The following is a 55,499-nucleotide window of genomic DNA, read 5'->3' as shown; positions in this document are numbered from 1 at the left end:
CGCTTTTCTTTGGCAAACATAATAGCACGCAGATAGTTTGTCAGGCGAATTGGGCCCGGAATGAAGGTGATGAAACGGGCGTGATAGGACCCGATCAGGCCCCAAACCAGTCGAAACGCGATAAGGGCGATGACGGCGTAACCGAGGTAGCGATGGGCTTTGCGGAAATCCTCGGTCAGGTAGGCGGCCAAGACCATCGCCACCAAAGACCAGTGAAAGAGGCGCACCCCGAGATCCCAAACAAGGATGGTTTTGCCAGATGTAGCTGTGCATGTCGTCTGCATGATGCGCCTCCTTTTGCTGGGTTACTGTGCGATACGGTCGAGTTCTGTGCCTGTGTTCGGGTCAAAGAACACTTCCATTTTGGCATCGTTCAGCGTGCCGTAGATTTCATAGCAAGCGCCGTCATTGATTTTGAAAGCGATGACTTTGCCACCTTCGTCTTCAAAGGTTTTCAGCGATTCCCAGACGGGTTTTGGCGCATCTGGCATGGTGCAAGAAGGTTCCGCCAGAACGGGGGCGGCGAGGGTGGAAAGGACTGCGGTAAGGAGAAGTTTTTTCATCATGTGATCCTGTTGTTTTGCACCCAACCCAAGTGTCGGGGCTGTGGTGCTGTTAGCGAGGATCGGACAGCGTGGGCCATTGCCCGCTGGGTTATTTAAGGCGTTTATGCCAAAGGTTTATGCAGTTAAGGGGGCGATCAAACCGCGCCTATGCCGCGTAGAATGATGGTTTTAATGTTATTTTTGGCCGTTTCCCAATCGGCATCAGACAAGGGCTGGCCTGCGTTTAAGGTTTCAATCTGATGGCCGAAATCGGCGTAATGCTGGGTGGTGGCCCAAAGCATATAGAGCAAGTGGCGCGGGTCTATCGGCGCGATCTGGCCTGCATCAATCCAGCTTTGGATAACCTTGATGCGGCCATCGGTCCAATCGCGCAGGGTAAGTTCAAGGTAATCTTGAATCACCGGCGCGCCGTGCATCACCTCGGTCGCCCAGACTTTGGAGCCGTCGGGGTGGCGGCGTGAGATTTCCATTTTGGCATCAATATAAGCGGCGATTGCCGTGGCGGGATCGGGGGCGCAGGCCGCCTCGTGTGGGGTATCAAAGCTATCAGCGGCGTGGAGCCAGACTTCAAAGATATCCTGAACCACGCGCCGATAAAGTTTTTCTTTGGTCGAAAAATAATAGTGCAGGTTGGCCTTGGGCAGGCCCGAAGAATCGGCGATTTTCTGCATCGAGGCGCCTTTGAACCCTGCCTCTGCGAATACTTTTTCCGCTGCGGAAAGGATCAGCCGCTCAATTTCTTGGCGGGATACATCGCGTTTTGAAGGTTGGGACGTTGGTGCCATGTGTGGGTGCCGAATTTTCTTGACCGATTGGTCAGGTTGTGGTGCGCTGTGTTCAAATCATAGGGCGGTGGGGAGACTCGCGGCAAGGGCTATCGCGCCCCGATCAGCATTAGGGAGACGGACATGAAAGAGACTGGCATGGCGGCACCGGGTGAAAATTTACGGATCAACGAGGCGCGGCTGTGGGACAGTTTGATGGAAATGGCCAAAATCGGGCCGGGCGTCGCGGGCGGCAATAACCGCCAGACCTTGACCGATGAGGATGCCGCAGGGCGTGTGCTGTTTGCCGAGTGGTGCAAGGCCGCAGGTATGACCCTGGGCGTCGATACCATGGGCACGATGTTTGCCACGCGGGCGGGTGAAGATGCCGATGCGCTGCCGGTTTATATGGGCAGCCATTTGGACACGCAGCCAACGGGCGGCAAATATGACGGCGTTCTGGGCGTCTTGGGCGCGCTAGAGGTGGTGCGCAGCATGAATGATGCGGGGATTAAGACAAAGCGCCCGATCGTCGTGACCAACTGGACCAATGAGGAAGGCACACGCTTTGCGCCGGCGATGCTGGCCTCGGGGGTGTTTGCAGGGATGCACGCGCAAGACTGGGCCTATGCACGCCGCGACGCTGAAGGGCTGGCCTTTGGCGATGAGTTGGCGCGGATTGGTTGGGTTGGTGATGAGGTCGTGGGCGCGCGTAAAATGCATGCGATGATTGAGCTGCATATCGAGCAGGGCCCTATTCTAGAGGCCGAGGGCCGCGATGTTGGGGTCGTGACCCATGGGCAAGGTCTGTGGTGGTTACAGATTACCTTGACGGGTAAAGACGCGCATACAGGGTCTACGCCGATGAATATGCGGGTGAATGCGGGGCTGGGGATGGCACGGATCACCGAACGCGTGCACCAGATCGCGATGAGCCATCAACCCGGTGCTGTGGGGGCTGTGGGGCATGCAAATGTGTACCCCAACAGCCGCAACGTGATTCCCGGTAAGGCCGTGTTTACGGTTGATATCCGCACCCCCGATCAGGATAAGCTGGATGCGATGAAGGCCGAGGTGATGCGGGCGGCCCATGCTGTGGCGGCCGAGCTAGGCCTTGGGATTGAGATTGAGGATGTTGGCCATTTCGACCCTGTGACGTTTGATGCGGGGTTGGTGGATGTGGTGCGCGCCTCGGCTGAACGTTTGGGGTACAGCCATATGGATATTATTTCCGGGGCGGGGCATGATGCGTGCTGGATTAACCGCGTCGCGCCAACGGTGATGATTATGTGCCCCTGTGTGGACGGGCTAAGCCATAATGAAGCCGAAGAGATTTCGCCGGAATGGGCGGCGGCGGGGACGGATGTGATGTTCCATACTGTTCTGGAGGTGGCTGGCGTGGTTGCATGAGGCTGGTCGCCGGGGGAGGCTGTCTGCCTCCCCCGGACCCCCTCCGAGGATATTTGTGAACAGATGATGAGGGCGCGGGCCCTTGCAGGGAGATGGCGAGATGAGCACGGTTATCAAGAATGGCACGGTTGTGACGCATGATCTGACCTATAAGGCGGATGTGTTGATCGAGGGCGGCAAGATTGCGGCGATTGGGCCGGGTTTGTCTGGCGATGAGGTTTTGGATGCGACGGGGTGTTACATCATGCCCGGCGGGATTGACCCGCATACGCATTTGGAAATGCCGTTTATGGGCACCTATTCGTCGGATGACTTCGAATCTGGCACGCGCGCGGCGCTGGCGGGGGGCACGACGATGGTGATTGATTTCGCTTTGCCGGCACCGGGGCAGGGTTTGTTGGATGCTTTGGACATGTGGCACAACAAGTCTGGCCGCGCCAATTGCGATTATTCCTACCACATGGCGATTACGTGGTGGGGCGAGAAGGTCTTTGATGACATGGCAAAAGTCGTGGACAAGGGGATCACCAGTTTCAAGCATTTCCTCGCCTACAAAGGCGCGTTGATGGTCAATGATGACGAGCTGTATTCCAGTTTTCAGCGTGTGCGCGATCTGGGTGCGATTGCCATGGTGCATGCCGAGAACGGCGATGTGGTGGCAGAGTTGTCTGCCAAGCTGCTGCGTGAGGGAAATACGGGACCGGAGGCGCATGCCTATTCGCGCCCGCCGCAGGTAGAGGGAGAAGCGACGAACCGCGCGATTATGATTGCCGATATGGCGGGGGCGCCACTGTATGTGGTGCATACCAGTTGCGAGGATAGCCATGAGGCCATTCGACGGGCGCGTCAGGCGGGCAAGCGGGTGTGGGGTGAGCCGCTGATCCAGCATTTGACGCTGGACGAGTCTGAATATTTCAACGCCGATTGGGACCATGCAGCACGGCGCGTGATGTCGCCGCCATTCCGCAACAAGGCGCATCAGGATAGCCTTTGGGCGGGGCTTTCGGCGGGGTCTTTGTCGGTTGTTGCGACCGATCACTGTGCGTTCACGACCGCGCAGAAACGCTTTGGGGTGGGCGATTTTACCAAAATCCCGAATGGCACGGGCGGGCTTGAGGACCGGATGCCGATGCTCTGGACCTATGGCGTGAACACGGGCCGGATTACGATGAATGAGTTTGTGGCGGTCACCTCGACCAATGTGGCCAAGATTTTCGGGATGTATCCGCGCAAGGGGGCTGTGGCTGTTGGATCGGATGCGGATTTGGTGGTCTGGGACCCGGCTAAGGAAAAGGTAATTGGGGCGGCTGCGCAGCAATCGGCCATTGATTACAATGTGTTTGAGGGCAAGCCCGTGAAAGGCCTGCCTCGGTTCACGCTGACACGCGGGTTTGTAGCAGTGCATGATGGCGATATCCGGTGCCAAGAGGGGCATGGCGCGTTTGTCGCGCGCGAGCCGAATGGGGCGGTGAACAGGGCCTTGAGCACGTTCAAAGAGTTGACTGCGCCGCGGCCAGTTGCACGCTCGGGTATTCCGGCGAGTGGTGTGTGATGGGGATGCGGAGAAGGTAAGGTGTTACACTGTACCAAATTCGGGGATATTGGTTTTTGGCCTTATCAATGCCACCGCCTTGCCATTGACATACTGGGTAGAGACGACCTGAATGAGACGGAAAATGAGCACAAAGTGCAGTTGATTGCGGTGGCTGAAAGCGTCTCGAATGAGTTTTCCCACGCCATGCGTTTGAAAAAGGAACTTGCGTAAATGTCGGCCGAAACTGTGATTGAAGCAAAAGGCGTCGGGCTGACGTTTCAGACGAATGACGGGCCGGTCCATGCGTTGAAGGGCGTGGATTTGGTGATTGAGAAGGGGGAGTTCGTGTCCTTCATCGGGCCGTCGGGTTGCGGCAAAACCACGTTTTTGCGCTGTATGGCAGCGTTGGAAACACCGACCGAGGGCAGCTTGACCGTGAACGGGATGAGTGCCGAGGCGGCGCGGCAGGCGCGGGCCTATGGCTATGTGTTTCAGGCGGCGGGGTTGTACCCGTGGCGCACGATTGGTGGGAATATCCGGTTGCCGCTGGAAATTATGGGATTTTCCAAGGCTGAGCAGGCCGAGAGAGTGGATCGGGTTTTGGAGCTGGTGGACCTGAAAGGGTTTGGCAAGAAATACCCGTGGCAGCTTTCGGGAGGGATGCAGCAGCGGGCGAGTATCGCGCGCGCATTGGCGTTTGATGCCGATATTTTGCTGATGGATGAGCCTTTTGGCGCGCTGGACGAAATTGTGCGCGATCATCTGAATGAGCAGTTGCTGGCACTGTGGGCGCGGACGCAAAAGACGATTGCCTTTGTGACCCATTCGATCCCGGAGGCGGTTTACTTAAGCACCAAGATTGTGGTGATGAGCCCGCGACCGGGGCGAATTGCGGATGTGATTGAGAGCCCTTTGCCGCGCGAGAGGCCGTTAGATATTCGGGATTCGGCAGAGTTTATTGCCGTGGCGCACCGTGTGCGGGATGGTTTGCGGGCGGGGCATTCTTATGATGATTGATCTGTTCAGTCCCGCAGCGGGGGACATTCTGTCCCCCCTTGGCCTGACGGCCAATTCCCCCCTTGAGGATATTTTTGCCGAACAGAAAGTGGGGGGATTTTTATGAAGTCCTTTGGGCCGGTTTTGGTGGTGGTTGGGGTGATTTTGGCGCTTTGGTACGCTTGCGCGGCTGGTATGAATGCGCAGTGGGAGCGGGACCAAGCCGCGCGGGCCGGTGTGGCGATTGGTTGGAGTGAGATTTTGCCATTGACGATGTCCCAGGATCGGCCGGTTTTGCCGGCGCCGCATCAGGTGGCGGAGGAGTTTTGGAAGCTGACTTGGGGTGAGGAGGTTTCGGGCAAGCGCGGGATTGTGCGGTCGGGCAGTCTGTCGAGCCGTGGGTTGGTGTTACATGCTTGGGTAACGTTCTCGGCGACGATGTTGGGGTTTGTGATCGGCTCGGGCTTCGGGATTTTGCTGGCGGTGGGGATTGTGCACAACCGCGCGATGGACGCATCTGTGATGCCTTGGGCGATTGCCAGCCAGACCATTCCGATTGTCGCGATTGCGCCGATGATCATTGTTGTTTTGAACTCGGTCGGGGTGGCGGGCCTGGTGCCGAAGGCGATTATCGCGGCGTATTTAAGCTTTTTCCCTGTGGTTGTTGGGATGGTGAAAGGGTTGCGCAGCCCGGATGGGATGCAGTTGGATTTGCTGCGGACCTATAATGCGAGTGCGGGGCAGGGGCTGTGGAAGCTGCGGTTGCCCGCCTCGATGCCCTATTTGTTTGCGTCGTTGAAGGTAGGGGTTGCTGCGTCTTTTGTGGGGACGATTGTGGCCGAGTTGCCTTTGGGCGGCGCGGGTTTAGGCACCCGTTTGTTGGCGGGGTCTTACTACGGGCAGACCATTCAGATTTGGGCAACGCTGCTTGTGGCGTCACTGTTGGCGGCGAGCATGGTGGGTGTGGTTGGTATGATACAGGGCCGGGTGCTGGCGCGGATGGGGATGGGCGCATGAGCAAATCTGCGGAGGTGACGCGGCGCGGGGCGACTGTGCTGTTCGGCTTGGACGGGCTTTTGATGCTGGCGGGCGGCGTTGTGATGCTGTTGGTATGGGATGTGCGGGTTTCCATTTTGCTGGGGGTTTGGTTGGGGGCTTGGGTGTTGAACCAAGGCTTGTCGCAGATCGGTGGTGCTTGGGCGATGCGCTTGGTGCCGGTCATTTTTGGGCTGACGTTGCTGGTTTTATGGCAGTTGGTGGTGGTGATGTTTGACGTGCCCTCGGTGATTTTGCCGGGGCCGCTGGCGATTGCCGCGCGGTTTGGCAGCAGCCTTGATGTGCTGTGGGCCGATTTTGTGCAGACCTTTGTGAAGGGCGCGCTGAGCGGTTATGTGATGGGCTGTGGTGCTGCGGTTTTGGCCGCCGTGGCGGTGGATCGGTCGGTGTTTTTGCAGCGCGGGCTGTTGCCGGTGGGCAATTTTATCGCCGCTTTGCCGATTGTGGGTATCGCGCCTATTTTGGTGATGTGGTTCGGGTTTGACTGGCAATCCAAGGCGGCGGTGGTCGTGGTGATGGTGTTTTTCCCGATGCTGGTGAACACTGTCGCAGGCTTGCGCGCAACGGACGTCATGCAACGCGATTTGATGGCGACCTATTCGGCCAGCTATTGGCAAAGCCTGTTTAAGCTGCGCCTGCCAGCTGCGGCGCCATTCATGTTTAACGGGCTTAAGATTGCGACCACTTTGGCGATGATTGGCGCGATTGTTGCTGAATTTTTCGGCAGTCCGACCCAAGGTATGGGGTTTCGTATCTCTACCGAGGTTGGGCGGCTTGGCCTTGATATGGTTTGGTCCGAGATTGCGGTGGCAGCTTTGGCGGGATCGGCGTTTTACGGTGTCGTGGCTATGATAGAAAAAGGGGTGACATTTTGGCACCCTTCACAGAGAGGCCGATAATCGGCCCGAACATGGGAGATGATTGATGAAAAAACTAGTAACCGGGGCTTTGGCGGCGTTCGCATTGGCAGGCGGTGCGGCACATGCCGAGGATGACGTGACCTTGCAATTGAAATGGGTCACGCAAGCGCAGTTTGCGGGCTATTATGTGGCGCTGGAAAAGGGCTTTTACAAAGACGAAGGCCTGAACGTGACCATCAAGGCGGGCGGGCCGGATGTGGCGCCCGTGCAGGTGTTGATGGGGGGCGGCGCGGATGTGATGGTCGACTGGATGCCATCGGCACTGGCCGCACGTGAGCAAGGCGCGCCGGTGGTGAACATCGCGCAACCCTTTAAACATTCCGGCATGATGCTGACATGTCTGAAAGAAACCGGCATCACATCGCCCGAAGATTTCAAAGGCAAGACGTTGGGCGTGTGGTTTTACGGCAATGAATACCCGTTCCTCAGCTGGATGGGCACGTTGGGTATGCCAACAACCGGCGGCGCAGACGGGGTTGAGGTGTTGAAGCAAGGCTTTAACGTCGACCCGCTATTGCAAAAGCAGGCGGCCTGTATTTCGACCATGACCTATAACGAATATTGGCAGGTGATTGACGCTGGAATTTCGGCCGATGACTTGGTGACGTTTAAATATGAAGATCAGGGCGTGGCGACATTGGAAGACGGGCTTTATGCGCTTGAAGCCAATCTGGCCGACCCGGCCTTTGAAGACAAAATGGTGCGCTTTGTGCGGGCCAGCATGAAGGGTTGGAAATACGCCGAGGAAAACACGGACGAAGCGGCGATGATCGTTTTGGACAATGACGAGACCGGCGCGCAGACCGAAAGCCACCAAAAGCGGATGATGTCTGAGGTGGCCAAGCTGACCGCCGGATCGAACGGCGCGTTGGATATGGCTGATTATGACCGCACGGTTGCGACGTTGCTGGCCGGTGGGTCGGACCCTGTGATTTCGAAATCGCCAGAAGGGGCGTATACGATGGCGATCACGGATAAAGCGCTGAAGTAAAACGGTTCTATTTTGAAGTTGGGGGGGCGTGCCTGCGGGGCGCGCCCCTTTTCTTTTGGGCCAGCGCGTGTTGGACAGGCGGGATATGGATATTTGGAAACAGATGATGCGGCTTTTACCGGAATTGTAAATTCTGTCGATTGGTGTAAATTTTGTTGAGACTAGGGAGGTTGTTCGCATGCCGTTGACAGGACTTACGGGCAGCCGCGTACGCGAGCGGCGTTTGGCAGCAGGGATTGGACAGGCCGATCTGGCGCGCGCGGTTGGCATTTCGGCGTCTTATCTGAACTTGATTGAGCATAACCGGCGTCGGATTTCGGCCGCCGTTTTGACCAAGCTGTCACGGGCTTTGGGGGTTGAAGCTACGGTTTTGGCCGAAGGGGCCGAAGGGGCTGCGGCACAGGATTTGCGGGCGGCGGGGGGCGTTGGGCTGGCCTCAAAACCGGAGATGGACCGGATTGACGAGCTGCTGGGGCGCTTTCCGGGGTGGGCGGATCTGCTGGCCGAGCAGTACCGCCGCATCGGACATCTCGAACGCATGGTCGCGGCGCTGAATGACCGGATCAGCCACGACCCGCATCTGTCGCTTGCGCTGCATGAGGTGCTTTCTGCGGTAAGCTCGGTTCGGTCTACCGCCGCTATTCTGGCGGAAACCGAGGATATCGAGCCGGAATGGCGCGCGCGGTTTCATGCCAATTTGCACGTGGATAGTGAACGTTTGGCCGTGGGGTCCGAGGCGTTGGTGGCCTATCTGGATGGGTCCGAGCAGGAGGCCGATACGGGGCTGGCCGCGCCGCAAGAAGAGCTGGAGGCGTGGCTTGCGGCACATGACTGGCATTTTGACGCGCTGGAGGCAGGGGGCCGCGGGCCAGAGGCCTTGGTGGCGGAAATTGCTGGTTTGGCCTCGGGGGGGGCGCGGGTTTTGGCGCGGGACTGGGTTGCGCAGGCCGCGCGGGATGCAAAAGCGTTGCCTTTGGTCAGGTTTGAAGTGGCCTTGCGCAAGGATGGCGACCCGCTGCGCCTTGCGCGGGACTTTGGCTGTGATGTTTTGACCGTTTTTCGCAGGCTGGCGTATCGCAAAGGGTCACAACTGGGGCTGGTCATGTGTGATGGCGCGGGCGGGTTAATCATGCGCAAACCTGTTGAGGGGTTTTCGCTGCCGCGCCACGGGACGGCATGCCCGCTTTGGCCGCTTTATACGGCGTTGTCGCGGCCTTCGCAGGCTATCGCAAACGTGGTTGAAATGCCGGGGTTGGCCCCGTTGCATTTTGCGTTGCGGGCCTATTGTGCCGTCGACTACCCAAGCGGTTTTGGCGGGCCAGAGGTGCGAGATGCCGCGATGCTGATTGAACGAACCGGGTCTGCGGGGGCAGGTGCGGTGCAAGTGGGCAGTAGCTGCCGGATTTGCCCGCGCAAGGCCTGTGTGGCGCGGCGCGAACCGTCGATCATTGCGGAAACGGTGTAATCGCGTTTTGACAGCGCAGCCCGAACCCGTAATAGTCGGGTAGGGGAACCGGTGGCGCGGTCAGGGGGGCGGCATATGGGTTTGCATGTACTATTGATCGAGGATGAGCCGAACATCGCAGAGGCGATCCGCTTTATCCTGAGTCGTGACGGGTTTTTGGTCAGCACGCACGGTGATGGCGAGGACGCAGTGGCACAAGTGCACAGCCTGCGCCCTGATATTCTGATTTTGGACGTCATGCTGCCAGGGCAAAGTGGCTATGATATTCTGGGTCAGTTGCGACAAACGGCCGGCTTTGCGGATTTGCCCGTGTTGATGCTGACGGCCAAAGGCCAAGGGCGCGACCGCGATACGGCGGCGCGGGTGGGGGCAGATATGTTTATGACCAAGCCGTTTTCAAATGCTGACATTTTAGAGGCGGTGCGCAGCCTGGGCCGTGGCTGTGCGGCGCGGGTGGCGCAATGAAGCGGCCTTTGTTTTTAGCGCCCCAAACCTATCGCCAGCGCCGTTTGCGCGATGCGGCACGGATTTTGCCCGTGCTGGCAATGTTCTTGCTGATCTTGCCGATGCTTTGGGGCGATGACGCCAGCGACATTCGCCAGACCAGCAGCGATGGGATTTATTTGTTTGTTGTTTGGCTGTTAATGATCGCGTCCGCAGCCCTTTTGGCGCGCCGCTTGTCAAGCGAACCGGACAGCGCGGACGCTGCGAAGCCAAAGGACCAAGCCTGATATGCCGTTTAATCTGCTTGTCATTGCAGCGCTGGCCTATGTGATAATGCTGTTTTGCGTGGCCTTTGTGGTTGAGCGGCGCGCGGCGATTGGGGCGGCGGGATGGTTGCGCTCGCCGCTGGTTTATACGCTGTCACTGTCGGTCTATTGTACGGCCTGGACGTTTTACGGTGCGGTTGGCTATGCGGCGCGGTCAGGGCTTGAGTTTTTGACGATCTATCTGGGGCCGACGATTGTTTTCGTGGGCTGGTGGTGGGTGCTGCGCAAGCTGGTGCGCATTGGGCGCCAGCACCGTGTGACGTCTATCGCCGATCTGATTTCCAGCCGTTATGGCAAATCAAACCTTTTGGGCGTGATTGTCACTGTAATGTGCGTGATGGCCGCAACGCCTTATATCGCGCTGCAATTACAATCGGTTACGCTGTCATTTGGGGTGTTTGCCAGTGCAGCGGCCGATGGGTGGGCCAAACCTGATGGGGATGTGACATCGATTTGGGTGACGGCGGGTTTGGCTGTGTTTACCATTTTGTTTGGCACGCGAAACCTTGACGCGAATGAGCAGCACACCGGCGTTGTGACGGCGATTGCGGTTGAGGCGGTGGTCAAACTGGTGGCGCTTGTGGCGGTGGGGTGCTTTGTGGTGTGGGGCATTGCCGATGGGCCCAGCGATATTTTGGCGCGGATTGACGCCAGCGATATGGCCAATTGGCATATGAAGCCGTCGCGCTGGACGGGGCTGATTTTTCTATCGGGGGCAGCGGTGATTTGCTTGCCGCGGATGTTTCAGGTTTTGGTTGTGGAAAACAGTGACGAGCGCCATTTGGCCACGGCCAGTTGGGCCTTTCCGCTGTATGTGATGCTGATGAGCCTGTTCGTGGTGCCTATTGCCGTAGTCGGGCTAGAGCTGATGCCAGAGGGGGCCAACCCGGATTTGTTTGTGCTGACGCTGCCGCTTTCCCAAGGGCAAGGCGGGCTGGCGATGTTGGCGTTTCTGGGCGGGTTTTCCAGTGCGACCTCTATGGTGATTGTGGCGTCGATCGCGCTGGCGACGATGGTCTCAAACCATATTGTGATGCCGTTCTGGCTGTCTTTGCGGCCTGCCAAGGCGGTTCCGGGCGATGTACGGCGGTTGATCTTGCTGTCGCGGCGGCTGTCGATCGGGGCGATCTTGGCTTTGGGATACGCCTACTATCGGGTGTCGGGCGGCTCGGCGGCGCTTGCCTCTATCGGGTTGATTTCATTCGTGGGCGTGGCGCAGATTTTGCCAGCCATGCTTGGGGGCTTGTTCTGGCGCGGGGCCACGCGCGTGGGCGCAGTATTGGGCCTGTGCCTTGGGTTTGCGATTTGGGGCTATACGCTGTTTTTGCCCTCTTTTGGGGCCGAGGCCGCGCTATCGGCGCATGTAATGACCGAGGGGCCATTCGGGATTGCATGGTTGCGCCCGCAAGCGTTGTTTGGCGTGTCGGGGATGGACCCGCTGATCCACGCGCTGTTTTGGTCTATCACGTTGAATACAGTGGTGTTTTGCATAGGCTCATTGCTCAGCTTTCCTACGCCCGTCGAGCGGGTTCAAGGGGCGGCCTTTGTAAACGCCTATGATGCCGAGCCGGGGGGCGGCCAAGGCTGGACGGCCCAAGGCGAAGCGGGGGCCGAGGATTTGTTGGTGATGGCCCAACGCATTTTGGGCGATGATGAGGCGCTTGGGTTTTTTGAGGCGCAGGCTGCAGCGCAAGGCAAAGGTGGCTACTTGCCCGATCCGACTGCGGGGTTTATCGAGCAGTTGGAGCGGCGGCTTGCCGGAGCCGTGGGGGCCGCCACGGCACATGCAATGATTTCGCAAATCGCAGGCCGAACCGCCGTTTCGGTAGAAGATTTGATGGCCGTGGCGAATGAAGCGGCGCAGATCATGGAATATTCGTCGAAGCTGGAGGAACAGCAAGATGCGCTGACCCGCACGGCGCGACAGTTGCGGGATGCTAATGACAAGCTGACGCAATTATCGGTACAAAAAGATGCGTTTCTAAGCCAGATCAGCCATGAGCTGCGCACACCTATGACCTCTATCCGTGCGTTTTCTGAGATTTTGACCGAAGGCGATTTGCCAGCCGAGTTGGTCACGAAATACGGTTTGGTCATTCACCAAGAGACCAAGCGATTGACGCGATTGCTGGACGATTTGTTGGACCTGAGCGTGCTGGAAAGCGGGACGGTGCAGCTGAACCTGGACCTGAGCAACCTGCGCGGAATGATTGATATGGCGCTGCAATCGGCCAGCCACACGCGGCCAGAGCGCAGCTTTGTGATCCATCGCGATTTGCCGGGGGAAGAGTTGTTTTTGCGTACCGATAGCGACCGGCTGACGCAGGTGTTTATTAATCTTATTTCGAACGCTCGGAAATATTGTGATTCTGATGCGCCCGAGCTGCGCATCTCTGTGCGCCGTAAGGGCGGACGTGTGACGGTAGATTTCATTGATAACGGCAGCGGGATTCCAAAGGATAAACAAGCGCTTATCTTTGAAAAATTCGCGCGCTTGACTGATCAGACCAAAGCGGGCGGTGCGGGGCTTGGGCTGGCGATTTGCCGTGAGGTCATGGCCAATTTGGGCGGTACGATTGCCTATTTGCCGGGGCAGTGGGGGGCTGCGTTTCGGGTGACGTTACCGCTACGGTTGGAAAAACCGAACCGCTAGCAGACGATTTTTCGACGAAAATTCGCGTGCTAGCAGTGCCGACCAAGCCGCGCTTATCGGCGGCTTGTGCGGGCGTTGCCGGCACCTTGAACGGTGATTTGGCGAATTGACTCAAGCTTGATATTCGAAAGATAGGCCGCAACAATAACCTCACGCGATTGGGTGGTTGATGAGGCCTTGGGCGTAATCGGCGGGAAAACGCGGAAATCATAGGCGATTATGCCGTCTTCGATCGGGCGGGCGACCAATTCTGCCTCCCAAAATCCTTGGGTCGGGGGCAGGCCTGTCGCACGAACAATCACGCCGCCGGGCATTTTTTCCAGCGTCAAATCGGTCACTTGCGCGACCAACGCGCGTTCGTCGACTGCAGCAGCTGTGGGCGCGACGACCTGTGTCTCTTCTGACTTTCCGAACCAATTGAACGGGTTCAGGCGCGATTTGCCGATCGAGGAACAGGCCCCGAGGGCCAGTGTTGCGCAAAGGGCTGTGACCAACGTTTTGTTCATTGCATATTTCCCGTTCAACTTATGACTCTTGGGTAGCCGATAGTGGAGCGTTTGAAAAGCACTTGCTGTGGGGAATTGTGCCAGATGCTGGACCTTATGGCATGAACGCGCTAATCAAGGACGAAATTTGATCGGAGCAGACACTATGGCCCGCGCCGCCTTTGAAGATATTGCCGAAACTTTCGAGTTTTTGGAGGATTGGGAAGAGCGATATCGCCATGTCATCGCCTTGGGTAAAGAGATGCCGCCCTTGGATGACGCGTTCAAAGTGCCTGCGCTAAAGGTCAACGGTTGTGCCAGTCAGGTGTGGCTGCGCCCGACGATTGACGGGCAAGGGGCGACTGCGGTTTTTGGCTTTGAGGGCGAAAGCGATGCGATGATCGTGCGCGGTTTGATCGCTGTTTTGCATGCGCTTTATGCGGGGGCAACGGTGGCCGAGGTGCTGAAAATCGATGCGCCTGCCGAGTTGGCACGCCTTGGGCTGGACGCACATTTATCGTCACAACGGTCGAACGGCGTGCGGGCGATGGTTGAGCGAATCCGCGAAACTGCCGCGGCCGAGATGGCGCGCGGCTAGCGTTTACAGTGGCCTAGGTTTTACGGGGGCCTAGGTTTTACGGGGGCCTAGGTTTTGCGGGGGCCTAGAGTTTACAGGGGCAAAGTCGCCTGTGTCAGCCAATCGCGGGCCGCAGGCGACACGCGCGCTTCCAGCTTTTCAAAAACCTGCGCGTGGTAGGCGTTCAACCAGTCACGCTCGCCTTTTGACAGCATCGTGGTGTCGATCAGGCGTTTGTCCAAAGGCACAAAGGTCAAGGTCTCAAAACTCAACTGATCGCGATCATCCGTTAGTTGTGGCGCGGGGATGACCACGATCAGGTTTTCCAGACGGATACCAAAGGCACCTTCGCGGTAATACCCTGGTTCATTTGACAGAATCATCCCCGGTTGCAGCGGCACTTCAGACAGTTTGCTAATCCGCTGCGGGCCCTCATGGACCGACAGGAACGCCCCAACGCCGTGGCCGGTGCCGTGGTCAAAATCCATGCCCGCCAGCCACAAAGGATAGCGCGCCAATGGGTCAAGATCGCGCCCCGCAAGGCCCCGCGGCCAGCGCACACGCGAAATCGCGATCATGCCTTGCAGCACGCGTGTATAGGCGTTGGCCGCCCCTTCTGGGGCAGGGCCGACCGCCATGGTGCGGGTGATATCGGTGGTGCCATCGACATATTGTGCGCCGCTATCGACCAACAGCAGCTCACCAGATTTCACACGGCGGTTGCTGTCATGGGTGACGCGGTAATGCATGATTGCGCCATGCTCGCCTGCGCCGCAGATGGTGTCAAAGCTGATATCATGCAGTTGGTTGGTGGCGCGGCGATAGGATTCGAGGGCTGTCACCACGTCGATTTCTGTCAGACCACCCTGCGGGGCGGTGGCATCGAGCCAGCACAAAAACTCGACCATTGCAGCGCCATCGCGCAGATGTGCGGTACGGGTGGCAGATATTTCGGCCTCGGTTTTGCAGGCTTTGGGCAGGCGGCAAAGGTCTTCGCCCCACATGGTTTCGACATCGGCATCGGCCAATTCCAGCGACACGGCCAAAGGGGCGGTGCCACGATCCACCCGCACGGGGCCTTGCAGCGTCCGCAGAGCGGGGACAAAGGCCGAAGGGGGGCGGATTTTGACATGTGGGCCAAGATGGGCGGTCGTGGTTTCATCGAATTTGGCAGGTTCGGCATATAGGGTGACGCGCCCGTCATCATACAAGATCGCAAACCCGTGTAGTACCGGATTGCGCGGGACATCTGCGCCACGGATGTTCAAAAGCCAGCACAGCGAATCCGGCAGGGTGATAACGCAAGATTTCTGACCGGCTGCGGCCAATTGCGCCGCAAGGGATTGGCATTTCTCAGTGCTGGTACGGCCTGCAAGTGCATCTGGGTGGGCAAAGGCCTTGCCCATTGGCGGGCCAGGTTGGTCAGGCCAAATTGAATCGATGAAATTCGTTGTGCCCAAAAGGGTTATGCCCGTTTCTTCAAGTGATTTCTCAAGTGCAGAAATATCATCCGCGCTGTGCAGCCACGGATCAAACCCAATGATACCTTGGGGCAGATGCTCGGCAATCCACGGGCCGGGTTTTACTTCGGGCCATGGAACGGGGGTGAAGTGGGCCAGCTTGACTTGGGTTTTCACCTGGGTGCGGTAACGGCCGTCGATGAAAACCCCCGCCGTATCGGGCAGCACGATGCAAAAGCCGGCCGAGCCGGTAAACCCGGTAAGCCATTGTAAACGCTCATCCTTTGCTGCCACATATTCGCCTTGGTGGGCATCGGCGCGGGGGATGATAAAGCCTGCGAGTCCATTTTCTGCCAAAGCGGCGCGCAAAGCCGCAAGCCGTGCAGGGCCTTGGGCAGGGTTGGCGGTGGCGTCAAAGGTTTGGTGCATTTAGCCGACCTTTCGCATCCCCAGAACCCGCGCACGTTTGCGGGGGTCGGTATCAAACAGACCTGCAAGTTGCTCGGTCATTGCGCCGGCCAATTGTTCGACATCAGTGATGGTCACCGCGCGGTTGTAATAGCGTGTCACGTCATGGCCGATACCGATAGCGATCAGCTCTATCGCCTTTTTCTTTTCTACCATGGCGATCACATCGCGTAGGTGTTTTTCCAAATAATTCGCTGGGTTAACGGACAAAGTTGAGTCGTCAACCGGCGCGCCATCGGAAATAACCATCAAGATTTTACGCGCTTCGGGGCGGGCCAGCATGCGGCGGTGCGCCCATTCCAGCGCTTCACCGTCGATGTTTTCCTTCAGCAGCCCTTCCTTCATCATCAGGCCAAGGTTTGGCCGCGCGCGACGCCACGGTGCATCGGCGGATTTATAGATGATATGGCGCAGATCGTTCAGGCGTCCGGGTTGTTGAACACGGCCAGCGCCCAGCCAGCGTTCACGGCTTTGCCCACCCTTCCACGCACGGGTGGTAAAGCCGAGGATTTCAACCTTGACCGAGCAACGCTCTAGCGTGCGGGCCAAAACATCGGCGCAGATTGCAGCGATGGAAATGGGCCGCCCGCGCATCGAGCCAGAGTTATCAATCAGCAGGGTCACGCAAGTATCACGAAACTCGGTGTCTTTTTCTTGCTTGAACGACAGTGGCGTCGTGGGGTTGGCAACCACGCGGGCAAGGCGTCCTGCGTCCAGCGTGCCTTCTTCTAGATCGAACAACCAGCTGCGGTTTTGCTGCGCCTGAAGGCGGCGTTGCAGCTTGTTGGCAAGGCGCGAGACGGCGCCTTTCAGCGGCTCAAGCTGCTGGTCAAGATAGGCGCGCAGCCGTTCAAGCTCGGCCAGTTCGGCCAAATCTTCGGCGCGGATTTCTTCATCATAATCCGTGGTATAGACGGCATAGTTCGGGTCGGCAGCAGAATGCGGCGCAGGGGGCGGCGGCTCTAGTGGCGCGTCGCCTTCGGGCATCTCAGCCTCTTCGCCCTCTTCCATGTCAGACATATCGTCTTCCGACACTTGGGCTTGGCTTGCGTCTTGCTGTTCCTCTTGGGATTGCTCGGGCGCGGCTTCGGAATTTTCATCCTCGCTGTCGTCTTCGCCGGTGCTGTCTTGCTGTTCTTCCTCAGCTTGGGCGTCGTCGCCTGCATCGGGGTCTTCGTCCTCGGCATCGGGATCGTCGCCCAACTGGTCGCCATAGCCAAGATCGGAAATCACTTTGCGGGCAAGGCGGGCAAAGGCGGCTTGGTCGGCCAGAACATGGTCAATGTTTTCAAGCGTGGTCCCGGCCTGTTGTTCCATAAAGCCGCGCCAGAGGTTCATCACATTGTCCGCGCCTTTTGGCAGGTCGCGGCCTGTGGCGAGGTGGCGCACAAGGTAGCCAGCCGCCACGGGCAAGGGGGCGTCGGCGGATTGGGTGATGTCGGCATAGCCCTTGCGCGTGGCCTCATGCCCGATTTTGGCGTCGATATTGCCTGCGGTGCCGGGCATGTCACGGGCGCCAACGGCCTCGCAGCGGGCAGTTTCCATCGCCTCATAGATTTCGCGGGCAAGGGTGCCACTGGGGGCGTATTTCGCTGCGGTGGCGTCATTGTGGTACTTGCGGCGCAGGGCAAAGGCATCGGCAGTGCCACGGGCCAGCAGTACCTCATCCCGTGTCATACGGCGGCTGACTTGCGGCAGGCGTACGCCTTCTTTGGTCATGCCAGATGGGTCGACCGAATAGGATACGGTCATGTCCGGATCATTGGCCAAGACTTTGGTGGCCTCTGCCAAGGCCTTTTTGAACGGATCGGCGGGGTTATCGGTTGGTTTGCTCATATCTTTGGCCCCTATAGGGTGGGGGTTAGCCCACCGTTCCGGCGAGGGTGGGGTAAGCCCCCACCCAACGTTATTTCATCGCCATGCTGGCCGCTGATTCCGGCAGTTCCTCGGCAAAGCAGCGCTGGTAGAATTCGGCCACGGTTTGGCGTTCCAGCTCGTCGCATTTGTTCAGGAAGGTCAGGCGGAAGGCATAGCCGACGTTTTGGAAAATGCGCGCATTTTCGGCCCATGTGATTACGGTACGCGGTGACATAACTGTCGACAGATCACCGTTCATAAAGGCGGTGCGTGTCAGGTCGGCGACGGTAACCATCTGGGAAATCGTCTTGCGGCCTTTTTCTGTGTTGTAATGCGGGTTTTTCGACAAAACGATCGCGGTTTCGGCGTCGTGCGACAGGTAGTTCAGCGTGGCGACGAGGCTCCAACGGTCCATCTGGGCTTGGTTGATCTGCTGGGTGCCGTGGTACAGGCCCGTCGTATCGCCAAGGCCTACGGTGTTTGCGGTGGCAAAAAGGCGGAAGGATGGGTGCGGCGTGATGATCTCGTTCTGGTCCAGCAGGGTCAACTTGCCGTCTGTTTCCAGTACGCGCTGGATGACGAACATCACGTCCGCGCGGCCTGCGTCATATTCATCAAACACGATGGCTACGGGGTTGCGCAGCGCCCACGGCAGGATGCCTTCGTGGAATTCGGTGACCTGCTTGCCATCACGCAGCTTGATCGCGTCTTTGCCGATCAGGTCGATCCGGCTGATATGGCTGTCAAGGTTAACGCGCACAGTTGGCCAATTCAGCCGCGCGCCGACCTGTTCGATATGCGTTGATTTGCCCGTGCCGTGATAGCCCTGCACCATGACGCGGCGGTTATAACCATAGCCTGCAAGGATCGCCAAAGTCGTGTCGGGGTCAAACTTATACGTCGGGTCAATTGCTGGCACGCGGTCTGTCGGCTCGGCAAAGCCTTTGATCTTCATATCAGTGTCGATCCCGAAAACCTCACGGACGGAGATTTCTTCGGTGGGTTTCATCGCTGCATCAACCATTGGCTTGCCCATTTCCTTGCGTAGCACAGGCACCCATCGCGGGGTGGCCCGATATGTTTCGTGTTATCCGAGTGATGGAACATATTGCAAAAGGGTGCAAGGGAAAGGGGGCAAAGTTTTGTATCGGTCACAAGCTTGGAGGTGCGCTTTTTGCATTGGGGGTGGTGCTAATGCTGCCGCGCGCAACCGAAACGGATTTGAGGATGGCAAAGCATTCGGTGCCAATGGCCAGCCCAAGATCTGTGGCCGAGCGGCGGGTAATGCGCGCAAGGATAAGGTCGGCGCCAACACGCAGCTGCACCAACGCGCCGGGGCCATCGCCTGTCCGCAGATCGGTGACGGTGGCGGGCAGGATGTTCAGCGCCGAAAGGCCGGTGGGTGCGCTGCGCGACAAAATCACGTCTTGTGCCAAAATGCGCACGCGAATGCGGCTGCCAATGGGGGCTGTGATCTGTGGCAGCCACAGCGGACCTGCCGAGGTGGCAAGCTGGGTCAGGCCGTCTGCATCTTGGGCGGTCAGGGTGGCGTTCACAATGCTGCCGGCCTCACGCACCCCAAGGGCATGCGCGGTGCTTGGGTCGGCCAGCAGCGCCTCAATCGGGCCGTGATGGGTGATGCGGCCTGCGTCGATAAGCATCAGGTGTGTGGCGAGGCGGGCAACCTCGGCCATGTTGTGACTGACATAGAGGATAGGGGTGCCGATTTGGTCGCGCAGGCGTTCGATATAGGGCAGAATCTCGGATTTGCGGGCCTCATCAAGGGCGGCGAGCGGCTCATCCATCAGCAGCATACGCGGGCGGGTCAACAAGGCACGGCCAATGGCTGTCCGCGAGGCCTCGCCCCCCGAAAGCGTGGCGGGATGGCGGGGCAGCAGCGGGCCAAGGTCCAGCGCGTCAATAATATCAGGCAATGTCGGGCCAGGCAGCCCTTTGGCACGTTTGTCGGCATAGGCTAGGTTTTGCGCCACGGTCAGGTGCGGAAACAGGCGCGTGTTTTGAAAGACAAAGCCAAGCCCGCGTTCGTAGGGCGGGGTGAAATGGCCCGTGTCTTGCCACGGCTGGCCGTTCCACGCCACACGGCCTTTGGCGCCCGCATCCAGCCCTGCAATGATCCGCAGCAAGGTGGATTTGCCCGAGCCTGACCGCCCGAACAGCGCCGTCAGCCCCGTTGATGGCAGGGTTTGCTGCACGCTAAGGTGAAAACCGAGATAGCTGTGGGTGACATCCAGCGTCAGCATCAGGCGCTGCCCCCCTGCGGAAAGCGGCGGTTCAGGCTGTAGACCAACATCAAGGTCACAAAAGAAAACACCAGCAAGATGGCCGAGAGCACATGGGCATCGGCGTAGTTGATGGTTTCAACATGCTCATAAATCGCGATGGAAATGACCTTGGTTTTGCCCGGAATATTGCCGCCAACCATCAGCACCACGCCAAATTCGCCTAAGGTGTGGGTAAAACTGAGGACCATTGCCGTTAGAAAGCCGCGTTTGGCCATGGGGGCGGCGACGGTAAAAAAGCTGTCTAAGGGTGAGGCGCGCAGGCTTGCGGCGGCCTCGAGTGGTGCGCGGCCGATAGATTCGAACGCGGCTTGAAGCGGTTGGACGGTAAAGGGCAATGAGTAGAGCATCGAGGCGATGACGAGGCCGGTAAAGGAAAAGGTCAGCGTCTGCCCCGTGGCTTGCAGCCAGAACGCGCCAAAGCTGGACGTGGGGCTGAACAGAATCAGTAGGTAAAAGCCAAGGACGGTAGGCGGTAGCACAAGGGGAAGGGCGGTCAGCGCCTCGACCACAGGTTTGGCGCGCGACTGTGTTTGCGACAACCACCATGCCAGCGGCGTGCCGAGCGCCAGTAAAAGCAGCGTGGTCACGGCAGCGAGGTGAAGCGAGAGCCAAAGCGGGCCGAGGTCAGGCAAGCTCATGGTAGACCATAACCGTTTTGGGAGATGGTTTGGCGCGCACTTGGGCTGGTCAGGTAGGCGAGAAACCCGATTGCGGCGGGATTTTTGGCGCCATGTTGCAGCAAGATCGCGTCTTGCTGGATCGGCGGGGCAAGGCTGGCGGGCACATCCCAAACATAGCCTTTGGCGGCGGTGGGCAAGGCTGACTTGGCAATAAAACCGGCCTCGGCAGCACCCGTATCCACCATAGCAAAGGCTTGGCCTACATTTTGGCCCATCACGATTTTATCCTTTAGCGTGGCGTCCAGCCCCATCGCCTGTAGCGCCGCAACCGCCGCTTGCCCGTAAGGTGCAAGGTCGGGGTTGGCGATTGCGATATGGCGGATGCTTGGGCTTTGCAGCAGGTCGGCGGGGGCAAGGCCTGTCGCGGCCAATGGTGCCCAGAGTGTCAGTAAACCGATTGCATAGGGCTGTGGCTGGCCATGCCCATCGGCAAACAGCCGCGCAGGGGTTTCACTATCAGCGGATAGCAGCACATCGAACGGCGCGCCTTGGGTGATTTGGGCATAGAGCTTGCCGGTCGATCCGGTGGTGATGTCGATGTGGTGGCCGGTTTGGGCTTGAAACTGATCGGCGAGCTTTGCTGCGGTTTGGGCGAAATTTGCGGCCACGGCGACCAGCGCGGTTTCGGCCTGGGCAGGAAAGCTGACACAAAGAAAAAGAGCGGCAAGTCGCAGCATGGGCGGCCTTTCGGTGCGGTTTGGGTGAATATCGCCGCGCAAACGCCTCGGGGCAAGGGGCTGATTTGTGCCGCGGCCCCCGTAAGGGCTTGGCTTTTCTGTGTGGGTTGCCCAAAAGGGGCTGCAAAAATGGGGGCTGCAATGGTGCAACGGTTTGGGTTTGAAGTGACGGCAACGGACGGGCGCGCGCGGCAAGGGGTGATTTCAACCCCGCGCGGCGAGGTGCGCACGCCTGCGTTTATGCCGGTTGGCACGGCGGCCACGGTCAAGGCGATGCTGCCGGAATCGGTGCGCGCGACAGGGGCCGATATCTTGCTGGGCAACACCTATCATCTGATGCTGCGCCCCACGGCCGAACGGATTGCGGCCCTTGGCGGCCTGCATAAATTCATGAACTGGGACCGCCCGATTTTGACGGATTCGGGCGGCTTTCAGGTGATGAGCCTTGCCAATCTGCGCAAGCTGACCGAAGAAGGCGTACAGTTTTCCAGCCATATTGACGGCTCAAAACATATGCTTAGCCCCGAGCGCAGCATGGAAATTCAAAAGCTGTTGGGGTCGGACATCGTGATGTGCTTTGACGAATGCCCCGCCTTACCCGCGACCGATGCCGAAGTGGCAAAGTCGATGGCGCTGTCGATGCGGTGGGCGCAGCGGTCGCGCGATGCCTTTGGTGATCGGCCCGGCTATGCGCTGTTTGGCATTCAGCAAGGCGGCGTGACACGCGACTTGCGGGCCGAGAGTGCCGAGGCGTTGAAGGCGATCGGGTTTGAGGGCTATGCCGTGGGTGGTTTGGCCGTGGGCGAGGGGCAAGAGGCGATGTTTGGCGTGCTCGATTACGCGCCTGATATGCTGCCAGCGGATAAGCCGCGCTATTTGATGGGCGTTGGCAAGCCCGACGATATCGTCGGCGCGGTTGAACGCGGGATTGATATGATGGACTGCGTTTTGCCGTCACGTTCGGGGCGCACGGGGCAGGGCTGGACGCGGCACGGGCAGGTCAACCTGCGCAATGCGCGGCACAAAGATGACCCGCGACCGCTTGATGAGGCCTGCGGTTGCCCCGCGTGCCGCCAGTATTCGCGCGCCTATTTGCACCATGTGATCCGCTCGGACGAAATTATCGGCTCGATGCTGCTGACATGGCATAACCTGCATTATTACCAAGACCTGATGGCGGGTTTGCGGGCGGCGATTGGCGCGGGGGCCTTGGCCCGCTTTGTCGCCGATTTCCATGCCAAGCGCGCCGAGGGCGATATTGAACTGCTTTAAGGCAGCTTGCGACAGGTTGCGCCCTTTTCCGGCGCGGCATCTTGGGATAGGGCTGGTGTAATGGAATTGCGTGTAGATCAGCTTGCCGTGGCCCGTGGGGGTGTGACCGTGCTGGAGGGGGTGAGTTTTGCCCTGCCAGCTGGGCGCGGGCTGGTGCTGCGCGGGCCAAACGGGATTGGCAAAACCACGTTATTGCGCTGCGTGGCGGGGCTGCAACCCAGTGTGGCGGGCAGCGTGTCGGTTGGCGCAGAGGCGATTGCCTATGCCGCCCATGCCGACGGGCTGAAAACCACGCTGACTGTGACCGAAAACTTGGCCTTTTGGGCGGCGGTTTATGGCACGGCGCAGGTGGCTGATGCGTTGGCGCAGATGAATCTGGTTGACCTGCGCGACCGTCAGGCCGCGAACCTTTCGGCGGGGCAAAAGCGGCGGTTGGGGCTGGCGCGGTTGTTGGTAACTGGGCGGCCGATTTGGGTGCTGGATGAGCCGACAGTGTCGCTTGATACCGCATCTGTTGCGCTGTTTGGCGATGTGGTGCGCGGGCATTTGGCGCAAGGCGGGTCGGTGTTGATTGCCACGCATATCGATTTAGGCCTAGAGGCCGAAGTGCTGGATTTGGGGCCATATCGTGCTCGCAATGGCGATAGCGGCGGGGCGTTTGGTGCAGCGTTTGGCGGGGATTTCGCATGATCGCGCTGTTGGTTCGGGATATGCGGCTGGCGATGCGGGCGGGGGGCGGCTTTGGCCTTGGCCTTGCGTTTTTCTTGCTGGTGGCGGTGCTGGTGCCTTTGGGCGTGGGGCCAAACTCGGCGTTGCTGGCGAAAATCGCGCCGGGCATATTGTGGGTTGGTGCGTTGCTGGCCTGTTTGCTGAGCCTTGATCGCCTGTTTGCGCTGGATTTTGAAGATGGGTCGCTGGACCTTCTGGTGACTGCGCCAATTCCGTTGGAGGGCGCGGTGGCGGTTAAGGCGCTGGCGCATTGGCTGGTGACGGGGCTGCCGCTGACGCTGGTGGCGCCGGTGCTGGGGGTGCTGCTCAACTTGCCTGCGGCGGGGTATTTCTGGCTGGTGGTGTCATTGGCGGTGGGTACACCTGCGCTGTCAGTGATCGGGGCGTTTGGCGCGGCGTTGACGGTGGGGTTGAAACGCGGCGGGTTGCTGTTGTCGCTGCTGGTGCTGCCGCTCTATGTGCCGACGTTGATTTTTGGTGCCGAAGTGGTGAAGCGCGGGGCCGATGGAATGGCCACGGCCACGCCGCTTGCGCTGTTGGCCGCGATCACGGCGGGGGTGGCGGCGCTGCTGCCTTTTGCCTCGGCTGCGGCAATCCGTATCAACCTGCGGTGAGCAAACTGTGTTACAGCTTGCCGCCGAAACAAGGAAAGTTTAGCTAATCGCCATGTCACTTTGGGAATATGCAAATCCGCAGAAGTTTATGCAGCTGTCACGCTGGGTGTTACCCTTTGTGGCGGTGGCATCGGTGTTGTGCCTTGTGGTCGGGCTGGCTTGGGGGTTTTTCTGGACGCCAGACGATTATAAACAAGGATCAACGGTCAAGATTTTTTATCTGCATGTGCCCGCCGCGATGATGGCAATCAATGTCTGGGTGATGATGTTGGTTACGTCCCTCGTGTGGCTGGTACGGCGGCACCATGTGTCGGCCTTGGCGGCCAAGGCGGCGGCGCCGATTGGGTTGACGTTCACGCTGATCGCGCTGGCAACCGGCGCACTGTGGGGCCAGCCGATGTGGGGAACGTGGTGGGCATGGGACCCGCGTTTGACCAGCTTTTTGATTTTGGCGCTGTTCTATCTGGGCTATATCGCGCTGTGGCAAGCGGTAGATGACCCCGATACCGCCGCCGATTTGACCAGCGTTTTGTGCATCGTTGGGTCTGTTTTTGCGCTGCTGTCGCGCTATGCGGTGAATTTCTGGAACCAAGGGCTGCATCAAGGTGCGTCCCTGTCGCTGGATAAAAAAGAGAACGTGGCGGATGTATTTTGGTACCCCGCGTTGGTGTGTATCGCGGGGTTTGTGCTGCTGTTCATATCTTTGGTGTTGCTGCGGACGCGGACGGAAATTCGGTCGCGGCGTTTGGCTGCGCTGTTGGCACGGGAGCGGATGGGATGATGCCAGAACTTGGGAAATATGCGGGCGCGGTGCTGGGGTCTTATGCGGCCTCGCTCGGGCTGATTGTGGTTTTGGTCGCGTGGAGCCTGTGGCGAAGCGCGCGGGTGCGCAAGACGTTGGCTGAGGTCGAGGCGCGGGCGTCCAAGGCCGCGATGAAAGCAAAGGCTAAAAAACATGGCTAAGGTATTGATGTTCTTGCCGCCTGTATTGTTTGCAGGCTTGGCAGCTTTGTTCATCGTCGGGATGAATCGCGACGACCCTGACAACTTGCCATCGGTGCTTGCGGGTAAGCCTGCACCTGCGGTGCGCGTGACGCCTTTGGGCGAGGGGCCTGTGTTTGCAGATGCCGATTTGCGCCTGCCGGGCGTGAAGCTGGTGAATTTTTTCGCCAGCTGGTGCGCACCATGCCGTGCCGAGCATCCGATATTGGAGAAACTGTCGGGTGAAGGGATCACGATTTATGGTGTGAACTATAAGGACCGCGTCGAGGATGCGCAGGGGTTCTTGGGCGAGCTGGGCAATCCCTATACTGCGATTGGCCAAGATGGCGGGCGGATGGCCTTGGATTGGGGCGTTTATGGCGTGCCCGAGACCTATGTGATTGATGGCGCGGGCCAGATTATTTTGCGCTTTGCCGGGCCGATTACAGAGCAAGAGCTGGAACGGAGCATTCGGCCAGCGATTGCCGAGGCGTCAAAGTAACGCCCGATTTTTTAACAAAAAATCACAGGAAAAAGGAGGGGGCTGTCTGCCCCCTATGCCGTTTGCTGCTGCAAACGGCCCCCCGAGGATATTTTCGCCGAACAGAAAGCCGTGAATTTGCCAAAGCGAGGCGCGGATTTCAAAGCTGGGTTTGCATGATGACCATCAAGCCGAGGCCGATGAGGGCCGGGGCCCATGGCAGCGGTTCTGCGATGCCGGGTCGGGGTTTGCAGCGTTGCAGGTGAATATCAATGTCGGAATGTGACGCGAAGCGTTGGAAGCGCATGTTGCCGGGCCTTTGGTGGTGAATGTGAGCTTCATTATCCGACCAAGGCTTTAACAGCGGTATAACAGCATATGTTTGGCATGAAAAAAGCGCCCCGATGGGGCGCTTTTCTGTCGCAGTTTTTTCAAGAGTCGTGGCTTAGGCTGTTTTTGCCAAGTTGCGCAGCACATAGTGCAACACGCCGCCATGCTCGACATATTCCTTTTCAATCGCCGTATCGATCCGGCATTTGATTTGGATCGTCTTGGTTTTACCATCGGCATAGGTGATGTGGCACGGTACCGACGACAAAGGCTTAAGATCGCCTGCCAAGCCTTCGATGCTGACCAGTTCGTCACCTGTCAGGCCCAAGGTTTTGCGGGTGTCGCCACCGGTGAATTCGAACGGGATCACGCCCATGCCAACGAGGTTGGAGCGGTGGATCCGTTCAAACGATTCCGCGATAACGGCCTTGACGCCCAACAGTGCGGTGCCTTTGGCGGCCCAGTCACGGCTGGAGCCTGCGCCGTATTCGATGCCACCAAAGATGACCAGCGGGGTGCCAGCCTCTTGATAGGCCATCGACGCATCAAAGATCGATGTTTGCACGCCATCCGGCCCTTTGGTGTAGCCACCTTCTACGCCATCTAGCATCTCGTTTTTGATGCGGATGTTGGCGAAGGTGCCGCGCATCATCACTTCGTGGTTCCCACGGCGCGAGCCGTAAGAGTTGAAGTCTTTGGGCGCAACCTGACGCTCCACGAGGTATTTACCAGCAGGTGAGGTGGCACTGAACGAGCCTGCAGGCGAGATGTGGTCGGTGGTGATCATATCGCCGAGCAGCGCCAAAACGCGGGCATCTTTGATATCTGCAATCACGCCCGGCGTTTTTGCCATGCCGCGGAAATAGGGCGGGTTTTGGATATAAGTCGAGCTTGCTGGCCAGTCGTAGGTTTCCGAATCTGGCGTCTTAACGGCTTGCCATTTTTCGTCGCCCTTGAACACATCGGCGTATTTTTTCAAGAAGGCAGCGCGGGTCACGGTGCTTTCGACCAGCTCGGCGATTTCTTGGTTGGTGGGCCAGATGTCTTTCAGATAGACGTCTTGACCGTCCGAGCCGATGCCCAGCGGTTCGGTCGTCAGGTCGATGTTCATGTCACCTGCCAGCGCATAGGCCACCACGAGCGGTGGGGAGGCGAGGTAGTTGGCGCGAACGTCAGGCGAAATGCGGCCTTCAAAGTTGCGGTTGCCCGACAGAACGGCAGTCGCAACAAGGTCACCCTCGGCAATAGCGGCCGAGATTTCGGGCTGCAGCGGGCCAGAGTTGCCGATGCAGGTGGTGCAGCCATAGCCGACCAAGTTGAAGCCGATGGCATCAAGGTCTTCTTGCAGGTTTGCGGCTTCAAGATATTCCGACACGACCTGCGAACCGGGGGCAAGCGATGTTTTCACCCAAGGTTTGCGGTTCAAGCCCAAAGCGCGGGCTTTGCGTGCCACCAAACCGGCGCCGATCATGACGTAAGGGTTGGAGGTGTTGGTGCACGAGGTGATCGAGGCGATAACAACCTTGCCCGAAGACATGGTGTAATCTTCACCAGCGACGGCAACTTCTTTGCCCAATGGGCGCTTGAAGGTCGCTTCCATTTCCTTGGCAAAACCGGCTTTGGATTGGGTCAATGCCACGTAATCTTGAGGGCGCTTGGGGCCAGAGATCGCAGGGACGATGGTGCCCATGTCGAGCTCCAGCGTCGAGGTGTAGATCGGTGCATAATCGGCATCGCGCCACATGCCGTTGGCCTTGGCATAGGCTTCGACCAAGGCAATACGGTCCTCATCACGGCCCGAGTTGCGCAGGTAGCGCAGGGTCTCGTTGTCGATTGGGAAAAAGCCGCAGGTTGCGCCATATTCCGGTGCCATGTTGGCGATGGTTGCGCGGTCAGCCAGTGGCAGTTTGTCCAAACCTTCGCCGTAAAATTCGACGAATTTGCTGACAACGCCGTGGGCGCGCAGCATTTGAACGACTTTCAGCACGAGGTCGGTCGCAGTTGTGCCCTCGATCATTTCGCCGGTCAGTTTAAAGCCAACAACTTCGGGGATCAGCATGGAGACGGGCTGGCCCAGCATTGCGGCCTCGGCCTCAATCCCGCCAACGCCCCAACCCAGAACGGCCAAACCGTTGACCATGGTCGTGTGGCTGTCGGTCCCTACAAGCGTGTCTGGATAGGCCACGTCTTGGCCGTGTTGGTCTTTGTCTGTCCAAACCGTTTGCGCCAGATATTCAAGGTTTACCTGGTGGCAAATGCCGGTGCCTGGGGGCACAACGCGGAAGTTGTTAAAGGCGTTTTGGCCCCATTTCAGGAAGGTGTAGCGTTCAATGTTACGCTCATATTCACGCTCGACGTTCATCTTGAATGCGCGCGGGTTGCCGAATTCATCGATCATGACCGAGTGGTCGATGACCAGATCAACAGGCGCCAAAGGGTTGATTTGCTGTGCGTTTCCGCCAAGACCGATGATGCCGTCACGCATGGCGGCAAGGTCAACCACGGCAGGAACACCGGTGAAATCTTGCATCAACACGCGGGCAGGGCGGTAGGCGATTTCGCGCGGGTTTTTGCCGCCGTTTACGGCCCATTCGGCGAATGCTTTAATGTCATCCACCGAGACGGTTTTGCCATCTTCAAAGCGGAGCATGTTTTCCAGCACGACTTTAAGGGCTGCTGGCAGCTTGGTGAAATCACCAAGGCCGGCCTCTTGCGCGGCGGGAATCGAGTAATAGGCGATGGATGAGCCGCCCGCAGTTAGGGTGCGGCGGGTCTTGGTGCTGTCATGTCCGACGGTTACGGTCATTTCTAACCTCCTGGCTGGCGTGAATGTCGATTTCTTCCCTTGGGTAATGCCCGTAAAAGGGTATTTGTGCAAGGGAGTCGTGTCTTTGTATACAATAGTATGCCGAAAATCCAGCCCCCTTTTTTCCGCATTTTACGTGTCTCTAAAATGCCAGCGCAGAGGGTTGTAACGTGGCCTCGCAAAACCTTGATTGGCCCCAGCGCGCTGATATGGCTAAACAGGGAAAGACTAGGGGAAATGGGAACAACAGTATGAAAAACACGCTCACAGCCATTTGCGCCGGATGGGTGTCTATGGCCGCGCCGGTATTTGCGCAAAGCAACGACGCGGTTGTGGTTGAACTGTTTACATCACAGGGCTGCTCGTCTTGTCCGGCGGCTGATGCATTGATGACCGAGTTGAGCAAAGACCCGCGTCTGCTGGCATTGTCATTGCATGTGGATTACTGGGATTACCTTGGCTGGAAAGACAAGTTTGCCAGCCCGCAGTTTACACAACGTCAAAAAGCCTATGCCCATCATGCGAAGGACAAGATGGTTTATACGCCGCAAGCGATTGTTCAGGGGAAATATCGCCTTATTGGCAATCGCGCGGCTGAGCTTGGCGCGGCGGTTGAAAAGCAGTTGTCGCAAACGGCACCGGGTCGCGTGCGGCTGACCCGTAACGGAGACATGCTTTCGATCGAGGCCGTGCCGGTTGGCGGCGTGCATGGTCCTATTCGGGTGCAACTGGTGCGCTATTCACCCACGGAAACGGTTCAGATTGAGCGTGGCGAAAATTCTGGAAAAGCAATTACCTATACCAATGTTGTGACATCCTGGACTGTAGTGGGCAAGTGGGATGGCGCGACCGAATTGGACATGCAGGTGCCTGTTGACGGCAACGCAGGGCTGGCCGTTATTCTGCAAGCCGAAGGTCCTGCCGAGATTGTTGCAGCCGCTACATTGCGCTAAGGTGCTTTTCCAGATTAGGTATTTAGTCGTTCACTTCCAGCGACGGTGTATCCAAAACCATTGATCCAAATGCTTGCGCACCAGACGCTCAAGCGAGTCGTTTAACGCTTGGGTCATGTCTTTTGCGGTGCCATGCGGGATCGGTGGCTCGATTATAATATCAAAATCAAGGCCGCCAGCCCGGCGCACCGCGTAGGTCGGCACCACAAGGGCGTCATATTTTAACGCCAACTCGGCTGCGGACAGGGCGGTCATTGCGGGGTGGCCAAAAAAAGATAGCGGCGCGCCGTGGCCCATATGTTGATCGATCAACAGCCCCAACATTCCACCAGACCGCAAAAAACGCACCATATCCGCCAGCCCTGCGCGGCCACGTGGAAAAACCGGCGTGCCGATGCGAGAGATGGCCTTGACGTAATGCGCGTTGAAATCGGCCTCGCCCATTGGCCGGTACAGCGCACCAACCCGATAGCCGCGCGCGATAAGGGCGGCGCGGCTGGCATCGTAATTTCCGAAATGCCCTGTCACCAAAATCACAGGGCGCCCATCGGCATGCGCCTGATCTAGCGCGGTCAAGCCCTCGCCTTTTAGCGGCTCGGCGGCGGCGCGGGCGATGAATTCCTCGCCAGAGTAAATCTCAATCAAGGTGCGGCCAACATTGCGGGGCACGGCGCGCATCATGCGCTTTACCTCATCGGGCGGTAAGTCGGGCAAAACCAGAGCAAGGTTGTCGCGCACACGTTTATCATAGCCCGCAATCGGCGCGATGATATAGGCCATCACCCAACCACACAGGGGGACCCGCCACCGGTAGGGCAGGGCCAGCAACGCCCCAATCAAACCGCGCAACAGTATGTTGCGCATCCGCGTGGTCCGTTTTTCGGGTTTGATTTTTTTTACCATCAGCCTGTCAGTTTGCCTGCCCGCGCGGTGCGGGTCTCACGGTGCCAAACATAAAGCCCCGCAGCGACGATCACAAGCGCACCGATGACTGTCCAATGATCGGGATAGTTTCCAAAGAACAAAATCCCCCAAACTGTTGCGAATAAAATTCCGGCATAGGCGAAGGGGGCGACGGACGATGCCTCGGCCAAAGTGAAGGCGCGGATGATGCAAAGCTGGGCCACGGTACCGAGCAGGCCAACGAGTGCAAATCTGGGCAAGTCTGTGCTGGTAATGGGAACCCAAAAGAAGGGTAAGGTTAGGCTGGCCAACGCGGTGCAAATGACCGAGGTAAAGACCATCGAGGTCCATGCGCTTTCCTTAGGGCCGATCCAGCGCGTGATCAGTGCGTTTGCCGCATAGCTGGTTGCGCCGATCAACGGCAAAAGGGCCGCTGGTGAAAACACAGCAGCACCGGGGCGCAGAATAATCAGCGCACCGCAGAGTGCCGCGAAAACACCAAAAATACGGCGCGGGCCCAGTTTTTCGCCCAAGAATAGCGCCGCACCTATGGTGATGAAAACAGGGTTCGTGTCGATCAAAGCCGTTGCCTCGGCAAGGCCGATATAGGCGAGGCTGGTGAAAAAGAACGCAGTCGAGCCGATTTGGGTGATAGCACGCGCGATATGGACGCCAAGGTATTTTGTGCGCAAATGGCTTAAAAAACGATGACGTAGTAGGAATAAGACCAAAAGAAATTGGCCCAGAAACCGGACCCAAACCAACATGGGGGCTGGATAGCGATCGACCATCGCTTTGACGGTGGCATCCATTAAGGTAAAGCAGAAGATGGCGAGCAGCATGAACAGAATGCCGGCCCCATTTGCGCCAATACTGGGGCGGGCGGATAGGGAGAGCTTCATGCGGGGTCCAATTTGCAAAGATCAAGCCACAGGCTAACGTGCTTTTGCCGAAGTAAAAAGCAAAAGCGCGTTTATTGACCATTTAGTCAGGCCGCTATTGATCCTCTTCTTGGATCAGGGCCAATTCGCCCGAGGTTTCCAAAGATCGGATCGCTGTAATGATAGCCGATTGCGCGGCCTCTCCGTCTTTTTCCTTTACCTTTCCACGCTCGGCAACCTCTTCGCGCAGCGATTGCGCCATGCGTTGTGACATGTTGGAAAGAAAAAAATCGGCGGTAGCGGTTTGGGCGGCATTGCTTGCAGCCATCGCGAGGGCGGTTACCAAAACAGGTTGTTCGACAATACGGGTGATTTTTGGCACATCCCTTGGGCTAACCCGAGACGGGATATGGACGAAGGTAAAGATTGCCTTACGCACACGCAGTGCAAAGTCTTCATCATCCAAATCAAGACCGGCCAGCACCTCATCGCGGATCAGTTGCGGGGTCACGTTCAGAATCGCGCCGACACGCTCGACAGGCCCGGTGTCAAAGGCCCGCGCTGGCAGGTTTTCAAGCTGGGTTACCAAGGACAGGCCGATCCGGCGTACGGTTTCGGGGTCGACGTTACCGGTGCGCGATACGGCAAAGGCAACGCGCCGCGCGCGTTCACCATCAAGCTTGCCTAGCAACTCGGCGGCTTTTGGTACAGCCAGTTTGGACAGCATCACAGCGGCAATTTCGACGCTTTCTTCTTCAAGCACCGGCAGCAAACGTTCCAACGGCAGGGCCGCGATTCTGTCCCAAGGGTCGGCGCGGGATGAGGCGCCTGCAAGGCGCCGCAGGCGGCTGGCAGCGGTCGAGGAAATATGGCCGTCCATAATTGACAATGCCCCCTCTATCCCGCCGGGAAAGGACAGGCCCACCTCTTCCAATTCTGTGACAAACTCAATGACCACACGGTCAAGTGTGCGGCGGTCAATCAACCGCATTTTACTCATTTGTTCGGCAAGCGAGGCTTGGATATGTTCAGGCAGGCCTGAGAGTGTTATCGGCGCGCCTTTGGCAAGCATAAGCCGCACAATCACCGCCGCTTTTTCGCGGTTGGTTAGGTTGCGCCTGCTGGCCCGCCGTTCTTTGTTCGGCGCATGGGCGATGCCGGGCGAAATTTGCGCAAGATCTGTTATACCGCCGTCCATGTGGCCCCCATTTTGCTAAAAGCTCTAGAGGCTACGTTGTCAGGTTTGGGTTAACACGAGCTTACGTTTCACGGGTTTGGCCCACCCGGTCACCTTTTATCCCGAAGCCGGCACACAAGAGTCTCTATCCACGTCCCTCATGCCAATTTATCGCAGGCGGGCCATGATAAAATGAAAAGGGCAGGCAGAAAATCTGCATGCCCTTTGCTGTAGGTTCGGACTGGCGGTCAGGCCAGATCAGCGGGGATTAGGCCCCAAAGACGCGCTTGAAGATCGTGTCGACATGTTTGGTGTGGTAATCCATGTCAAACTTCTCATTGATGCCATCGACGCCAAGGGCGGCCACAACTTCGGCATCCGCCAGCAATTCTTCGCGGAAATCAACGCGGTCTTCCCATACTTTCAAGGCGTTACGCTGCACCATGGAATAGGCCGCCTCACGGCTAACGCCGGCCTGAGTCAGGGCAAGCAAAACGCGCTGCGACATAACAAGGCCCGGAAATTTGTTCATGTTATCCAGCATGTTCTGCGGGAAAATCAGCATTTTATCGACAACGCCAGTCAAACGGTTCAGCGCGAAATCCAGCGTGATGGTGGAATCGGGGCCAATCGCACGCTCTACGCTCGAATGCGAGATATCGCGCTCATGCCACAGCGCCACGTTTTCCATCGCGGGGATCACCGACATCCGCACAAGGCGCGCAAGGCCAGTCAGGTTTTCCGTCAAAACAGGGTTCTTTTTGTGCGGCATCGCAGACGAGCCTTTTTGACCCATAGAGAAGAACTCGGCCCCTTCCAGCACTTCGGTGCGCTGCATGTGGCGAATCTCAATCGCGACGTTTTCAATCGAGGACGCAATCACACCCAGCACGGCAAAGAACATGGCGTGGCGGTCGCGCGGGATAACTTGGGTGCTAATAGGTTCTGGTGTCAGGCCCAGCTTGGCGCAGACATGTTCCTCAACTCGTGGATCGATATTGGCGAAAGTGCCAACAGCGCCAGAAATAGCGCCCGTGGCAATCTCTTCGCGCACGGCCTTTAGGCGGGCAAGGTTGCGGTCCATCTCGGCGTAAAAGCGCGCGAAGGTGAGGCCCATTGTGGTGGGTTCAGCGTGGATGCCGTGGCTGCGGCCAACGCGGACCGTGTTCTTATGCTCCATCGCGCGGCGTTTCAGGGCGGCCAGCAGGGCCACCAGATCGGCGATCAGAATGTCTGATGCGCGCACTAGCTGCACGTTCAAGCAGGTATCCAAAACATCCGAAGACGTCATGCCTTGATGCACAAACCGCGCCTCATCCGATCCGACATGCTCGGCCAGATGGGTCAGAAAGGCGATCACGTCATGCTTGGTAACGGCTTCAATCTCGTCAATGCGGGCCACATCAAACGTCACGTCCTTGGCCTTCCACACCGCATCGGCGTTTTCGCGCGGGATGGTGCCCAGATCGGCCATTGCGTCGCAGGCATGTGCCTCAATCTCAAACCAGATCTTGAACTTGGTTTCCGGCGACCAGATGGCAACCATTTCAGGGCGGGAATAACGGGGGATCATGGGGCAGAGCCTTTCATTTGGGCAGCAAGGGCATTGCGTCAGGGATGCCCCATCCCATAGTGCGCGATGAACGCAAGGGCAAGCCGAAGCCGATAAGGCAAGGCAAAATCGGCTTTTCCAGGGGCAAATCCTGCGATATGTCTGGCCGATGAACGCGATTTTGCACCAAAGCCTACCTGCCATGCCATGGCTTGACCCGCGCCTTGCCCGGTTGCCCGGGGTCATGCCTGTCGAAAACGACGCGTGGCTGCTGCGCGATGAAGTCTTCGCACTGCAAATGGCCGAGCGTGACCGTCTGATAACTGGCGGGGCAAAGGTGCATGGGCTGTTGCCAATGGCGCAGGCGGCAGCCGAGGAAACCTATGATTTGGTGCTGGCCAAACTGTCCCAAGACAGCAGCTACAAGATTGGTGCCCAAGAGGCCCTGCGCCCTGATGGTGTTAGGGTTGCGCTTAACCGTGACAATCCGCTGCGCAGCCTCGGGCGCTTGGTCCAAGAGGATCTGTGCCTGATGCTGCCAGACGGGCAGGGCGAACACCTGCTTGGCGGCGCGATCCTGTGCTTTCCCGCCAGTTGGTCGCTTGAAGAAAAGCTCGGCGCGCCAATGTCACGCATCCATGTGCCTGTGCCCGAATATGATGCCAACATCGCACGGCGGGTGCAGCGCCTGCTGGATGCGGTCCAGTCAGGGCGCCCGATCTGGCGGATGAACCACAACCTTTATGCCAATCCCGATCTGTTTCACCCGCGCAGCGAAAAAGATCCACGCATCGACACCACCCCCAAATACCTTCGCGCGGAACGGCAATGCTTACTGCGCTTGCCCGTGACCCAAGCCGTACTGTTTACCATCCACACCTATGTGCTGCCGCTCGACTCCTTGGAACCAGATCATAGCACTGCCCTTTTTAAGGCACATAGCACCTAACCCCGTTTTCTGTTCGGTACAAATATCTCGATCGGCGCATTTTTCAAAAACGGCGCCTTTGGTGAATGGCCCCTAAAGCCCAGAGGGGGGGCAGCGCCCCTGCCTCTCTTTATCCTGTAGGATGGCAATGCTATGCCTCGTTTTGGCGGGCCAAACCGGTTGATGCGCCTGCTGACCCTAACCACGGCCGAAGGGCTTTCGCTGCGTCAGATCCGTGACGAATCGCACATGTTGCCGTAAGACAACATGGCCTGCGGCACCGCGCGGTTTGACCATTTGCAGGTGACAAAAATCGCTTGCCGCTTATGGCGCGAGGGCGCGCCTGCCTATGATTCAACCGGAAATACCGTGCTAATCGGGGCGAACCTGTTGTTTGCGATGCTGCGCATTTTGCGGGTGCGTCGCAAAAGGGCAAGTAAGGCGGTCTCACCACATAGGGACCGCCCTTTGCCAAACCTGAAGGCCGGTTTGCGATTACGAAAACAGCATACTCAACGGCATGGCTGGGATCATGTTGGAATATGCAAGCATAAAACCCGTCAGCGTGATCGCTTGGGCCGAGCGCCTAAGATCGCCACCGTTGTAGATATGATAGCCCAACATCGCCACGCCAACCGGCAGACAGACGACAACCATCGTTGTATCCAAAGCTATGGTCGTAAATCGGACAAAAGTTGAGTTTTTTTGCGATCCAACCGAATTGGGCTGGTCTGGCGCATCGTAAAGGGCGGCGCGAATGGCGCGGAGCCGGTCACTGTCATGGTAAGGTCCAGGGGCTACGTCATTTGCAATATCAACTGGGTCGTTCCCGTTAAACGCTGCGCCTGCTTGCTGTCGGCCAGCCCCTTTTGCACGAAACTGAGCGGACCGGTTTGACGCGGCTGACATGTGAATGACATTCTCATGGGGCGGCCGCTCTGGTTCGACAACAATCGCGGGGTCCTCTAAATCCACATTCGTAGATTTGCTTTGTGTTGGCGCGATGTCTTGGAAAAAATCATCAACAATTTCAGAGGTGACGCTTCCCGGGATCTGCATCCAATAGACCGGCTTGATTTCATAACAGGTGCATACCCGTTCAACGATCATACTGCACATCTGTTCGTACGCGATTTTCGGTTCTTGCCCATGCGGCGCCGCAAATGAAGGACCAACGCTGATAAACAAGCAATCTGGCGTGGTTTCATGAATTGAAATCGCTTCTTCCTCTAGGGCCAAAACGATTCGCGTACCTTCAAAATCGAAAGTCGCAATGTCGTCATGATCCCATGTCTGGGTATAGCCGTTGTGCTGCGATCTCGCGAGCGACCGCCGCATTTCGCCTACAACATGGGCGAAGTTGATTTTTGAACTTGTTTTACTGGTTACCAGGGCAATTGTACTCGTTGGTGTGATCGACATTTCGAGGTCCCCTTCTGGTTGTCAATTGCAACCTACAGAGAAAATGAAGCTAAACTTTGTATCCAATATGGCATTTAAACTTTGATTGTTGTTCATTTTGCCAATTGTTGAACACAATTAAAAAAAGCCGCCCGAAGGCGGCCTTTGTTTCTATTTTGCAGGTTTTTGGAGCCTAAACTGGCTTGCCATATCTGGGGTTGCGCCCAATCGGTCTTAGATTGGACGCAAATTCCATTAGCAAGAGTAGTACATCGCATATTCGATTGGGTGAGGCGTATGCTCATAGGCATAAACTTCTTCCCATTTCAGCGCCATGTAGCCTTCCAATTGGTCTTTGGTGAACACGTCACCGGCCAAGAGGTAGTCATGGTCAGCTTCCAGCGATTCCAGAGCTTCACGAAGCGAACCGCACACTGTTGGGATTGCTGCCAATTCTTCTGGAGGCAGATCATACAGGTCTTTGTCGGATGCAGGGCCCGGATCGATCTTGTTTTTGATACCGTCAAGGCCGGCCATCAACAAGGCTGCAAACGCCAAGTATGGGTTTGCCGATGGATCGGGGAAGCGTGCTTCGACGCGTTTTGCTTTTGGCGATTCTGTCCACGGAATACGAACGCAGCCCGAGCGGTTGCGTGCCGAGAATGCGCGCAGAACAGGTGCTTCAAACCCTGGGATCAAACGCTTGTAGCTGTTTGTCGATGGGTTGGTCAGCGCGTTCAGCGATTTCGCGTGCTTCAGGATGCCGCCGATGAAATACAGTGCCTCTTGCGAAAGGTCAGCGTATTTGTCGCCTGCGAACAAAGGCTTGCCATCTTTCCAGATCGACATGTTCACGTGCATACCCGAGCCGTTATCGCCCTTCATAGGCTTTGGCATGAAGGTAACGGTTTTGCCGTAAGCGTGTGCCACGTTGTGGATCACGTATTTGTACTTTTGGATGTTGTCAGCCTGTTCAACCAAGCCACCAAAGATCATCCCAAGTTCGTGCTGGCAGGTCGCCACTTCGTGGTGGTGCTTGTCAACTTTGATGCCCATACGCTTCATGGTCGAGAGCATCTCGCCGCGAATGTCTTGGGCTTCGTCGATTGGGTTCACAGGGAAGTAGCCGCCCTTGTGGCCCGCGCGGTGGGCAAGGTTGCCACCTTCAAATTCGGAATCGGTGTTCCAAGCGGCTGCTTCGGCGTCGATCGAGAATGCTACTTTCTGTGGGGTCACAGAATAGCGCACATCGTCGAACAGGAAGAATTCAGCCTCTGGGCCGTAGTAAGACGTGTCGCCGATACCTGTCGATTTCAGGTAAGCTTCGGCCTTGGCTGCTGTGCCGCGTGGGTCACGCGAATAGGCCTCGCCTGTATCGGGCTCGACCACGTTACAATGCACGCAAAGGGTTTTTTCGGCATAGAAGGGGTCAAGATAGACCGAAGACGGATCAAGGATCAGCTTCATGTCGGATTGATCAATCGACTTCCAGCCCGCGATGGAGGAACCGTCGAACATAAAGCCTTCTTCAAAGAAGTCTTCGTCAACCAGATCAACATCCAGCGTTACGTGCTGCAATTTGCCTTTTGGGTCTGTAAAACGAACGTCGACATAGGCGACCTCTTCGTCTTTGATCAGTTTCAGAACGTCTGCGACCGTTTTCATAGGGTCATTCCTTCTGCTTATGCGTGGTTTGGCAAGGGGTTAGCCTTGCGGTCGGTTTAGATCGCGTCGTCGCCGGTTTCACCGGTGCGGATGCGAATGGCTTGTTCAACGGTCGAGACAAAGATCTTGCCGTCGCCGATTTTGTCGGTACGTGCGGCGGCAACGATTGCTTCAATCGCAGCATCCACCATATCGTCAGGCAATACGACTTCGATTTTCACCTTGGGCAGAAAATCAACAACATATTCCGCGCCGCGGTACAGTTCGGTATGGCCCTTTTGGCGGCCAAATCCCTTAACTTCGGTTACGGAAAGGCCTTGAATGCCGGCCTCTTGAAGGGCTTCCTTCACTTCATCCAGCTTAAATGGCTTAATGATCGCTTCGATCTTTTTCATCGTCAGGCTCCCCCGAGGCAAATTCCATCTGATGCGTGTTGACCATTTTAACGCAGGAGGGACAATTAAAGAGCGGGTTGGCGGTGGCTTGTGGCTTTGGGATTCTGATGTGATGATTAAAATTTAGGCTATTTGCTCTAATTATAGTCGAAATAAAAACTTATGGAGCGCCAGAGATGACGGAATTATTAACAGCTGCCCAAATGCGCGCCATTGAGGTGGCTGCGATTGAGTCTGGCCAAGTGACCGGTCTGGAATTGATGGAACGCGCAGGGCAGGGGGTGGTGCAAGCGATTTTTGACGAATGGCCCGAGTTGCGCGCCGCCCCGAACCGTGCCGTGGTGCTGTGCGGGCCGGGGAATAACGGCGGCGACGGGTTTGTCGTGGCGCGATTGTTGAAGGGCTTGGGGTGGGAGGTGCGCGTTCTGGCGGCTGCTGCGGCGGATTCTTTGCCTAAAGATGCAGCTGAAAACGCGCGGGCTTGGTCACTTTTGGGGGCAACCGAGGCGCTGACCGAAAAAAACCTGCGCAGTGGCGTCAAAAGTGATCTTTACGTTGACGCTATTTTTGGCACCGGGCTTTCGCGCCCGCCGCGGGGCGATATTTTGCAGGTGTTGACCCATCTTGGCGGCCGAAATGGTGACATTGCCTATTATCAGTCGCGGCTTGTCGCGGTGGATGCGCCTTCGGGTCTGTGTATGGATAGTGGGCGTATGCTGATTGGCGGATGGGCCGTTCCAACGGCGCGTCTAACCGTGACGTTTGATAGCCTGAAGGCAGGGCATCTTCTGGAGGCTGGACCCGAGCTTTGCGGCAAGGTTGTTGTGCAAGATATCGGTATTGGCCCATGGCGAGACTATTCGGTACCGCGTCAGGTTTCGGGCGAGTGGTGCGGCGCAGTTCGTCCTGTCCCGCTTGGTTTGGTGCAGCCAGTTGATGGGAGTGACAGCCTTACTGCGCTGCATCCGGGCAGTTTTAGGGCCGAAATGCTGGGCAAGCGGGGTGGCGCGCGCGCCCATGCCGCGCATAAATACGCGTACGGCCATGCGCTTATCCTCTCTGGCGGTATTACCTCTGGCGGGGCGGCGCGTCTTGCGGCGCGGGGGGCGCTGCGGATCGGGGCAGGGCTGGTGACGCTGGGGTGCCCGCCTTCTGCCGTGATCACCAATGCGGCGCAGTTAAATGCGATCATGTTGAAAGCGGTTGAGGGTGCTGCCGCATTAGAGGCCGTGCTGCAAGACGCGCGAATCAATGCGCTGTGCCTTGGGCCGGGACTGGGGACTGGTGTGCAACAGGGGGAACTGGTGGCGGCGGCCTTGGGCCATGGTGGGGGTGGGCCTCGACCGACGGTGCTGGATGCCGATGCGCTGACTTTGTTGGCCGAGAACGCGGATTTGTTTGCGATGGTTCATAAAAACTGCGTGCTGACGCCTCATGCGGGAGAGTTTGCCCGTCTGTTCCCCGACATAGCGGCAAAATTGGCTGAACCTGCAACCAAAGGCCCCGCCTTTTCCAAGGTCGATGCGACCCGACAGGCCGCGAAACGGGCGGGCTGTGTGGTGCTGTTCAAGGGCCCCGATACGGTGATTGCGGCCCCCGATGGGCGCTGTGCGATCAATGCTGCCGTCTATGACCGCACAGCGCCTTGGCTGGCGACCGCTGGGTCTGGCGATGTTTTGGCCGGGTTTATTACTGGGCTTATGGCGCGGGGATTGGCGCCGATGCAGGCGGCCGAAGCTGGCGCTTGGCTGCATGTGGAATGCGCGCGATCCTTTGGGCCGGGGTTGATTGCCGAGGATTTGCCCGAAGAATTGCCGAAGGTGTTTTGCGCATTGGACCTATAACCCCAAACCAAAACCAGCCGCCATTGTAAGGGCTGGAGTTGTATTTAAGCGTATGAAAACGCTATAAACTCTTAGGCATTGATCAGCGCAGGGGCGCAGGTCAGCTTTACGCTTCCGGCATAAATAACCTCGGCGCGTTCAAATTCTAAGGTGTAGATGCGGGTGCCAAACGCGGTCTCAAACCGGATGTATTCGCCATCAACCAGCTCTTGGGCGGGGATTATGGCCTCGGGGAAACCTTTGAGCGCCTTGGCGCGCCAGTCTCGAATGTGAATGCCTTGATCGGGCATGACGCGCATGTCTTCTTCTGGTTGGTCAATCCCCAAGGCCGAAGGCGAAATACAAACCAGCCTTGTTTTTGGCAAGACAGTGCTGCGCACCGCAACCAGCGCCCGCGCACCTGAACCCGTGACAAGGCGATCACCTGCAGACAGGCATTCCACCGGCATTTCACCCGCGAGCGTCATGACGGGCGTGCCAGAAACCAAGCCTGTGGCCGTGGTCGCGTTGCATTCGATCGTTACTGTGCTCTGTGTCATTTTAGTGCTTCCTTTGGTCCCAGAACCTTCATCGTTTCCAAAGGTGGCGGTAATCCGTCAATAAGATGTCAAAAATCATTTTTTGATCTTAGTAATTTAAGTCACATTTTTCCTCTCGCATCCTGCGCAAGGCTTTGCTAGAAGGGCGCGGAATTTCATCGCAACTGGACGGCGCAAGCCAGACGGTGCGTTGATGAGATGCGGGTATGGCGAAATTGGCAGACGCACCAGATTTAGGTTCTGGCGCCGCAAGGCGTGGGGGTTCAAGTCCCTCTACCCGCACCAGATATATGAGAAGGATGGATTTATATGCAGGTCACTGAGACCCTGAACGAAGGCCTAAAGCGCGGCTATACTATCACTGTGACCGCGGCCGAGCTTGACGCGAAAGTGCAAGAAAAGCTGGTCGAAGCGCAGCCTGAAGTCGAATTGAAAGGCTTCCGTAAGGGTAAAGTGCCAATGGCAATGCTGCGCAAGCAGTTTGGCCCGCGTATCATGGGTGAAGCCATGCAAGACGCCATCGACGGCGCGATGAAAGAGCATTTTGAGAAATCAGGCGACCGCCCTGCCATGCAGCCAGACGTTAAAATGGTTGACGGCGAAGAGTGGAAAGAAGGTCAGGACGTTGTCGTTGAGATGACTTACGAAGCCCTGCCAGAGATTCCAGATGTAGACGCGAGCAAAGTGACGCTAGAGCGTTTGGTCGTAAAGGCAGAAGAATCGGCAGTGGATGAGGCATTGGCCAATCTCGCCGAATCGGCTCAGAACTTTGACGATCGTAAGAAAGGCTCGAAAGCCAAAGACGGCGATCAAGTTGTGATCGACTTTAAAGGCTCTGTTGACGGCGACTACTTTGAAGGCGGCACCGGTGAAGACTATCCACTGGTTCTGGGCTCGAACTCGTTCATCCCAGGCTTTGAAGCACAGCTCGTTGGCGCAAAAGCTGGCGACGAAGTGAAAGTTGACGTGTCGTTCCCAGCGGAATACGGCGCAGAGCACCTTGCTGGCAAAGCGGCTGTTTTTGAATGCACAATCAAGGCTGTAAAAGCGCCAGTTGCTGCCGAAATCAATGATGAGCTGGCCAAGAAATACGGCGCAGACGATTTGGCAGCCTTGAAAGGCCAGATTTCCGAGCGTTTGGAAGCAGAATATCAAGGCGCTGCACGTGCTGTGCTCAAGCGTTCGCTGTTGGATCAGTTGGATGCATTGGTGAAGTTTGAGCTGCCACCTTCGTTGGTAGAAGCTGAAGCTGGCCAAATCGCGCATCAGCTGTGGCACGAAGAAAACCCCGAGGTTCACGATCACAACCACGGTAATGTTGAGACAACTGAAGAGCACAAGACACTGGCCGAACGCCGCGTTCGCTTGGGCCTGTTGTTGGCAGAAGTTGGCCGCAAAGCCGAAGTGACTGTGACCGATCAGGAAATGACGCAAGCTGTTATGACACAGGCGCGCCAGTACCCAGGTCAGGAACGTCAGTTCTTTGAATATGTTCAGAAAAACCAGCAAATGCAGCAACAGCTGCGCGCGCCGATTTTCGAAGATAAAGTTGTTGATCATATCGTTGCCGGTGCGAATGTTTCCGACAAAGAAGTCAGCAAAGAAGACCTGCAAAAAGCGATTGAAGCCCTCGACGAAATGTAAGGGCTGTCGGATTTTTCGACACACAATTGGGGGCCGTGCCAGCTGGTGCGGCCCTTTGCTTTTCCGGCGCAACGCTTTGCTTTGGTGATGTCGTCGACCGGAAGCGCCCGATAGAACCTGTTAAGATGTCTCTGCCACCGCAGTCAAAAAGGCCCAATCCCATGCCCGAGTTCCTTCCCGATCTTCCCGTTGATCTGATTCTTGCAGCGCTTGGCCAAGCGCCGGGGAATGAGCTGAAAACAGGCAAGTTTGATAGCCCTGATTCGTCTTCGGCATTGGTGGCCAACGGCTTTGGCTGGTTTTTGAACCGCGCCGATATGATGCCGATGCTGCCAAGCGGGTTGGGCAATGCCAAATCGGTGACGCTAACGGCTGAGATGCGCTATCCTTGGGCAGGGGGTAAGCACCCTTGGCTGGACGTGGAAATCGTGACCGACCGCTATTTGATCGGGGTTGTCTCGACACGGTTTGAACCGTTCCGTCCCGCCAAAAAGAACGAGTTTTCAGAAAATTACGACCGCAAGGTTTGGGGGGAAAAGATGGAGGGGTATACCCGTCTGCGCCGTACCCACGCCAACGGCGCACGCCGCTTTGCGCATTTGGACGATGCGCAATTGGTGAAAAGCGCCTATGGCCTGCGGTCCGAAGTACACCGCGCCGAGGGCAAGAATCGCGGGCTGAAGCCGGTGTTGATGTATCTTTATGCCGAGCCTGAGGCCTTTGCCAGCGGTCGCGCCGTTGGGCAGGATAAATTGGACGCGCATCAAGCCGATATCGCGATGTTTTCGCAGGCTGTTGAAGGTGACGAGGTTGGGTTTGTGCCGATGGCTTGGTCCGATATGCTGGCACTGTGGGGGCGTGGCAAGATGCCTGTCGCCGAACATGCTGCCCGCGTGCAAGAGCGGTTTGGCCCATTGTAAGCTGTCAGAAAAAGCCGACGTGAAGCCCCGACCCAGAAATGGTCGGGGCTTTTTAGTTTATAGAGTGATCCGGAAACGGCTGAAGCCACTTTCGCCATCACCAGCGGGTTCGATTTGCAGGCCTTTGACATCGGCCACGTATTGGGCGGCCTTGGGGCCGGTATCGAACAAAACACTGGTGCCGGGCATGGGAGCAAAGCCCCAATTGCCATCAGCGGTGGGGTTCACCGTACCGTTTTCAACGATATAGCGGATCAGCACATCGCGGTTGGTATCTGGTGCCTCATAGATGATTGTGCTGCCATCGGCGCCGGGGAAATTACCACCGCCGCTTGCGCGGTAGTTGTTCGTGGCGACGACGAATTTCTCAGCAGGATCAATCGGTTGCCCATTGTATTGCAGGTCGGTGATGCGGATGGTGTCATCGTTCACCACCGCGCCGTCTTTGTCGAATTTGGCAGGTTGGCTGAGGTCGATTTTATAGGTGACACCGTCGATCACATCGAAATTATAGCTTGGGAAATCGGGGTTTAGCAGCGCTTGGTCTGCCACGCCGGCTGTGATTTGATTGAACATGCCAGCCGAGCGTTCCAGCCACCCTTGGACTTGCGCCCCAGTGACCACAACCGCGCGGACGGTGTTGGGGTAGAGGTAGAGGTCGGCCACGTGTTTGATCGCGACATCACCCACCGGAACATCCGTATAATACTCGGCACCGCCACGACCACCGGCCTTAAACGGGGCGGCGGCAGACAGCAAAGGAAAGCCTGCGTACTCAGTGCCTGCAAGCATTTGCTTCACGTACCACATCTGCGCGTTTGACACGATTTGCACCGACGGGTCATCCGCGACGAGGGCGAAATAGCTGTAAAGCGGGGCCTCTGTTTTGCCCACGGCACGGCGCACATAGGCGAGGGTGGCATCATGTTCGGTTTGCGCGGCCGCCAGCACCGGGGCGTAATCGGGCGCCAGCGGGGTATAGCTGCGATCCTCATTGCGTTTTACGATGGGGCGGGCCTCGGCGGTGTGGGCGGCAATGCGCCACGTGCCGCCGTCTTGTTCAAGCATCAGGTCAAGCAGGCCCATATGGCTGCCCCAGAACCCGCCCATGACGCCGGGTTTTCCAGCGATGGTGCCTGCCGCGATGTCAACGCCTGCGGTTTTCTCATAGGTGGAGGACGGAAAGACGAGGTGGCTGTGGCCTGTGAGGATGGCATCTATACCATTGATCGCGGCCAGCGGGATGGCGGCATTTTCCATACCGTCGGTGTGGTTGGCGTCGCCAATCCCCGAGTGGCAGAGCGCGATGATAAGGTCTGCGCCTTTTTCCTTCATTTCAGGGACATAAGCCTTGGCGGTGTCCACAATATCACGGGCTTGGACGTTGCCTTCGAGGTGTTTGCGATCCCAGTTCATGACTTGGGGTGGCACAAAGCCGATAAGGCCGAGTTTGATTTTATGCTGGGTGCCTGCGCCATCGGTGATGGTTTTTTCCACGATGACATAGGGAGGGAGGAGGGGCTCATCCTCGCGCGGGGTGGTCCCGAGCTTTTTGGCGATATTGGCGGAAACCACGGGGAAATTTGCACCGGCGACCGAATTCATTAAGAAATTCAGGCCGTAGTTGAATTCGTGGTTGCCGAGGGTCGAGGCCTCATACCCCAGCGTGTTCATCGCGTTGATGATGGGATGGGTGTCGCCTTCTGCCATACCGCGCTCGTAAGCGATGTAATCGCCGAGCGGGTTGCCCTGAAGGAAGTCGCCATTGTCGATGAGCAGCGAGTTGGTCGATTCGGCACGGGTCGCCTCAATCAGGGAGGCCGTGCGCGAGAGGCCGAGCGTATCGACCGGTTTGTCGGCGTAATAATCATAGGGAAAGACGTGGACGTGAAGATCGGTAGTTTCCATGATGCGCAGGTGCGCTTGGTTCGCGGCAGCGCGGGCCGAGAACGGGTGCAGCGCAATGAGGCCCGCGGTGCTGGCGAGAAAATGACGGCGGTTGAAGTGGAATGGCATGGCTTGCCCCTTAGGATTTGACCGGATGGTTCATGAAACGCCTAAAGGGGGCATGTGACAAGGGGGTAACGCGGATGCGATTATGAGTCGTGCAGGGTGATTTTTGCGAGGATCGAGTAGTGCTCGGTGTTTGGCACCAAGTGGAGCGTTGCTGGGGAAGGCAGCGCGGCGCTAAGGGCTTGGGCCATGGCCGGAGGCACCCATTTGTCATTTTCGCCATGCCAGATGGTGACGGGGCAGGTGATATGGCCAAGATCTGCCGACCAATCGGTGACAAAGGCTTGCAGACAGGCTGCATAGGCGGCGGGGTGTGTGCAAAAGCTGTTTTTGAAAGCTGCCGCAAGGGTGTTGCGAAAGGCTGGGTCTTTTAACAAGGCACGGTCGGCTGCGCCGGATTTATGAAAGAGTTGATTGCGCAATAGCTTGGGGGCGAACTTGGTCAGCAGACATTGTAATTTTGTCAGAGATTTCAGCAGTTTGGGGTTGCTTGCGGCCAGCTCAAATACGGGTTTTCCGGCCATATGGGGGAGAAAGTTGCCCAAAGACAGAGGGCCGGCGGGTGAGATGAGAATGAGGGTTTTTATGTTCGCCGCGCGGGCGGCCGCGAGTTTTAGGGCGAGCATGGCACCAATGGAAAAGCCGATGATGGTGGCTTTGCCGTCAGTGGCTTGAGCGGCAGCTTGATCAAATGCGGCGAGGGCATCGGCGAGGAGGGTTTCAGGGGCCGAGGCAAAGATATCATGCGCGATAAGCAGGGTGTCGTTGCCCATGGGGGGCAAAACTGTTGCATCTTGTGGGCTGCCGGGGGCGCCGTGGCAAAAGAAAACAGCGTTTGAGAATGCGGGCATTGGGGCAAGCCTTTGATGCGGGGTTGCGGCGCTATAGGGTATGGGGGCTAAACGGGCAAGGTCTTTGGGGCAAAGATGCCCAAAAACGCGGACGCGTCACGTGTAGATATTGTGGGCGGTCATAAAAAAACCGCGCGAGATTGCCCTTGCGCGGTTTTCAATTTTATCGGAACGGGTGCGATTAATCGCGGCCCATGTCCTCGCCGTCCTCGTTTGCAGCGCCCATTTCGTCGAACAATTCGGCGATTTCGAACTCTGCTGCGGCTTCTGCTTCGGCTGCCAATTCCTGAATGGATTTGCCAGCAGCTTGCAGTTCGGCTTCTTCAGCCGAGCGAGCCACGTTGACCGAGAATTGCGCGGTCACTTCTGGGTGCAACACGACCGAAACGGTATGCAGGCCCAATTCTTTGATTGGACGGTCCAGAACAACCTGGTTGCGATCAACCGTAAAGCCAGCTTCTGCTGCGGCATCGGCTGCGTCACGGGTGGTGACGGAACCATAGAGCGCGCCTGCATCGGATGCGGAACGGATGATGACAAAAACCTGACCGTCAAGAGTCGCTGCAACTGCATCGGCCTCTTTTTTGGTTTCAAGGTTTTGCGCTTCGAGTTGAACTTTACGCGCTTCAAAAGATTTGATGTTCGCATCGTTGGCACGCAAAGCTTTGGCTTGGGGCAACAGGTAGTTGCGGCCAAAACCGTCTTTTACGTTTACGATGTCGCCCATTTGGCCCAGCTTGGCCACGCGTTGAAGAAGGATCACTTTCATATCAGTTGCTCCTTATTTCACAGCATATGGCAGCAAAGCGAGGAAGCGAGCGCGTTTGATCGCACGGGCCAGTTCACGCTGCTTTTTCGCCGAAACGGCAGTGATACGCGATGGCACGATTTTGCCACGCTCGGACACGTAGCGTTGCAGCAAACGTGTGTCTTTGTAGTCAATCGCCGGTGCATTGTCACCCGAGAACGGGCAGACCTTGCGGCGACGGAAGAAGGGTTTATTCGCCATTTGAATGGTCCTTTCCTAAGCCTTAGATCAACGACGCGTACGGTCGCCGCGGTCACCACGATCGGGGCGGTCGCCACGGTCGCCGCGTTCACGGTCGTCACGCTTTTGCATTTGCACGGATGGGCCTTCTTCGTGGGCGTCAACCTTAATGGTCAGCACACGCATCACGTCATCGTGCAAGCGCATCAGGCGTTCCATTTCCTGAACTGCGGTTGCGGGTGCATCCGAGCGCAGAAAGGCATAGTGGCCCTTGCGGTTTTTGTTGATCTTATAGGCCATCGTCTTCACGCCCCAGTACTCGTGCTCAACAACTTTGCCGCCGTTGTCCGAGAGAACTGTGGAGAAGTGTTCGATAAGCCCTTCGGCTTGCGTGTTGGAAAGATCCTGACGCGCGATCATGACATGCTCGTATAGCGGCATGCTGTCTCCGTTCATTAACTTATGGCGCATTTCATAGGTCGGGGTCACCATCTTGCCGCGTCCCGACCACGAGAGGCTGCACCGGATCAAAAGATATAGTGCGACAAGATCGTGCGCGTATAGCTGGGGCTGGAGTTTGGCGCAAGGGTTTATGCTGTGTGGGGGTTATTTTGCGAGGCGCAGCAGCGCCACGCCGGCGAGGGTGATCGCGGTTGAGGCGACTTTGGCAAGGTTGAGCTTTTCGTTCAGGAAAAACACGCCGATCAGCAGCGCAAAGATGATCGAGGTTTCGCGCAGGGCGGTGACAAGCGCGATGGGCGCTTGGGTAAATGACCAGATCACCAGCGCATAGGCGGTAAAGCTGGCAGCACCGCCGAAAAAGAAGGCGCGTTTGCCGTGGGTCCAGAGTGCGGGGATTTGGTGGGGCGCCGTGCGTTTCAGATAGGCGAGCAGGATGATGGCATTCGCGCTGCCAAGCCATCCGTAGAACCCAAGTGCGGTGCCTGCATGGCGGGCGCCAATGCCATCGACCAGCGAGTAAGACGCGATGAAACCGCCGGTGATCAGCGCTAGTTTCGTGCCGGTCATGTTAAGGCGGCCAGCGGATTTATGGGTCAAGGCAATAGACAGGATGCCGATGCCGATGGTGGCGACGGCCGCGATTTCCATCGGTTCCAAGTGCGTACCAAGGAACAGGACCGAGACCGCCGCCACCAGCATCGGGGCCGAGCCGCGCGCGATAGGATAGATTTGGGTCAGGTCGCCCGCGTTATAGGAGCGTAGCAAAAAGAGCTGGTAGCCAAAGTGCAGCAATGCCCCTGCCACAAGGTAGGGCAGGCTGGCGACCGTGGGCAGGGGCGAGAACAAGATTGCCAGTATGGCCAGGGGCAGGTGCCCGACGATGACCCCGGCCATGTTAAGCTGTTTGTCGCGCCCGCCTTTGACCATCGCGTTCCACACGGCATGCAGCAAGGCTGCCGCGATGACGGCGCAAAAGACGGTCAGGGTCATGGGCAGCCTTTCGGGTGTGGTTCTGGCACAGTAAGCCGTACGGGCCGTGGTGCAAGGGCTGTTTTTGGGATTGGTTTTGCCGCATGGTGGCTTGGATAAAGTATGGGGAGCGATGGTGAACGTGGCGTATGAAGTAGAGCCTTTGGGCGAGAAGGCAGGAGAATGCGCCTGTTGTGGCAGAGTAACCCGCGCGATTTGGGGGATTGTACATGTGGAAGGTGCCGAGACCGTTGCCAGTTATTTTGTGAACTGGACAGTGGGGGCCGATTTGGCCGACCACCCCGCCAATATGGATTTGATTATTGGCGCTTGGGGTGAAGGGACTGGGGCATCGGACCGCGTGGCGGTGTCGTTACTCTATACTGTGGGAGAGACGGGGCCAGCGGTTATGGTGATTGATGCGGCGGGGCGCAACATTGCCAAGAACCCGTTGGTGGGGGCGGCCTTGGGGCGGGATGAGGTGCTTGGAACCTCGGTTGCTACGCTTGCCTTTGGCCTGTTTGATGCCGTGGTTTCGCAGGATGCGCGGTTTCAGCCTTAAAAGGGTGCGGCGCGCGAAATATTGCGAAGGCGCAAGGGCTGCGCTATGCCAAGGTAACAGATATTCGGAGGAACTATGAGCAGAGCATTCGTTTTCCCAGGGCAGGGATCGCAAACCATCGGGATGGGGCGCGCCTTGGCCGAGGCTTATCCGGCCGCGCGCGCGGTGTTTGATGAAGTGGATGAGGCGCTGGGGGAAAAGCTGTCGGCGCTGATTTGGGAGGGGGCGATCGAGGATTTGACCCTGACGCAAAACGCACAGCCTGCTATTATGGCCACGTCTTTGGCTGCGTTGGCCGCGTTGGAGGCCGAGGGTTTGGGGCTTGCGCATGTGGCTTTTGTGGCCGGGCATAGCCTTGGGGAATATTCGGCGCTCTGTGCGGCGGGTTCGATTGGCCTGGCCGATACCGCGCGGTTGCTGCGCATTCGCGGCGAAGCGATGCAAGCGGCGGTGCCTGTCGGTGTGGGCGCAATGGCGGCCTTGTTGGGGCTGGACTATGCAGGGGCCAAGGCCGTAGCGGTCGAGGCTGCTGGCGATGAGGTTTGTCAGGTGGCCAATGACAATGACCCTGCGCAAGTCGTGATCTCGGGCCATAAGGCGGCGGTAGAGCGGGCCTGTGAGATTGCCAAGGCTGCGGGCGCCAAGCGGGCGCTGTTGTTGCCGGTTTCGGCACCGTTTCACTGTTCGTTGATGGAACCTGCAGCGCTTGTGATGGCGGAGGCCTTGGCAGGTGTCGAAATTCGGGACCCGATAGTGCCGCTGGTCGCCAATGTGCGGGCCGAAGCGGTGCGTGATGCGGCGGATGTGCGTAAACTGTTGGTGGCGCAGGTCACGGGCGAGGTGCGTTGGCGTGAATCTGTGCAATGGCTGGTTGGCGCTGGTGTGACCGAGTTTTGGGAAATTGGCGCGGGCAAGGCGTTGTCGGGCATGATTAAGCGGATCGAGCGCGAGACGGTGCAGCGCAACGTGGGCGTGCCTGAGGATATTGCGGCGCTTAAGGGCTAACTTTTATTTTTGGGGCGAGAGCTGGGGGGCGTACGCCGCCCCCCAGACCCCCCTGCGGGATATTTGTGCCGAAAAGAAAGCCGAGAGGGTTTTAGGTTGGGCGCGTTTGTAGAGACATGAGGATAAGAGATGTTTGATTTGACGGGTAAGAATGCTTTGGTAACCGGCGCTTCGGGCGGTATCGGCGGTGATATTGCGCGGGCTTTGCATGCTGCGGGGGCTACAGTGGCACTGTCTGGGACGCGTGAGGCACCGTTGGAGGCGCTGGCCGCCGAGCTGGGCAGCCGTGCGCATGTGGTGACCTGCAATTTGTCGGATGCTGCATCTGTTGAAGCCTTGCCAAAGGCGGCGGCGGCGGCGATGGGGTCGGTTGATGTGTTGGTGAACAATGCAGGGATTACGCGCGATAACCTGTTCATGCGCATGTCGGATGATGAATGGGCGAGTGTTTTGGAGGTGAACCTGACCTCGACCTTCCGGTTGTGCCGTGGGGTTTTGCGCGGGATGATGAAGGCGCGTTGGGGGCGGATTGTGAACATCTCATCCGTCGTTGGGACGACGGGGAACCCCGGTCAGGCGAATTATGCGGCCAGCAAGGCGGGCATGGTGGGGATGTCAAAATCGCTGGCCTATGAGGTGGCAAGCCGTGGGATTACAGTGAACTGTGTGGCGCCCGGATTTATAACCACTGCCATGACCGAAAAGCTGACAGACGACCAAAAGTCCAAGATTTTGACCCAAGTGCCTGCGGGCCGGATGGGCGAGGCCAGCGAGATTGCGGCGGCCTGTTTGTATTTGGCCAGCAAAGAAGCGGGCTATGTGACAGGTGCCACGTTGCACGTTAACGGCGGTATGGCGATGATTTAAGGGGCCATTATCATTGCCCCCTTGATTTGCTGGGGGCAATGGCCCTACATCTTACCAACTGAAAGCGTTTGCCATTCCCCAAGACTATGATATAGGCGGCGCTGATAACGCCAAAGGGCAGGTTTGTGCTTTGGTTGCCTGGGCATTCCGGGGTGAGCCGCTCGAATGAGCTTGAGAAAAAAATCGGGATGTATGGCCCGTAACTGAGTAAGGAAATGACATGAGCGACATCGCTGACCGCGTAAAGAAGATCGTCGTCGAGCATCTGGGCGTTGAAGAGAACAAGGTAATTGAAAATGCCTCGTTCATCGACGACCTGGGCGCGGACAGCCTTGATACCGTTGAGCTGGTAATGGCGTTTGAAGAAGAATTCGGGATTGAGATTCCGGATGACGCTGCTGAAACCATCCAGACCTTTGGCGACGCGGTAAAGTTTATCACTGGCGCTGTCTGATAGGCTTTCGATCTGAAGTTTGCGTTAAACGGCACCCCTTTGCGGGTGCCGTTTTCGTATGTTTCGTGCCGTTTTTAGAGGCGTCAAAGTGCCGATTGATGCCGCCTTATGTTGCGCGGCGCGGGCTTGGCGTGTAACTGTGCCTATAGGTTGAAAATTAATGCGGAGGATGCCGATGCGTCGAGTGGTTGTCACGGGTCTTGGGATGGTTACGCCGCTGGCGTGTGGTGTTGAAGAGACGTGGTCGCGGCTGATTGCTGGGCAGTCGGGGGCTGGGCCAATTACGCGCTTTGACCCTGCAGGGGTGATTACGCAATATGCCTGCGAGATTCCGCTGGGCGATGGCACCGATGGCACATTTAACCCAGACGATTGGATGGCGCCAAAAGACCGCCGCAAAGTTGATGATTTTATCCTTTATGGCGTTACAGCGGCGGTACAGGCCGTTCAGGATTCGGGCTGGGAGCCTGCAACCGAGGAAGAGCGCTGCCGGACCGGTGTGATGATCGGGTCGGGGATTGGCGGCTTGTCGTCGATTGCCGAAACCGCTGTGTTGATCAAAGAACGCGGTGCCAAGCGGGTCAGCCCGTTCTTTATTCCCAGTGCGTTGATCAACCTTGTGTCGGGGCAGGTTTCGATTCGCTTTGGTTTTAAAGGGCCTAACCATGCAGTGGTGACGGCCTGTTCGACTGGGGCGCATGCGATTGGTGATGCAGCGCGGATGATTGCGTTTGATGATGCCGATGTGATGATTGCGGGCGGCGCGGAAAGCCCGATTTCAGAGATTGGGATTGCCGGGTTTAACGCCTGTAAGGCGCTGTCGACCAAGCGCGCGGATGACCCGACCAAGGCATCGCGCCCTTATGACGCGGACCGTGACGGGTTTGTCATGGGCGAAGGCGCGGGCGTGGTTGTGCTGGAAGAATACGAGCACGCCAAGGCGCGCGGTGCCAAGATTTATGCCGAGGTTTTGGGCTATGGCATGTCGGGCGATGCGTACCATATCACAGCGCCAAGCGAGGATGGTGATGGTGGATATCGCAGCATGGCCATGGCTTTAAAGCGGGCTGGGCTGACGCCTGCGGATATCGATTACATCAACGCGCATGGCACCAGCACGATGGCCGACACGATTGAGCTGGGCGCGGTAGAGCGGTTGATGGGCGATGCGGCGGCGGGGGCTACGATGTCTTCGACAAAATCGGCGATTGGGCATTTGTTGGGCGCTGCTGGTGCTGTTGAGGCGATCTTCTGTATTCTGGCCATTCGCGACCAGATTGCGCCGCCGACGATCAACCTTGATAACCCTGCTGTGACGCCGAAACTGGACCTTGCGGCGAATAAAGCGGTGAGGCGTAAGATTGATGTCGCGCTGTCCAACTCATTCGGGTTTGGCGGCACCAATGCAAGCCTGATCATTGGTAAGGTATCCGCATAATGTGGCGAGCGATTGCGTCTAATGCTTTGACATTGTTCATTGTTCTTTTGGTCATTGCCTCGGGGCTGTTGGCCTGGGGGCGCAAAGAGTTTTCGGGGCCGGGGCCGCTGGTTGATGCGGCCTGTGTCAAGGTGGATCGGGGCGCGTCGTTGTCCTCGGTCAGCCGGACGCTTGAGACCAGTGGTGTGATTTCGGACGCGCGGATTTTCCGCATTGGCGCGGATTATTCCGACCAAGGCAAGGATTTGAAGTTCGGCAGCTATTTGGTGCCTGCCGCGTCATCAATGGCGCAGGTGTTGGATATTTTGACCGCAGGCGGGCAATCAACCTGTGGACGTGAGGTTAACTTCCGGATCGGGATTGCCTCGGCCGATGTGATTTTGCGTGAGCTGGACCCGGTGACAAACCGCTATGTTGAGGTTGTCTCATTCGACCCAACGGCAGATGCGGCGCCGCAAAGCTATGTGGATGCCGCCCAAGACAAGGATCTGCGCTACCGTGTGACCTTGGCCGAGGGGGTGACGTCTTGGCAGGTGGTGGAAATGCTGCGGCGGGCCGAGTTTCTGGATGGCACGATCGCGGAAAAACCGCCCGAGGGCAGCCTTGCGCCTGATAGCTATGAGGTGACGCGGGGCGGTGACCGTGCGGTGATGGTGGCCGCGATGCAGGATAAGCAGACGCGCATTTTGGCCGAGCTTTGGGCGGATCGCGCGGCAGATTTGCCTTATGATACGCCGGAAAAGGCGTTGGTCATGGCCTCTATCGTGGAAAAGGAAACTGGAATTCCTGAAGAACGCAAGCAGGTTGCCAGCGTGTTTGTGAACCGGCTGCGCGACGGCATGAAGCTGCAAACCGACCCGACGGTGATTTATGGCGTGACCAAAGGTGAGGGCATTTTGGGGCGTGGTTTGCGCCAATCCGAGTTGCGCCGTGAGACACCTTATAACACCTATGTTATCACCGGTCTGCCGCCGACGCCGATTGCCAACCCCGGCCGGTTGAGCATTGAGGCGGCTTTGCACCCCGATGATACGCCATATATTTTCTTTGTGGCGGATGGATCGGGCGGCCATGCTTTTGCGGTGACGCTGGAAGAGCATAACGCCAACGTGGTGAAATGGCGCGCGATTGAGGCGCAGCAGGGCAAGGCCGAAGAAGGTGGTGTGCAAGGGAATTGAGGGAAAAGTTAACAGGATGTTGCTGGATCGACCTGTTAACCATTTGATTTTACGCTGAAAAAACTTGACTTACCGCGCGGTCTGCGGTACCACTTATGACATGCTGGAAGAGTTGGGCAAGCGGCCTGGGGGTGACCCCAGTGCCGCTTTTTCAATTCTCTCGTTCGGGCAGCGAGAGGCATGGGCAAAACATCAATGACAACAAATTTCCTAAGGCTAGAGGGGCAGATGGCAGAGTTGCTGGATGCCACGGAAGAGATGTTCCGCGACGCAGGTTTGGGGCTGGCGCGGGCGGTGAAGGCGGCAAAATCGGGCGATGCAAACGATGCCAAAGCGGCATTGCAAGCGGCGCGTGATTTGAAAGCCGCGTTCCAACTGGTGATGGATGAAAGGACAAAAATTGAAAAACTCCGCAGAGATACCGCTTGTGTTATCGGGGAAGAAATCCTCGACCTTGACGCCGCGCGCGATGAAATCGGGCGCAGGTTGGCTCGCCTCCGCAACGCCGGAAGTGGTGAGTGAGTTTTTGGAGGGCTTGAGCGAAAATGCGTTGCTGGCGCTGCCGTGGTTGTTCGAGTTTTGGGCCTTGCCGCATCAATTACCGCCTGAGGGGGCATGGAAAAGCTGGGTGATTATGGGGGGGCGCGGGGCGGGGAAAACCCGCGCCGGTGCAGAGTGGGTGCGCGCGCAGGTTGAGGGACCTTTGCCGCAGGATTTGGGTCGCGCGCGGTGTGTGGCGCTGGTTGGTGAGACCGTCGATCAGGTTCGTGATGTAATGGTTTTTGGGGAGAGCGGGATTTTGGCGTGCTCCCCGCCCGACAGGCGCCCGAAGTGGGAGGCGGGGCGTGAGCGGTTGGTCTGGGCGAATGGGGCGGAGGCGCGGGTCTATTCCGCCAGCAACCCCGAGAAGTTGCGGGGCCCGCAGTTTGATGCAGCGTGGGTGGATGAGTTGGCGAAATGGCCGAACGCGCAGAACACGTGGGACATGTTGCAATTTGCGCTGCGGTTGGGGGACCATCCGCAGCAAGTTGTCACGACCACGCCCAAGAATGTCGCGGTGTTGAA

The 55,499-nt window shown here is 57.7% G+C and carries 56 protein-coding genes and 1 tRNA gene (2 of these 57 only partly in view); 31 read left to right on the top strand and 26 right to left on the bottom strand.

Features of this window, described 5'->3' with window-relative positions:
* From ACEN2J_RS02620 to ACEN2J_RS02610, 3 genes are all read right to left on the bottom strand, one after another.
* On the bottom strand, window positions 1-284 hold the 5' portion of the coding sequence (locus ACEN2J_RS02620) for a cytochrome b/b6 domain-containing protein (RefSeq protein ID WP_442103036.1). 277 nt of this gene lie to the left of the window's left edge; the window shows 284 of its 561 coding nt (coding positions 1-284); its start codon is at window positions 282-284; the stop codon falls past the left edge of the window.
* Window positions 285-305: 21 nt separating this feature from the next.
* Window positions 306-563 (bottom strand): PepSY domain-containing protein, encoded by a 258-nt coding sequence (locus ACEN2J_RS02615; RefSeq protein WP_442103035.1) that lies wholly within the window; start codon window positions 561-563, stop codon window positions 306-308.
* Between the two features lie 137 nt (window positions 564-700).
* Window positions 701-1,351: a TetR/AcrR family transcriptional regulator gene (locus tag ACEN2J_RS02610; RefSeq protein WP_442103034.1), complete on the bottom strand. Its 651-nt coding sequence runs from the start codon at window positions 1,349-1,351 to the stop codon at window positions 701-703.
* A gap of 138 nt (window positions 1,352-1,489) precedes the next feature.
* On the opposite strand from ACEN2J_RS02610, the gene ACEN2J_RS02605 reads away from it, so the two are divergent.
* The 10 genes from ACEN2J_RS02605 (at window position 1,490) to ACEN2J_RS02560 (ending at window position 13,125) form a co-directional block, all read left to right on the top strand.
* Window positions 1,490-2,740 carry a Zn-dependent hydrolase gene (locus tag ACEN2J_RS02605; protein WP_442103051.1) on the top strand — a complete coding sequence of 417 codons (1,251 nt, stop codon included), beginning with the start codon at window positions 1,490-1,492 and terminating at the stop codon, window positions 2,738-2,740.
* A gap of 100 nt (window positions 2,741-2,840) precedes the next feature.
* Complete coding sequence (hydA, locus tag ACEN2J_RS02600) at window positions 2,841-4,292, top strand: dihydropyrimidinase (RefSeq protein ID WP_442103032.1); 1,452 nt, start codon at window positions 2,841-2,843, stop codon at window positions 4,290-4,292.
* A 213-nt stretch (window positions 4,293-4,505) separates the two neighbouring features.
* Entirely contained in the window at window positions 4,506-5,291 is a 786-nt protein-coding gene (locus ACEN2J_RS02595) for an ABC transporter ATP-binding protein (RefSeq protein ID WP_442103031.1), read from the top strand.
* Window positions 5,292-5,393: 102 nt separating this feature from the next.
* Complete coding sequence (locus tag ACEN2J_RS02590) at window positions 5,394-6,287, top strand: ABC transporter permease (RefSeq protein ID WP_442103029.1); 894 nt, start codon at window positions 5,394-5,396, stop codon at window positions 6,285-6,287.
* An 83-nt stretch (window positions 6,288-6,370) separates the two neighbouring features.
* Window positions 6,371-7,225 (top strand): ABC transporter permease, encoded by an 855-nt coding sequence (locus ACEN2J_RS02585; protein WP_442103049.1) that lies wholly within the window; start codon window positions 6,371-6,373, stop codon window positions 7,223-7,225.
* A gap of 25 nt (window positions 7,226-7,250) precedes the next feature.
* A complete protein-coding gene (locus ACEN2J_RS02580; RefSeq protein ID WP_442103028.1) occupies window positions 7,251-8,237 on the top strand; it encodes an ABC transporter substrate-binding protein in 987 nt (328 codons plus the stop codon).
* Window positions 8,238-8,415: 178 nt separating this feature from the next.
* Window positions 8,416-9,702: a short-chain fatty acyl-CoA regulator family protein gene (locus ACEN2J_RS02575; protein WP_442103026.1), complete on the top strand. Its 1,287-nt coding sequence runs from the start codon at window positions 8,416-8,418 to the stop codon at window positions 9,700-9,702.
* 75 nt (window positions 9,703-9,777) lie between these two features.
* Window positions 9,778-10,167 (top strand): response regulator transcription factor, encoded by a 390-nt coding sequence (locus ACEN2J_RS02570; RefSeq protein ID WP_442103025.1) that lies wholly within the window; start codon window positions 9,778-9,780, stop codon window positions 10,165-10,167.
* Entirely contained in the window at window positions 10,164-10,433 is a 270-nt protein-coding gene (locus ACEN2J_RS02565) for a hypothetical protein (protein WP_442103023.1), read from the top strand. The genes ACEN2J_RS02570 and ACEN2J_RS02565 overlap by 4 nt, the downstream gene beginning before the upstream one ends.
* Window position 10,434: 1 nt before the next feature.
* Window positions 10,435-13,125, top strand: coding sequence for an ATP-binding protein (locus tag ACEN2J_RS02560; protein ID WP_442103021.1), 2,691 nt, complete (start codon window positions 10,435-10,437; stop codon window positions 13,123-13,125).
* A 53-nt stretch (window positions 13,126-13,178) separates the two neighbouring features.
* On the opposite strand, the gene ACEN2J_RS02555 is transcribed toward ACEN2J_RS02560, so the two are convergent.
* Window positions 13,179-13,631 (bottom strand): hypothetical protein, encoded by a 453-nt coding sequence (locus ACEN2J_RS02555; RefSeq protein WP_442103019.1) that lies wholly within the window; start codon window positions 13,629-13,631, stop codon window positions 13,179-13,181.
* A gap of 145 nt (window positions 13,632-13,776) precedes the next feature.
* Between ACEN2J_RS02555 and ACEN2J_RS02550 the strand changes: the two genes are divergently transcribed.
* Window positions 13,777-14,208 carry a SufE family protein gene (locus ACEN2J_RS02550; RefSeq protein ID WP_442103048.1) on the top strand — a complete coding sequence of 144 codons (432 nt, stop codon included), beginning with the start codon at window positions 13,777-13,779 and terminating at the stop codon, window positions 14,206-14,208.
* Between the two features lie 71 nt (window positions 14,209-14,279).
* Here ACEN2J_RS02550 and ACEN2J_RS02545 read toward each other — a convergent pair whose 3' ends face one another.
* The 6 genes from ACEN2J_RS02545 to modA form a co-directional block, all read right to left on the bottom strand.
* Window positions 14,280-16,076, bottom strand: coding sequence for an aminopeptidase P family protein (locus ACEN2J_RS02545; protein WP_442103018.1), 1,797 nt, complete (start codon window positions 16,074-16,076; stop codon window positions 14,280-14,282).
* The gene (cobT, locus tag ACEN2J_RS02540; protein ID WP_442103017.1) at window positions 16,077-17,951 is read right to left on the bottom strand and encodes a cobaltochelatase subunit CobT; all 1,875 of its coding nucleotides are present in this window, start codon (window positions 17,949-17,951) and stop codon (window positions 16,077-16,079) included.
* A gap of 70 nt (window positions 17,952-18,021) precedes the next feature.
* Window positions 18,022-19,008, bottom strand: coding sequence for a cobaltochelatase subunit CobS (gene cobS, locus ACEN2J_RS02535; protein ID WP_442103046.1), 987 nt, complete (start codon window positions 19,006-19,008; stop codon window positions 18,022-18,024).
* A gap of 115 nt (window positions 19,009-19,123) precedes the next feature.
* On the bottom strand, window positions 19,124-20,233 hold the full coding sequence (gene modC, locus ACEN2J_RS02530; protein WP_442103016.1) for a molybdenum ABC transporter ATP-binding protein: 1,110 nt from the start codon (window positions 20,231-20,233) through the stop codon (window positions 19,124-19,126).
* On the bottom strand, window positions 20,233-20,913 hold the full coding sequence (gene modB / locus ACEN2J_RS02525; RefSeq protein ID WP_442103014.1) for a molybdate ABC transporter permease subunit: 681 nt from the start codon (window positions 20,911-20,913) through the stop codon (window positions 20,233-20,235). Before modB ends, modC begins: the two co-directional genes overlap by 1 nt.
* A complete protein-coding gene (gene modA / locus ACEN2J_RS02520) occupies window positions 20,910-21,632 on the bottom strand; it encodes a molybdate ABC transporter substrate-binding protein (protein ID WP_442103013.1) in 723 nt (240 codons plus the stop codon). The genes modB and modA overlap by 4 nt, the downstream gene beginning before the upstream one ends.
* Before the next feature lie 141 nt (window positions 21,633-21,773).
* On the opposite strand from modA, the gene tgt reads away from it, so the two are divergent.
* Genes tgt through ACEN2J_RS02490 form a run of 6 tightly spaced genes read left to right on the top strand, consistent with a single transcriptional unit; the run spans window position 21,774 to window position 25,730 of the window.
* On the top strand, window positions 21,774-22,904 hold the full coding sequence (tgt, locus tag ACEN2J_RS02515; protein ID WP_442103044.1) for a tRNA guanosine(34) transglycosylase Tgt: 1,131 nt from the start codon (window positions 21,774-21,776) through the stop codon (window positions 22,902-22,904).
* 60 nt (window positions 22,905-22,964) lie between these two features.
* Complete coding sequence (gene ccmA / locus ACEN2J_RS02510) at window positions 22,965-23,594, top strand: heme ABC exporter ATP-binding protein CcmA (RefSeq protein ID WP_442103012.1); 630 nt, start codon at window positions 22,965-22,967, stop codon at window positions 23,592-23,594.
* The gene (gene ccmB, locus ACEN2J_RS02505; protein WP_442103011.1) at window positions 23,591-24,247 is read left to right on the top strand and encodes a heme exporter protein CcmB; all 657 of its coding nucleotides are present in this window, start codon (window positions 23,591-23,593) and stop codon (window positions 24,245-24,247) included. Before ccmA ends, ccmB begins: the two co-directional genes overlap by 4 nt.
* A gap of 52 nt (window positions 24,248-24,299) precedes the next feature.
* Window positions 24,300-25,028, top strand: a complete 729-nt coding sequence (locus ACEN2J_RS02500) for a heme ABC transporter permease (RefSeq protein WP_442103009.1) — start codon at window positions 24,300-24,302, stop codon at window positions 25,026-25,028.
* Entirely contained in the window at window positions 25,025-25,210 is a 186-nt protein-coding gene (ccmD, locus tag ACEN2J_RS02495) for a heme exporter protein CcmD (protein ID WP_442103007.1), read from the top strand. The genes ACEN2J_RS02500 and ccmD overlap by 4 nt, the downstream gene beginning before the upstream one ends.
* On the top strand, window positions 25,203-25,730 hold the full coding sequence (locus ACEN2J_RS02490) for a DsbE family thiol:disulfide interchange protein (RefSeq protein WP_442103005.1): 528 nt from the start codon (window positions 25,203-25,205) through the stop codon (window positions 25,728-25,730). Before ccmD ends, ACEN2J_RS02490 begins: the two co-directional genes overlap by 8 nt.
* A 139-nt stretch (window positions 25,731-25,869) precedes the next feature.
* Here the strand turns inward: ACEN2J_RS02490 and ACEN2J_RS02485 are convergent, their stop codons facing one another.
* Together ACEN2J_RS02485 and acnA are read right to left on the bottom strand one after the other, a co-directional pair.
* On the bottom strand, window positions 25,870-26,016 hold the full coding sequence (locus tag ACEN2J_RS02485; RefSeq protein ID WP_442103003.1) for a hypothetical protein: 147 nt from the start codon (window positions 26,014-26,016) through the stop codon (window positions 25,870-25,872).
* Between the two features lie 138 nt (window positions 26,017-26,154).
* Window positions 26,155-28,845: an aconitate hydratase AcnA gene (gene acnA, locus ACEN2J_RS02480; RefSeq protein ID WP_442103001.1), complete on the bottom strand. Its 2,691-nt coding sequence runs from the start codon at window positions 28,843-28,845 to the stop codon at window positions 26,155-26,157.
* Window positions 28,846-29,096: 251 nt separating this feature from the next.
* Here acnA and ACEN2J_RS02475 point away from each other — a divergent pair, with 251 nt between their 5' ends.
* On the top strand, window positions 29,097-29,798 hold the full coding sequence (locus ACEN2J_RS02475; RefSeq protein WP_442102999.1) for a DUF1223 domain-containing protein: 702 nt from the start codon (window positions 29,097-29,099) through the stop codon (window positions 29,796-29,798).
* 30 nt (window positions 29,799-29,828) lie between these two features.
* Here the strand turns inward: ACEN2J_RS02475 and ACEN2J_RS02470 are convergent, their stop codons facing one another.
* From ACEN2J_RS02470 to purB, 4 genes are all read right to left on the bottom strand, one after another.
* Window positions 29,829-30,701, bottom strand: a complete 873-nt coding sequence (locus tag ACEN2J_RS02470; RefSeq protein WP_442102997.1) for a lysophospholipid acyltransferase family protein — start codon at window positions 30,699-30,701, stop codon at window positions 29,829-29,831.
* Window positions 30,701-31,603: a DMT family transporter gene (locus ACEN2J_RS02465; RefSeq protein ID WP_442102995.1), complete on the bottom strand. Its 903-nt coding sequence runs from the start codon at window positions 31,601-31,603 to the stop codon at window positions 30,701-30,703. The genes ACEN2J_RS02470 and ACEN2J_RS02465 overlap by 1 nt, the downstream gene beginning before the upstream one ends.
* A gap of 94 nt (window positions 31,604-31,697) precedes the next feature.
* Window positions 31,698-32,780, bottom strand: a complete 1,083-nt coding sequence (locus ACEN2J_RS02460) for a flagellar motor switch protein FliG (protein ID WP_442102993.1) — start codon at window positions 32,778-32,780, stop codon at window positions 31,698-31,700.
* A gap of 247 nt (window positions 32,781-33,027) precedes the next feature.
* Window positions 33,028-34,332: an adenylosuccinate lyase gene (purB, locus tag ACEN2J_RS02455; RefSeq protein WP_442102991.1), complete on the bottom strand. Its 1,305-nt coding sequence runs from the start codon at window positions 34,330-34,332 to the stop codon at window positions 33,028-33,030.
* A gap of 148 nt (window positions 34,333-34,480) precedes the next feature.
* Here purB and ACEN2J_RS02450 point away from each other — a divergent pair, with 148 nt between their 5' ends.
* The gene (locus ACEN2J_RS02450) at window positions 34,481-35,260 is read left to right on the top strand and encodes a heme-dependent oxidative N-demethylase family protein (RefSeq protein WP_442102989.1); all 780 of its coding nucleotides are present in this window, start codon (window positions 34,481-34,483) and stop codon (window positions 35,258-35,260) included.
* 474 nt (window positions 35,261-35,734) lie between these two features.
* Here ACEN2J_RS02450 and ACEN2J_RS02445 read toward each other — a convergent pair whose 3' ends face one another.
* The 3 genes from ACEN2J_RS02445 to ACEN2J_RS02435 all read right to left on the bottom strand — a co-directional run bounded on the left by ACEN2J_RS02445 (window position 35,735) and on the right by ACEN2J_RS02435 (window position 38,700).
* Complete coding sequence (locus tag ACEN2J_RS02445; RefSeq protein WP_442102987.1) at window positions 35,735-36,661, bottom strand: hypothetical protein; 927 nt, start codon at window positions 36,659-36,661, stop codon at window positions 35,735-35,737.
* Between the two features lie 234 nt (window positions 36,662-36,895).
* A complete protein-coding gene (glnA, locus tag ACEN2J_RS02440) occupies window positions 36,896-38,305 on the bottom strand; it encodes a type I glutamate--ammonia ligase (protein WP_442102985.1) in 1,410 nt (469 codons plus the stop codon).
* A 56-nt stretch (window positions 38,306-38,361) separates the two neighbouring features.
* Window positions 38,362-38,700: a P-II family nitrogen regulator gene (locus tag ACEN2J_RS02435; RefSeq protein ID WP_442102983.1), complete on the bottom strand. Its 339-nt coding sequence runs from the start codon at window positions 38,698-38,700 to the stop codon at window positions 38,362-38,364.
* 176 nt (window positions 38,701-38,876) lie between these two features.
* Here ACEN2J_RS02435 and ACEN2J_RS02430 point away from each other — a divergent pair, with 176 nt between their 5' ends.
* Window positions 38,877-40,544 (top strand): NAD(P)H-hydrate dehydratase, encoded by a 1,668-nt coding sequence (locus tag ACEN2J_RS02430; RefSeq protein ID WP_442102981.1) that lies wholly within the window; start codon window positions 38,877-38,879, stop codon window positions 40,542-40,544.
* 71 nt (window positions 40,545-40,615) lie between these two features.
* Here the strand turns inward: ACEN2J_RS02430 and ACEN2J_RS02425 are convergent, their stop codons facing one another.
* Window positions 40,616-41,083: a Hint domain-containing protein gene (locus tag ACEN2J_RS02425; protein WP_442102979.1), complete on the bottom strand. Its 468-nt coding sequence runs from the start codon at window positions 41,081-41,083 to the stop codon at window positions 40,616-40,618.
* A gap of 200 nt (window positions 41,084-41,283) precedes the next feature.
* On the opposite strand from ACEN2J_RS02425, the gene ACEN2J_RS02420 reads away from it, so the two are divergent.
* From ACEN2J_RS02420 to ACEN2J_RS02410, 3 genes are all read left to right on the top strand, one after another.
* Window positions 41,284-41,368, top strand: a tRNA-Leu gene (locus tag ACEN2J_RS02420).
* Window positions 41,369-41,392: 24 nt separating this feature from the next.
* Window positions 41,393-42,727, top strand: a complete 1,335-nt coding sequence (gene tig / locus ACEN2J_RS02415; RefSeq protein WP_442102977.1) for a trigger factor — start codon at window positions 41,393-41,395, stop codon at window positions 42,725-42,727.
* A gap of 161 nt (window positions 42,728-42,888) precedes the next feature.
* A complete protein-coding gene (locus ACEN2J_RS02410; protein ID WP_442102975.1) occupies window positions 42,889-43,647 on the top strand; it encodes a hypothetical protein in 759 nt (252 codons plus the stop codon).
* 57 nt (window positions 43,648-43,704) lie between these two features.
* Here the strand turns inward: ACEN2J_RS02410 and ACEN2J_RS02405 are convergent, their stop codons facing one another.
* The 6 genes from ACEN2J_RS02405 to ACEN2J_RS02380 all read right to left on the bottom strand — a co-directional run bounded on the left by ACEN2J_RS02405 (window position 43,705) and on the right by ACEN2J_RS02380 (window position 48,951).
* Window positions 43,705-45,663 carry a bifunctional 2',3'-cyclic-nucleotide 2'-phosphodiesterase/3'-nucleotidase gene (locus tag ACEN2J_RS02405; protein WP_442102973.1) on the bottom strand — a complete coding sequence of 653 codons (1,959 nt, stop codon included), beginning with the start codon at window positions 45,661-45,663 and terminating at the stop codon, window positions 43,705-43,707.
* A gap of 80 nt (window positions 45,664-45,743) precedes the next feature.
* A complete protein-coding gene (locus tag ACEN2J_RS02400; protein WP_442102971.1) occupies window positions 45,744-46,511 on the bottom strand; it encodes an alpha/beta hydrolase in 768 nt (255 codons plus the stop codon).
* A 181-nt stretch (window positions 46,512-46,692) separates the two neighbouring features.
* A complete protein-coding gene (rplI, locus tag ACEN2J_RS02395) occupies window positions 46,693-47,280 on the bottom strand; it encodes a 50S ribosomal protein L9 (protein WP_442102969.1) in 588 nt (195 codons plus the stop codon).
* Window positions 47,281-47,292: 12 nt separating this feature from the next.
* Window positions 47,293-47,520 carry a 30S ribosomal protein S18 gene (rpsR, locus tag ACEN2J_RS02390; protein WP_022704737.1) on the bottom strand — a complete coding sequence of 76 codons (228 nt, stop codon included), beginning with the start codon at window positions 47,518-47,520 and terminating at the stop codon, window positions 47,293-47,295.
* A gap of 27 nt (window positions 47,521-47,547) precedes the next feature.
* Entirely contained in the window at window positions 47,548-47,940 is a 393-nt protein-coding gene (gene rpsF / locus ACEN2J_RS02385) for a 30S ribosomal protein S6 (protein WP_442102966.1), read from the bottom strand.
* A gap of 165 nt (window positions 47,941-48,105) precedes the next feature.
* Entirely contained in the window at window positions 48,106-48,951 is an 846-nt protein-coding gene (locus ACEN2J_RS02380) for an EamA family transporter (protein ID WP_442102964.1), read from the bottom strand.
* 64 nt (window positions 48,952-49,015) lie between these two features.
* Between ACEN2J_RS02380 and ACEN2J_RS02375 the strand changes: the two genes are divergently transcribed.
* From ACEN2J_RS02375 to ACEN2J_RS02340, 8 genes are all read left to right on the top strand, one after another.
* On the top strand, window positions 49,016-49,492 hold the full coding sequence (locus ACEN2J_RS02375) for a hypothetical protein (RefSeq protein WP_442102962.1): 477 nt from the start codon (window positions 49,016-49,018) through the stop codon (window positions 49,490-49,492).
* A gap of 75 nt (window positions 49,493-49,567) precedes the next feature.
* Window positions 49,568-50,497: an ACP S-malonyltransferase gene (gene fabD, locus ACEN2J_RS02370; protein WP_442102960.1), complete on the top strand. Its 930-nt coding sequence runs from the start codon at window positions 49,568-49,570 to the stop codon at window positions 50,495-50,497.
* A 129-nt stretch (window positions 50,498-50,626) separates the two neighbouring features.
* Window positions 50,627-51,364, top strand: a complete 738-nt coding sequence (gene fabG / locus ACEN2J_RS02365) for a 3-oxoacyl-ACP reductase FabG (protein ID WP_442102958.1) — start codon at window positions 50,627-50,629, stop codon at window positions 51,362-51,364.
* Window positions 51,365-51,584: 220 nt separating this feature from the next.
* Window positions 51,585-51,818 carry an acyl carrier protein gene (locus ACEN2J_RS02360; RefSeq protein ID WP_442102956.1) on the top strand — a complete coding sequence of 78 codons (234 nt, stop codon included), beginning with the start codon at window positions 51,585-51,587 and terminating at the stop codon, window positions 51,816-51,818.
* 175 nt (window positions 51,819-51,993) lie between these two features.
* A complete protein-coding gene (fabF, locus tag ACEN2J_RS02355; protein ID WP_442102954.1) occupies window positions 51,994-53,256 on the top strand; it encodes a beta-ketoacyl-ACP synthase II in 1,263 nt (420 codons plus the stop codon).
* A complete protein-coding gene (mltG, locus tag ACEN2J_RS02350) occupies window positions 53,256-54,434 on the top strand; it encodes an endolytic transglycosylase MltG (RefSeq protein ID WP_442102952.1) in 1,179 nt (392 codons plus the stop codon). The genes fabF and mltG overlap by 1 nt, the downstream gene beginning before the upstream one ends.
* Window positions 54,435-54,629: 195 nt before the next feature.
* On the top strand, window positions 54,630-54,956 hold the full coding sequence (locus tag ACEN2J_RS02345) for a hypothetical protein (RefSeq protein ID WP_442102950.1): 327 nt from the start codon (window positions 54,630-54,632) through the stop codon (window positions 54,954-54,956).
* Window positions 54,904-55,499, top strand: partial view of a DNA-packaging protein gene (locus tag ACEN2J_RS02340; RefSeq protein ID WP_442102948.1) — the 5' end (the start) only. Its footprint extends 748 nt past the window's final position; only the first 596 of its 1,344 coding nucleotides appear in the window; the start codon lies at window positions 54,904-54,906; its stop codon lies off the right edge, out of view. Before ACEN2J_RS02345 ends, ACEN2J_RS02340 begins: the two co-directional genes overlap by 53 nt.

Origin of the sequence: Pseudorhodobacter sp. W20_MBD10_FR17, assembly GCF_052119765.1 — a bacterium.
GTDB lineage: Bacteria > Pseudomonadota > Alphaproteobacteria > Rhodobacterales > Rhodobacteraceae > Pseudorhodobacter.
Note: the sequence above shows the minus strand (reverse complement) of the source record. Positions and strands in the feature narration are given on the sequence as shown.

Bases quoted from the DNA above. Each gene is read 5' to 3' on its own strand.
- ACEN2J_RS02555 (WP_442103019.1), bottom strand. From the start codon at position 13,631: ATGAACAAAACGTTGGTCACAGCCCTTTGCGCAACACTGGCCCTCGGG.
- cobT (WP_442103017.1), bottom strand. From the start codon at position 17,951: ATGAGCAAACCAACCGATAACCCCGCCGATCCGTTCAAAAAGGCCTTG.
- ACEN2J_RS02445 (WP_442102987.1), bottom strand. From the start codon at position 36,661: ATGTCGATCACACCAACGAGTACAATTGCCCTGGTAACCAGTAAAACA.
- ccmD (WP_442103007.1), top strand. From the start codon at position 25,025: ATGATGCCAGAACTTGGGAAATATGCGGGCGCGGTGCTGGGGTCTTAT.
- ACEN2J_RS02550 (WP_442103048.1), top strand. From the start codon at position 13,777: ATGGCCCGCGCCGCCTTTGAAGATATTGCCGAAACTTTCGAGTTTTTG.
- ACEN2J_RS02500 (WP_442103009.1), top strand. From the start codon at position 24,300: ATGTCACTTTGGGAATATGCAAATCCGCAGAAGTTTATGCAGCTGTCA.
- ACEN2J_RS02605 (WP_442103051.1), top strand. From the start codon at position 1,490: ATGGCGGCACCGGGTGAAAATTTACGGATCAACGAGGCGCGGCTGTGG.
- fabG (WP_442102958.1), top strand. From the start codon at position 50,627: ATGTTTGATTTGACGGGTAAGAATGCTTTGGTAACCGGCGCTTCGGGC.
- ACEN2J_RS02610 (WP_442103034.1), bottom strand. From the start codon at position 1,351: ATGGCACCAACGTCCCAACCTTCAAAACGCGATGTATCCCGCCAAGAA.
- modA (WP_442103013.1), bottom strand. From the start codon at position 21,632: ATGCTGCGACTTGCCGCTCTTTTTCTTTGTGTCAGCTTTCCTGCCCAG.
- ACEN2J_RS02580 (WP_442103028.1), top strand. From the start codon at position 7,251: ATGAAAAAACTAGTAACCGGGGCTTTGGCGGCGTTCGCATTGGCAGGC.
- ACEN2J_RS02590 (WP_442103029.1), top strand. From the start codon at position 5,394: ATGAAGTCCTTTGGGCCGGTTTTGGTGGTGGTTGGGGTGATTTTGGCG.
- fabD (WP_442102960.1), top strand. From the start codon at position 49,568: ATGAGCAGAGCATTCGTTTTCCCAGGGCAGGGATCGCAAACCATCGGG.
- tig (WP_442102977.1), top strand. From the start codon at position 41,393: ATGCAGGTCACTGAGACCCTGAACGAAGGCCTAAAGCGCGGCTATACT.
- ACEN2J_RS02565 (WP_442103023.1), top strand. From the start codon at position 10,164: ATGAAGCGGCCTTTGTTTTTAGCGCCCCAAACCTATCGCCAGCGCCGT.
- tgt (WP_442103044.1), top strand. From the start codon at position 21,774: ATGGTGCAACGGTTTGGGTTTGAAGTGACGGCAACGGACGGGCGCGCG.
- fabF (WP_442102954.1), top strand. From the start codon at position 51,994: ATGCGTCGAGTGGTTGTCACGGGTCTTGGGATGGTTACGCCGCTGGCG.
- ACEN2J_RS02595 (WP_442103031.1), top strand. From the start codon at position 4,506: ATGTCGGCCGAAACTGTGATTGAAGCAAAAGGCGTCGGGCTGACGTTT.
- ACEN2J_RS02380 (WP_442102964.1), bottom strand. From the start codon at position 48,951: ATGACCCTGACCGTCTTTTGCGCCGTCATCGCGGCAGCCTTGCTGCAT.
- ACEN2J_RS02460 (WP_442102993.1), bottom strand. From the start codon at position 32,780: ATGGACGGCGGTATAACAGATCTTGCGCAAATTTCGCCCGGCATCGCC.
- modC (WP_442103016.1), bottom strand. From the start codon at position 20,233: ATGCTGACGCTGGATGTCACCCACAGCTATCTCGGTTTTCACCTTAGC.
- ACEN2J_RS02360 (WP_442102956.1), top strand. From the start codon at position 51,585: ATGAGCGACATCGCTGACCGCGTAAAGAAGATCGTCGTCGAGCATCTG.
- ccmB (WP_442103011.1), top strand. From the start codon at position 23,591: ATGATCGCGCTGTTGGTTCGGGATATGCGGCTGGCGATGCGGGCGGGG.
- rpsR (WP_022704737.1), bottom strand. From the start codon at position 47,520: ATGGCGAATAAACCCTTCTTCCGTCGCCGCAAGGTCTGCCCGTTCTCG.
- ACEN2J_RS02345 (WP_442102950.1), top strand. From the start codon at position 54,630: ATGACAACAAATTTCCTAAGGCTAGAGGGGCAGATGGCAGAGTTGCTG.
- rplI (WP_442102969.1), bottom strand. From the start codon at position 47,280: ATGAAAGTGATCCTTCTTCAACGCGTGGCCAAGCTGGGCCAAATGGGC.
- mltG (WP_442102952.1), top strand. From the start codon at position 53,256: ATGTGGCGAGCGATTGCGTCTAATGCTTTGACATTGTTCATTGTTCTT.
- ACEN2J_RS02545 (WP_442103018.1), bottom strand. From the start codon at position 16,076: ATGCACCAAACCTTTGACGCCACCGCCAACCCTGCCCAAGGCCCTGCA.
- ACEN2J_RS02470 (WP_442102997.1), bottom strand. From the start codon at position 30,701: ATGGTAAAAAAAATCAAACCCGAAAAACGGACCACGCGGATGCGCAAC.
- ACEN2J_RS02465 (WP_442102995.1), bottom strand. From the start codon at position 31,603: ATGAAGCTCTCCCTATCCGCCCGCCCCAGTATTGGCGCAAATGGGGCC.
- ACEN2J_RS02485 (WP_442103003.1), bottom strand. From the start codon at position 26,016: ATGCGCTTCCAACGCTTCGCGTCACATTCCGACATTGATATTCACCTG.
- ACEN2J_RS02575 (WP_442103026.1), top strand. From the start codon at position 8,416: ATGCCGTTGACAGGACTTACGGGCAGCCGCGTACGCGAGCGGCGTTTG.
- ACEN2J_RS02430 (WP_442102981.1), top strand. From the start codon at position 38,877: ATGACGGAATTATTAACAGCTGCCCAAATGCGCGCCATTGAGGTGGCT.
- glnA (WP_442102985.1), bottom strand. From the start codon at position 38,305: ATGAAAACGGTCGCAGACGTTCTGAAACTGATCAAAGACGAAGAGGTC.
- ccmA (WP_442103012.1), top strand. From the start codon at position 22,965: ATGGAATTGCGTGTAGATCAGCTTGCCGTGGCCCGTGGGGGTGTGACC.
- ACEN2J_RS02405 (WP_442102973.1), bottom strand. From the start codon at position 45,663: ATGCCATTCCACTTCAACCGCCGTCATTTTCTCGCCAGCACCGCGGGC.
- ACEN2J_RS02425 (WP_442102979.1), bottom strand. From the start codon at position 41,083: ATGACACAGAGCACAGTAACGATCGAATGCAACGCGACCACGGCCACA.
- ACEN2J_RS02410 (WP_442102975.1), top strand. From the start codon at position 42,889: ATGCCCGAGTTCCTTCCCGATCTTCCCGTTGATCTGATTCTTGCAGCG.
- ACEN2J_RS02490 (WP_442103005.1), top strand. From the start codon at position 25,203: ATGGCTAAGGTATTGATGTTCTTGCCGCCTGTATTGTTTGCAGGCTTG.
- ACEN2J_RS02475 (WP_442102999.1), top strand. From the start codon at position 29,097: ATGAAAAACACGCTCACAGCCATTTGCGCCGGATGGGTGTCTATGGCC.
- ACEN2J_RS02400 (WP_442102971.1), bottom strand. From the start codon at position 46,511: ATGCCCGCATTCTCAAACGCTGTTTTCTTTTGCCACGGCGCCCCCGGC.
- ACEN2J_RS02615 (WP_442103035.1), bottom strand. From the start codon at position 563: ATGAAAAAACTTCTCCTTACCGCAGTCCTTTCCACCCTCGCCGCCCCC.
- ACEN2J_RS02570 (WP_442103025.1), top strand. From the start codon at position 9,778: ATGGGTTTGCATGTACTATTGATCGAGGATGAGCCGAACATCGCAGAG.
- ACEN2J_RS02585 (WP_442103049.1), top strand. From the start codon at position 6,371: ATGCTGTTGGTATGGGATGTGCGGGTTTCCATTTTGCTGGGGGTTTGG.
- acnA (WP_442103001.1), bottom strand. From the start codon at position 28,845: ATGACCGTAACCGTCGGACATGACAGCACCAAGACCCGCCGCACCCTA.
- ACEN2J_RS02560 (WP_442103021.1), top strand. From the start codon at position 10,435: ATGCCGTTTAATCTGCTTGTCATTGCAGCGCTGGCCTATGTGATAATG.
- rpsF (WP_442102966.1), bottom strand. From the start codon at position 47,940: ATGCCGCTATACGAGCATGTCATGATCGCGCGTCAGGATCTTTCCAAC.
- ACEN2J_RS02450 (WP_442102989.1), top strand. From the start codon at position 34,481: ATGAACGCGATTTTGCACCAAAGCCTACCTGCCATGCCATGGCTTGAC.
- purB (WP_442102991.1), bottom strand. From the start codon at position 34,332: ATGATCCCCCGTTATTCCCGCCCTGAAATGGTTGCCATCTGGTCGCCG.
- modB (WP_442103014.1), bottom strand. From the start codon at position 20,913: ATGAGCTTGCCTGACCTCGGCCCGCTTTGGCTCTCGCTTCACCTCGCT.
- ACEN2J_RS02435 (WP_442102983.1), bottom strand. From the start codon at position 38,700: ATGAAAAAGATCGAAGCGATCATTAAGCCATTTAAGCTGGATGAAGTG.
- cobS (WP_442103046.1), bottom strand. From the start codon at position 19,008: ATGGGCAAGCCAATGGTTGATGCAGCGATGAAACCCACCGAAGAAATC.
- hydA (WP_442103032.1), top strand. From the start codon at position 2,841: ATGAGCACGGTTATCAAGAATGGCACGGTTGTGACGCATGATCTGACC.